This window comes from Parabacteroides provencensis (assembly GCF_900232875.1).
In the GTDB taxonomy this organism is placed as follows: Bacteria; Bacteroidota; Bacteroidia; order Bacteroidales; family Tannerellaceae; genus Parabacteroides; species Parabacteroides chinchillae.
Window position 1 is genome coordinate 288,358 of sequence record NZ_LT960489.1, and the last position, 57,671, is coordinate 346,028.

General features: G+C 39.9%; 52 protein-coding genes and 7 tRNA genes (2 of these 59 only partly in view). 32 read left to right on the forward strand and 27 right to left on the reverse strand.

Translation table 11 applies throughout. The features are described from left to right. From CTY47_RS08140 to CTY47_RS08160, 5 genes are all read left to right on the forward strand, one after another. Window positions 1–5,008, forward strand: the 3' portion of a protein-coding gene (locus tag CTY47_RS08140) for an alpha-2-macroglobulin family protein (RefSeq protein ID WP_099464287.1). Its footprint begins 638 nt before the window's first position; only the last 5,008 of its 5,646 coding nucleotides appear in the window; its start codon lies off the left edge, out of view; it ends in the stop codon at window positions 5,006–5,008. A gap of 78 nt (window positions 5,009–5,086) precedes the next feature. Beyond that, on the forward strand, window positions 5,087–5,464 hold the full coding sequence (locus CTY47_RS08145; RefSeq protein WP_099464288.1) for a DUF1573 domain-containing protein: 378 nt from the start codon (window positions 5,087–5,089) through the stop codon (window positions 5,462–5,464). A 27-nt stretch (window positions 5,465–5,491) separates the two neighbouring features. Then, on the forward strand, window positions 5,492–6,601 hold the full coding sequence (locus CTY47_RS08150; RefSeq protein ID WP_099464289.1) for a DUF1573 domain-containing protein: 1,110 nt from the start codon (window positions 5,492–5,494) through the stop codon (window positions 6,599–6,601). A 38-nt stretch (window positions 6,602–6,639) separates the two neighbouring features. Then, window positions 6,640–7,743, forward strand: a complete 1,104-nt coding sequence (gene meaB / locus CTY47_RS08155) for a methylmalonyl Co-A mutase-associated GTPase MeaB (RefSeq protein ID WP_099464290.1) — start codon at window positions 6,640–6,642, stop codon at window positions 7,741–7,743. A gap of 162 nt (window positions 7,744–7,905) precedes the next feature. After that, window positions 7,906–9,363: an IS1182 family transposase gene (locus CTY47_RS08160; RefSeq protein ID WP_099464291.1), complete on the forward strand. Its 1,458-nt coding sequence runs from the start codon at window positions 7,906–7,908 to the stop codon at window positions 9,361–9,363. 213 nt (window positions 9,364–9,576) lie between these two features. Here CTY47_RS08160 and pfkA read toward each other — a convergent pair whose 3' ends face one another. From pfkA to porQ, 5 genes are all read right to left on the reverse strand, one after another. Beyond that, the gene (gene pfkA / locus CTY47_RS08165; protein WP_099464292.1) at window positions 9,577–10,557 is read right to left on the reverse strand and encodes a 6-phosphofructokinase; all 981 of its coding nucleotides are present in this window, start codon (window positions 10,555–10,557) and stop codon (window positions 9,577–9,579) included. A gap of 97 nt (window positions 10,558–10,654) precedes the next feature. Continuing rightward, the gene (locus tag CTY47_RS08170; RefSeq protein WP_099464850.1) at window positions 10,655–11,527 is read right to left on the reverse strand and encodes a 4-hydroxy-3-methylbut-2-enyl diphosphate reductase; all 873 of its coding nucleotides are present in this window, start codon (window positions 11,525–11,527) and stop codon (window positions 10,655–10,657) included. A 19-nt stretch (window positions 11,528–11,546) separates the two neighbouring features. After that, window positions 11,547–12,239, reverse strand: a complete 693-nt coding sequence (gene cmk, locus CTY47_RS08175; RefSeq protein ID WP_099464293.1) for a (d)CMP kinase — start codon at window positions 12,237–12,239, stop codon at window positions 11,547–11,549. A 246-nt stretch (window positions 12,240–12,485) separates the two neighbouring features. Continuing rightward, window positions 12,486–15,587 carry a DUF6383 domain-containing protein gene (locus CTY47_RS17585; RefSeq protein ID WP_099464295.1) on the reverse strand — a complete coding sequence of 1,034 codons (3,102 nt, stop codon included), beginning with the start codon at window positions 15,585–15,587 and terminating at the stop codon, window positions 12,486–12,488. A gap of 853 nt (window positions 15,588–16,440) precedes the next feature. Next, window positions 16,441–17,442 carry a type IX secretion system protein PorQ gene (gene porQ / locus CTY47_RS08190; protein WP_099464296.1) on the reverse strand — a complete coding sequence of 334 codons (1,002 nt, stop codon included), beginning with the start codon at window positions 17,440–17,442 and terminating at the stop codon, window positions 16,441–16,443. Window positions 17,443–17,653: 211 nt separating this feature from the next. Here porQ and CTY47_RS08195 point away from each other — a divergent pair, with 211 nt between their 5' ends. The 8 genes from CTY47_RS08195 (at window position 17,654) to CTY47_RS08230 (ending at window position 22,826) form a co-directional block, all read left to right on the forward strand. Beyond that, window positions 17,654–18,346: an energy transducer TonB gene (locus CTY47_RS08195; RefSeq protein ID WP_099464297.1), complete on the forward strand. Its 693-nt coding sequence runs from the start codon at window positions 17,654–17,656 to the stop codon at window positions 18,344–18,346. Between the two features lie 88 nt (window positions 18,347–18,434). Beyond that, window positions 18,435–19,409: a polyprenyl synthetase family protein gene (locus CTY47_RS08200; RefSeq protein WP_099464298.1), complete on the forward strand. Its 975-nt coding sequence runs from the start codon at window positions 18,435–18,437 to the stop codon at window positions 19,407–19,409. Between the two features lies 1 nt (window position 19,410). After that, on the forward strand, window positions 19,411–20,196 hold the full coding sequence (locus CTY47_RS08205; RefSeq protein ID WP_099464299.1) for a TatD family hydrolase: 786 nt from the start codon (window positions 19,411–19,413) through the stop codon (window positions 20,194–20,196). Between the two features lie 147 nt (window positions 20,197–20,343). Further along, a tRNA-Ser gene (locus CTY47_RS08210) sits at window positions 20,344–20,431 on the forward strand. A gap of 76 nt (window positions 20,432–20,507) precedes the next feature. Beyond that, window positions 20,508–21,254, forward strand: coding sequence for a MotA/TolQ/ExbB proton channel family protein (locus CTY47_RS08215; protein WP_099464300.1), 747 nt, complete (start codon window positions 20,508–20,510; stop codon window positions 21,252–21,254). Window positions 21,255–21,262: 8 nt separating this feature from the next. After that, complete coding sequence (locus CTY47_RS08220) at window positions 21,263–21,736, forward strand: hypothetical protein (RefSeq protein ID WP_099464301.1); 474 nt, start codon at window positions 21,263–21,265, stop codon at window positions 21,734–21,736. Between the two features lie 32 nt (window positions 21,737–21,768). Next, a complete protein-coding gene (locus CTY47_RS08225) occupies window positions 21,769–22,359 on the forward strand; it encodes a biopolymer transporter ExbD (protein ID WP_099464302.1) in 591 nt (196 codons plus the stop codon). After that, window positions 22,359–22,826 carry an ExbD/TolR family protein gene (locus tag CTY47_RS08230; RefSeq protein WP_099464303.1) on the forward strand — a complete coding sequence of 156 codons (468 nt, stop codon included), beginning with the start codon at window positions 22,359–22,361 and terminating at the stop codon, window positions 22,824–22,826. Before CTY47_RS08225 ends, CTY47_RS08230 begins: the two co-directional genes overlap by 1 nt. A gap of 48 nt (window positions 22,827–22,874) precedes the next feature. Here CTY47_RS08230 and CTY47_RS08235 read toward each other — a convergent pair whose 3' ends face one another. Next, entirely contained in the window at window positions 22,875–23,420 is a 546-nt protein-coding gene (locus tag CTY47_RS08235) for a GNAT family N-acetyltransferase (protein ID WP_099464304.1), read from the reverse strand. 142 nt (window positions 23,421–23,562) lie between these two features. Between CTY47_RS08235 and CTY47_RS08240 the strand changes: the two genes are divergently transcribed. Further along, window positions 23,563–24,036, forward strand: coding sequence for an Lrp/AsnC family transcriptional regulator (locus CTY47_RS08240; protein WP_099464305.1), 474 nt, complete (start codon window positions 23,563–23,565; stop codon window positions 24,034–24,036). Between the two features lie 124 nt (window positions 24,037–24,160). On the opposite strand, the gene asnS is transcribed toward CTY47_RS08240, so the two are convergent. From asnS to purB, 3 genes are all read right to left on the reverse strand, one after another. Next, window positions 24,161–25,567, reverse strand: coding sequence for an asparagine--tRNA ligase (gene asnS, locus CTY47_RS08245; protein ID WP_099464306.1), 1,407 nt, complete (start codon window positions 25,565–25,567; stop codon window positions 24,161–24,163). A 67-nt stretch (window positions 25,568–25,634) separates the two neighbouring features. After that, entirely contained in the window at window positions 25,635–27,062 is a 1,428-nt protein-coding gene (locus CTY47_RS08250) for a pseudouridine synthase (RefSeq protein ID WP_099464307.1), read from the reverse strand. A 59-nt stretch (window positions 27,063–27,121) separates the two neighbouring features. Further along, the gene (gene purB, locus CTY47_RS08255; RefSeq protein WP_099464851.1) at window positions 27,122–28,465 is read right to left on the reverse strand and encodes an adenylosuccinate lyase; all 1,344 of its coding nucleotides are present in this window, start codon (window positions 28,463–28,465) and stop codon (window positions 27,122–27,124) included. Between the two features lie 172 nt (window positions 28,466–28,637). Between purB and CTY47_RS08260 the strand changes: the two genes are divergently transcribed. The 3 genes from CTY47_RS08260 (at window position 28,638) to CTY47_RS08270 (ending at window position 29,464) form a co-directional block, all read left to right on the forward strand. After that, window positions 28,638–28,715 (forward strand) — tRNA-Val (locus CTY47_RS08260). A 23-nt stretch (window positions 28,716–28,738) separates the two neighbouring features. Continuing rightward, window positions 28,739–28,813: transfer RNA gene (locus CTY47_RS08265), tRNA-Val, on the forward strand. Window positions 28,814–28,876: 63 nt separating this feature from the next. Then, window positions 28,877–29,464: a pentapeptide repeat-containing protein gene (locus tag CTY47_RS08270; protein ID WP_099464308.1), complete on the forward strand. Its 588-nt coding sequence runs from the start codon at window positions 28,877–28,879 to the stop codon at window positions 29,462–29,464. A 17-nt stretch (window positions 29,465–29,481) separates the two neighbouring features. On the opposite strand, the gene CTY47_RS08275 is transcribed toward CTY47_RS08270, so the two are convergent. Both CTY47_RS08275 and CTY47_RS08280 read right to left on the reverse strand, forming a co-directional pair. Continuing rightward, window positions 29,482–29,919, reverse strand: a complete 438-nt coding sequence (locus CTY47_RS08275) for a DoxX family protein (protein ID WP_099464309.1) — start codon at window positions 29,917–29,919, stop codon at window positions 29,482–29,484. Between the two features lie 146 nt (window positions 29,920–30,065). Continuing rightward, window positions 30,066–30,139: transfer RNA gene (locus tag CTY47_RS08280), tRNA-Arg, on the reverse strand. 226 nt (window positions 30,140–30,365) lie between these two features. Here CTY47_RS08280 and asnA point away from each other — a divergent pair. Both asnA and CTY47_RS08290 read left to right on the forward strand, forming a co-directional pair. Then, the gene (gene asnA, locus CTY47_RS08285) at window positions 30,366–31,403 is read left to right on the forward strand and encodes an aspartate--ammonia ligase (protein ID WP_099464852.1); all 1,038 of its coding nucleotides are present in this window, start codon (window positions 30,366–30,368) and stop codon (window positions 31,401–31,403) included. Between the two features lie 72 nt (window positions 31,404–31,475). Further along, window positions 31,476–32,138, forward strand: coding sequence for a uracil-DNA glycosylase (locus CTY47_RS08290; RefSeq protein WP_099464310.1), 663 nt, complete (start codon window positions 31,476–31,478; stop codon window positions 32,136–32,138). Window positions 32,139–32,224: 86 nt separating this feature from the next. Here CTY47_RS08290 and CTY47_RS08295 read toward each other — a convergent pair whose 3' ends face one another. Together CTY47_RS08295 and CTY47_RS08300 are read right to left on the reverse strand one after the other, a co-directional pair. Beyond that, window positions 32,225–34,954, reverse strand: a complete 2,730-nt coding sequence (locus CTY47_RS08295; RefSeq protein ID WP_394340711.1) for a putative LPS assembly protein LptD — start codon at window positions 34,952–34,954, stop codon at window positions 32,225–32,227. Window positions 34,955–35,060: 106 nt separating this feature from the next. Further along, window positions 35,061–35,603: an HD domain-containing protein gene (locus CTY47_RS08300; RefSeq protein WP_099464311.1), complete on the reverse strand. Its 543-nt coding sequence runs from the start codon at window positions 35,601–35,603 to the stop codon at window positions 35,061–35,063. Between the two features lie 274 nt (window positions 35,604–35,877). Here CTY47_RS08300 and CTY47_RS08305 point away from each other — a divergent pair, with 274 nt between their 5' ends. Continuing rightward, window positions 35,878–37,089 carry an exo-beta-N-acetylmuramidase NamZ family protein gene (locus tag CTY47_RS08305; protein WP_099464854.1) on the forward strand — a complete coding sequence of 404 codons (1,212 nt, stop codon included), beginning with the start codon at window positions 35,878–35,880 and terminating at the stop codon, window positions 37,087–37,089. Window positions 37,090–37,178: 89 nt separating this feature from the next. Here CTY47_RS08305 and CTY47_RS08310 read toward each other — a convergent pair whose 3' ends face one another. From CTY47_RS08310 to CTY47_RS08320, 3 genes are all read right to left on the reverse strand, one after another. After that, window positions 37,179–37,640: an META domain-containing protein gene (locus CTY47_RS08310; protein WP_099464312.1), complete on the reverse strand. Its 462-nt coding sequence runs from the start codon at window positions 37,638–37,640 to the stop codon at window positions 37,179–37,181. A 5-nt stretch (window positions 37,641–37,645) separates the two neighbouring features. Further along, window positions 37,646–38,071 (reverse strand): META domain-containing protein, encoded by a 426-nt coding sequence (locus CTY47_RS08315; protein ID WP_099464313.1) that lies wholly within the window; start codon window positions 38,069–38,071, stop codon window positions 37,646–37,648. A 79-nt stretch (window positions 38,072–38,150) separates the two neighbouring features. Then, a complete protein-coding gene (locus tag CTY47_RS08320) occupies window positions 38,151–38,609 on the reverse strand; it encodes an MATE family efflux transporter (RefSeq protein WP_233202127.1) in 459 nt (152 codons plus the stop codon). Between the two features lie 63 nt (window positions 38,610–38,672). Here CTY47_RS08320 and CTY47_RS08325 point away from each other — a divergent pair, with 63 nt between their 5' ends. Next, window positions 38,673–39,926 carry a M23 family metallopeptidase gene (locus CTY47_RS08325; RefSeq protein WP_099464314.1) on the forward strand — a complete coding sequence of 418 codons (1,254 nt, stop codon included), beginning with the start codon at window positions 38,673–38,675 and terminating at the stop codon, window positions 39,924–39,926. Next, the gene (locus tag CTY47_RS08330) at window positions 39,923–40,291 is read left to right on the forward strand and encodes a YccF domain-containing protein (RefSeq protein WP_099464315.1); all 369 of its coding nucleotides are present in this window, start codon (window positions 39,923–39,925) and stop codon (window positions 40,289–40,291) included. The genes CTY47_RS08325 and CTY47_RS08330 overlap by 4 nt, the downstream gene beginning before the upstream one ends. On the opposite strand, the gene CTY47_RS08335 is transcribed toward CTY47_RS08330, so the two are convergent. From CTY47_RS08335 to ribD, 9 genes are all read right to left on the reverse strand, one after another. Further along, window positions 40,292–40,960 carry a M15 family metallopeptidase gene (locus tag CTY47_RS08335; RefSeq protein WP_099464316.1) on the reverse strand — a complete coding sequence of 223 codons (669 nt, stop codon included), beginning with the start codon at window positions 40,958–40,960 and terminating at the stop codon, window positions 40,292–40,294. Then, window positions 40,957–41,811, reverse strand: a complete 855-nt coding sequence (murI, locus tag CTY47_RS08340) for a glutamate racemase (RefSeq protein ID WP_099464317.1) — start codon at window positions 41,809–41,811, stop codon at window positions 40,957–40,959. The genes CTY47_RS08335 and murI overlap by 4 nt, the downstream gene beginning before the upstream one ends. 63 nt (window positions 41,812–41,874) lie before the next feature. Next, window positions 41,875–42,369, reverse strand: coding sequence for an OmpH family outer membrane protein (locus CTY47_RS08345; RefSeq protein ID WP_099464318.1), 495 nt, complete (start codon window positions 42,367–42,369; stop codon window positions 41,875–41,877). Window positions 42,370–42,440: 71 nt separating this feature from the next. Continuing rightward, on the reverse strand, window positions 42,441–42,956 hold the full coding sequence (locus tag CTY47_RS08350) for an OmpH family outer membrane protein (protein WP_099464319.1): 516 nt from the start codon (window positions 42,954–42,956) through the stop codon (window positions 42,441–42,443). A 78-nt stretch (window positions 42,957–43,034) separates the two neighbouring features. Continuing rightward, window positions 43,035–45,704, reverse strand: a complete 2,670-nt coding sequence (gene bamA / locus CTY47_RS08355) for an outer membrane protein assembly factor BamA (RefSeq protein WP_099464320.1) — start codon at window positions 45,702–45,704, stop codon at window positions 43,035–43,037. 15 nt (window positions 45,705–45,719) lie between these two features. After that, the gene (locus tag CTY47_RS08360; protein WP_099464321.1) at window positions 45,720–46,463 is read right to left on the reverse strand and encodes an isoprenyl transferase; all 744 of its coding nucleotides are present in this window, start codon (window positions 46,461–46,463) and stop codon (window positions 45,720–45,722) included. Between the two features lie 15 nt (window positions 46,464–46,478). Next, complete coding sequence (gene porG, locus CTY47_RS08365) at window positions 46,479–47,183, reverse strand: type IX secretion system protein PorG (protein WP_099464322.1); 705 nt, start codon at window positions 47,181–47,183, stop codon at window positions 46,479–46,481. Window positions 47,184–47,263: 80 nt separating this feature from the next. Further along, window positions 47,264–48,628 (reverse strand): DUF6242 domain-containing protein, encoded by a 1,365-nt coding sequence (locus CTY47_RS08370; RefSeq protein ID WP_233202128.1) that lies wholly within the window; start codon window positions 48,626–48,628, stop codon window positions 47,264–47,266. 101 nt (window positions 48,629–48,729) lie between these two features. Next, window positions 48,730–49,836: a bifunctional diaminohydroxyphosphoribosylaminopyrimidine deaminase/5-amino-6-(5-phosphoribosylamino)uracil reductase RibD gene (gene ribD, locus CTY47_RS08375; protein WP_099464324.1), complete on the reverse strand. Its 1,107-nt coding sequence runs from the start codon at window positions 49,834–49,836 to the stop codon at window positions 48,730–48,732. A gap of 52 nt (window positions 49,837–49,888) precedes the next feature. On the opposite strand from ribD, the gene prmC reads away from it, so the two are divergent. The 10 genes from prmC (at window position 49,889) to CTY47_RS08425 (ending at window position 55,246) form a co-directional block, all read left to right on the forward strand. Further along, window positions 49,889–50,782 carry a peptide chain release factor N(5)-glutamine methyltransferase gene (gene prmC, locus CTY47_RS08380; RefSeq protein ID WP_099464325.1) on the forward strand — a complete coding sequence of 298 codons (894 nt, stop codon included), beginning with the start codon at window positions 49,889–49,891 and terminating at the stop codon, window positions 50,780–50,782. After that, window positions 50,779–51,270 carry a regulatory protein RecX gene (locus CTY47_RS08385; protein ID WP_099464326.1) on the forward strand — a complete coding sequence of 164 codons (492 nt, stop codon included), beginning with the start codon at window positions 50,779–50,781 and terminating at the stop codon, window positions 51,268–51,270. Before prmC ends, CTY47_RS08385 begins: the two co-directional genes overlap by 4 nt. A 76-nt stretch (window positions 51,271–51,346) precedes the next feature. Further along, a complete protein-coding gene (locus tag CTY47_RS08390; protein WP_233202129.1) occupies window positions 51,347–51,943 on the forward strand; it encodes a ComF family protein in 597 nt (198 codons plus the stop codon). 92 nt (window positions 51,944–52,035) lie between these two features. Then, window positions 52,036–52,674 carry an orotate phosphoribosyltransferase gene (gene pyrE / locus CTY47_RS08395; RefSeq protein WP_099464328.1) on the forward strand — a complete coding sequence of 213 codons (639 nt, stop codon included), beginning with the start codon at window positions 52,036–52,038 and terminating at the stop codon, window positions 52,672–52,674. Window positions 52,675–52,689: 15 nt separating this feature from the next. Continuing rightward, complete coding sequence (locus CTY47_RS08400) at window positions 52,690–53,100, forward strand: SRPBCC family protein (protein ID WP_099464329.1); 411 nt, start codon at window positions 52,690–52,692, stop codon at window positions 53,098–53,100. A gap of 12 nt (window positions 53,101–53,112) precedes the next feature. Continuing rightward, complete coding sequence (gene argH / locus CTY47_RS08405; protein ID WP_099464330.1) at window positions 53,113–54,453, forward strand: argininosuccinate lyase; 1,341 nt, start codon at window positions 53,113–53,115, stop codon at window positions 54,451–54,453. Window positions 54,454–54,457: 4 nt separating this feature from the next. Beyond that, complete coding sequence (locus CTY47_RS08410; RefSeq protein ID WP_233202130.1) at window positions 54,458–54,892, forward strand: Rieske (2Fe-2S) protein; 435 nt, start codon at window positions 54,458–54,460, stop codon at window positions 54,890–54,892. Between the two features lie 89 nt (window positions 54,893–54,981). After that, window positions 54,982–55,054, forward strand: a tRNA-Gly gene (locus tag CTY47_RS08415). 21 nt (window positions 55,055–55,075) lie between these two features. Continuing rightward, window positions 55,076–55,160, forward strand: a tRNA-Leu gene (locus CTY47_RS08420). 13 nt (window positions 55,161–55,173) lie between these two features. Further along, window positions 55,174–55,246: transfer RNA gene (locus tag CTY47_RS08425), tRNA-Gly, on the forward strand. A gap of 25 nt (window positions 55,247–55,271) precedes the next feature. On the opposite strand, the gene CTY47_RS08430 is transcribed toward CTY47_RS08425, so the two are convergent. Together CTY47_RS08430 and CTY47_RS08435 are read right to left on the reverse strand one after the other, a co-directional pair. Further along, entirely contained in the window at window positions 55,272–56,678 is a 1,407-nt protein-coding gene (locus tag CTY47_RS08430) for a mandelate racemase/muconate lactonizing enzyme family protein (protein WP_099464332.1), read from the reverse strand. A 12-nt stretch (window positions 56,679–56,690) separates the two neighbouring features. Further along, window positions 56,691–57,671 carry the 3' portion of a Gfo/Idh/MocA family protein gene (locus CTY47_RS08435; protein WP_099464333.1) on the reverse strand. It continues 360 nt past the right edge of the window, so only the last 981 of its 1,341 coding nucleotides appear in the window; its start codon lies beyond the right edge, outside the window — the gene reads right to left on this strand; it ends in the stop codon at window positions 56,691–56,693.

Below are 57,671 nucleotides of genomic sequence, written 5' to 3' on the forward strand. Positions count from 1 at the left end.
TTATTTGCGTTACCAATACGATCAATATGGTGTTCAGAACCGCAACCAATACGAAGCCAGTCTTGATAGTTTAATGAAAATATATGCCGGTCAGGATATATCCAACGAAATCCGCATAGCCAAAGTTGCCTTGCTACAGCAAACACCATACAGGTATGCTCAAAACAATATGTATGCCGATTCATTAAAAGCTTTACAATATATCATATGTAAACAGGGGATCAGCGAATTTCCCAATTATAATCGTACCGGTTCGCTAAAAAATTCACTCGATCAGCTAACCTTACCTACAATGAACGCAGAAGTAAACAAAACGGTCTATCCCGGTAAGAATCTGCAAGTCGCTTTACGTTATACAAACGTCCCGCAGGTTTCAATCAAAATATATCAAAGTTTACGTACTCCCGAAGAAGTCTATTTATATTCGGGAAACAAGAAGAATATGGGACAACTGGTGAAAGAAGTAAGCTATACTCTTCCTGTTTATACACCATATGGAAGTGCTGATACTACATTATCTATCCCAATGGATAAACCGGGGCTTTACGAATGTGAAATTATAGCTAAAAGTAAAACAACCGGCCAATTCAAAATAAAGAATATATTCAGTGTAAGCCGCCTGGCTACAGTTCACCGCAACTCACCTTCGGGAGAACGGGAAATATGGGTAACAGATTATGAATCCGGTAAACCTGTAAAGGATGCTTCCGTCATCTATTATAGCCAGCCTAATAATAAACTAGTTTCGTTAGGAACTATCAAAACAGATAAAGATGGCCTGGCAACTTTACCTTTAAACAAACAAATTGCCGCTTACCGTGCAATTCTTTCAAACGACACAAAAACAATTCCTACGTTTGTTTATCCGAGAGGCGCTTATCGTTCAAATGATAAAAGTGCCACAAAATTGTCTCTTTTTACAGACAGGGGAATTTATCGTCCGGGACAAACCGTATTCTTTAAAGGCATCGCTTACGTAGAAAGCACGGACAATCCACATGTGGTTGCCGGACAAACATTTACAGTTAGTTTCCGGGATGCAAACAATAAAGAAATTGCAAACAAAGCATATAAAACAAATGAGTTTGGCTCTTTCAATGGAGAATTTACCATTCCTAAACAAGGGTTGAGCGGAACATTTACCGTCAATTGCAATAATGTAAACACTTATATCCGGGTAGAAGAATATAAACGGCCGACCTTTGAAGTGGAAATAGAACCTTTAAAAGAGGAAGTGTCTTTCGGACATCCAATCACCATTCAAGGCAAAGCACAAACCTACTCAGGCGTAGCTTTACAAAACGGACAAATCACATGGCGTATCAATAACCGCCCGTTCTGGTTGCGTGGTAGCATGTATGGCTATTTTAATTATTCATCCGACCAGGTTGCCAATGGTACAGCTCAATTGGATGACAAAGGGAACTTCTCTATTCCGTTCGTTCCCGAAAAAAATTATAGCGGACGCCCATCTTACCAAAGCTACGAAGTAATTGCAACACTGACCGACAGCAAAGGAGAAACACAAGAAGCCCGGTATACCTTCTCTGTAGGTGATACAGGTATATTACTCCTTATCGATATGCCGTCTAAAATGGATAAAGATTCCGCCAAAGTAGCTATCTCTGCCCGCACAGTCAACAATAGAGAAGTTTCGACAAATGGGACATTCACTATTTATACTTTGCTTGGCGAGCCTTCAGACGGTCAACAAAATATTGACAATTTAAAAACAGGTAAACAAGTTGTTTCCGGTAATTTTACATCCGGCGAACCATTGCCAAAGTCTGCATTCAGCCAATTACCCTCCGGGCGTTATCGTCTGGAAGTGAAAGCTATCGACAAAAACGGGCAAACGGTAAAAATGGAGCAAGACGTTGTCTTGTATGATAAACATGATAAACGTCCTCCTGTATTCAGTCACACCTGGCTGGTTACAGAGAAAACAAGTTGCCTGCCCGGAGAAGATGCCCGTTTTATATTTGGCACATCCGACCAGAAAGCTTCAGTTTTGTATGAAATATACAACAATGGTAAATGTATAGAACGCAGGTTAATCGAAATGAGCGACGAGAATCGTGACTTCCGTATTCCATTCAAAACCGAATATGGAAATGGGATTGTAGTTTCTCTCACCTTTGTAAAAGAAGGAAAGATGTACACAACTCAGGTTCAGATACAACGTTATCAGCCCAACCGGCAACTCACCATCCTGACAGAAACATTCCGGGATCATTTGTTGCCGGGAAGTAAAGAAAACTGGAAATTCCGTATTCTGGATGCCGATTCTATCGCTGTATCAGCGGAAGTTTTAGCCAGCATGTATGATGCTTCGCTAGATCAACTCACACCGTTTAACTGGGCATTCCGGCCGGTTCCTTACATATCTTTACAAGCTCCCCGGTTCGTCGCAGGAAATGGTTTCGGTACAGATACAGGTTACGGTTCGGCTAAAATAGTCTGGCAAACGGTTCCCGAATATATATACGACCGCCTGAACTGGCAAGGAGTGTTGGACATGGGATTCAGATATAACCGGTTATATTCTACACGTGCTGCATTTGGAGGTGCGGTTATGAAGTCGGCTCCAATGGCAGAACAAGCTGTCATAGCTACTGATGCAATCGTAGCCGAAAGCGAAGATGCACCAGTCCATCAAAATCTCTCTAATGAAAGTTCAGCCCCCGCCCAAGGAAATAAGGCTAGTATTAGAAGCGATTTTGCCGAAACTGCATTTTTCTATCCTGCATTGGTTACCGATGCTGCCGGCAATGTTGCATTCGGCTTTACCATGCCGGAAAGCAATACAACCTGGAAACTACAATTACTGGCACAGACGGAGGGCTTGAAATATGGTTACCTGTCCAAAGAAGTGGTGACCAGCAAACCTCTGATGGTATTGCCCAACCTTCCACGTTTCATGCGGCAAGGCGACCAGGTTACAATCAGTACGCAAGTTATCAACCAATCGAATAAGGAAATAACAGGACGCGTCAGCCTGGAATTATTCGATCCGGAAAATGACCAACCGGTTGTTTGTCTTACAAAGGCACAAAAACCGTTCACTTTATCGGCAGACAGCATTACGGCTGTACAATGGACTGTACCTGTACCTAAACATATCAGCTTGCTAGGTTGTCGTATTGTAGCCGAATCAAATAACGGCAGCGATGGAGAACAACACCTCGTCCCGATTCTTTCCAATCAAATATTGGTGACTGAAAGTACTCCTTTCTATCTGATAGGCAATGGTAAAAAACAAATACAACTTACTGAGAGCAAGGATGTAAAACCTTTCCGTTACACATTAGAGCTTAGTGCTAATCCTGTTTGGTACGCTGTGCAAGCTCTGCCAACATTGACAGAACCGGATAACGACAATATTCTCTCTTGGTTTGCCTCTTATTATAGCAATACATTAGCAAGCTACATTACCCGGTCGCATCCGCGCATCCAGCAGGTTATCAGCCAATGGACGGCAAAAGGAGGAGATGCCTCCACCCTGCTTTCCAATCTGGAGAAGAATCAGGAACTGAAAAACATCCTTCTGGAAGAAACTCCCTGGGTACTTGCTGCCAATAGCGAAACAGAACAGAAGCAACGTCTTTCCGTACTATTCGATTTAAACCGTGCTGCAGGACAACGTGAAGCTGCATTACAACATTTATTGCAAGAACAAAATCCGGACGGCGGATGGAGTTGGTTCAAAGGATTCCCCGGAAGCCGGAATATAACGTTAACAATACTGAAAGGCATGTCACAACTGACACAGATGAATGCTATCCAATACGAAGAGCAGGAAAAACGTATGCAAATAAAAGCCTTGAATTTCCTGGATCAACGAATGGAAGAAGACTATAACCAACTGATAAAAACAGAAAAGAGCTGGCAGAATAGCCGCCCTTCATCGGAACAAATAGATTATTTATTCGTACGCAGTAGCTACCGTGACATCCCGGAACTGGGCAGTGCCCGCGAAGCAATCCGCTTTTATACAGCTCAAGCGGCTAAATACTGGAACAAAGAATCGCTATATAATAAAGGGGAAATTGCATTGCTAATGTATCGTAATGGGAAAAAAGATGTTGCAAACGATATTCTTGCCTGGTTACGTAAAACAGCCACAAGCTCCGAAGTAAAAGGTATGTATTGGGCAAATAACCGGACGACAAGCAACTATTTCACATCTCCGATTGATACGCACTGCATGTTGATGTCTGCATTCTATGAGATTTCACCAAACACAAAGGAAACTGATCGGATAAAACAATGGCTTCTGAACCAAAAACGCACTCAGAACTGGGAATCTGCTCCATCTACTGTCAACGCAATCTATGCATTACTATTGACAGGCAGTGACTGGCTAAATGAAAATAATACATGCACCGTTCAGTGGGGAGGAAAATCATTCGATACAACCAATAGCGTTACAGCTCTCGGATATATCAAAGAAGTAATCCCGCAAAACGACATCACTCCGTCTATGAATACAATTACTATTCAGAAAGAAGGAGATACGCCTGCCTGGGGTGCGGTATACAATCAGTACTTCCAGTCTATTGATAAAGTCACAAAGCAGAAAGGTGTATTAAATATAGAAAAGAAATTGTTCATCGAATCCAACAGCGGAGATGGTTTACAAATCACACCGGTAAGCAATAACCAAAAGTTACATGTAGGAGACAAAGTAATAGTACGGCTGGTAATCCGTAATGATCAGAGTATGGATTATGTTGCCTTAAAAGACCTGCGCGCAGGATGTTTCGAGCCTGCTCAACAATTGTCGGGAGCAGAGTATCGTGACGGCGTCTGGTTCTACCGTTCGCCTGAAGATGTTTCTGAAAACTTTTTCTTCAATCATCTGCCACAAGGTACTTTTGTACTGGAATATGCAGTATATGTAGTGCGTGAAGGACAATATTCGGGAGGCATAAGTACTATTCAATGTCTCTACGCACCCGAATTCATATCACGCACCGAAGGGGAAATGATAACAGTCTATAATTAATATTAATGGTTAATGGTGCGCCATTAACCATTAATTCTTTATATTTGCCCCATAAACAACATTAAAGTAAAAAGAAAGATGAAACAGATTATTTTTATTTTTATGGCGATTTTGCTAGCTACAGGTATAGCTTCTGCCCAGCAGAAAGCTGTCATCTCAGCAGAAACAACAACACACGATTTCGGAGACATAAAAGAAGCCAACGGAAAGGTTTCCCATACCTTCCAGATATCAAATACAGGAGATGCCCCTCTGGTAATCACTCGCGTAATAGCATCTTGCGGATGTACAACCCCTGAATGGACAAAGGAGCCGATTGCTCCCGGTAAGTCTGGCAATATTAAAATCACATACGATCCGGCCGGACGTCCCGGTCCTTTTGCAAAAACAATTTCTGTTTACAGCAATGGCAAAACAGGTAGTTATATACTAACTATCCGGGGTAATGTAGAATAATAAAAACAGTTAAACCAAAAGCAAGAAATGCTGAACGTCAAAAAGATTGTTCTTATTTTTATCAGTACGCTGCTTTTTGTCTCGGCCAAAGCCCAGAATAATCCAATTATCAGCGCAGACGAGCTAACCTACAACTTCGGGACAATAGCCGAAGCCGAAGGGTTGGCAAGTCATATTTTTACTATAAAAAATACAGGAAACAGCCCGCTCGTTATCACCCGTATAACTGCTTCTTGCGGATGTACCCAACCTGAATGGACAAAAGAACCTATCGCCCCGGGCAAAACAGGAGAAGTAAAAGTAACCTACAATCCCAAAGGCCGTCCGGGTCCGTTTTACAAAACAATTTCGATATTCAGCAATGGTAAGAAAGGCAGCTACTCCCTTGCTATCAAAGGAAATGTTACGCCTAAACCTTCAAATCCTGTCTTTTCTTATCCGTATTCAATAGGAGATTTGAAATTAACTTCCAAAACAATCCTGTATAATACCGTACGGCCGGAAGAAATATTGGGAGAAAAAATCAATATTACAAATAACGGTAAAACATCACTGACAATACATGTAGGCAAAGCGCCTCAGTATTTAACAGTAAACGTTCAGCCGGCAACATTGCAACCCGAAGAGACCGGAGAGATCACCTTCCTTCTGAATGCCGGTGCAGCCAAAAGAAAAGGACGTATCACAACCGATATTCCATTGGAAGTAGCCTCTATCGGCCAAAAAGAAGTTTCCGACAAGATTCATATTGCAGCAAACATTGTTGACAATTTCACAAAGCTTTCCGCAGCAGAAAAAGCACAGGCTCCCGTAGCCCAACTTTCAGGAACATTGCTGGATTTTGGTAAACTTCCGGAGAAAGGGAGCATTCTACCTCTGATTAAAGCTAAAATAACCGGAACATTCGATATTACGAACAATGGTAAATCCACTCTTGTTATTTATAGTGCAAGCTGCGATGACGAGTTGATAGACATATCAGGAGGTAAAAAAGAAATTAAACCGGGAGAAACGGCAACCTATAAAGTCACAATTCGTCCCCGTGAAATAAAAGCGAAGCTGGAAGCCCTTATCAATATCGTTTGTAACGACCCGAACGGTCCGGTACGTCTGATTAAAATAACAGCTCAGAAATAATAAAACAATGTGTTGCGACACATTAAATAATTATTTATATGGAACATCCCGAAAACAACGATTTATATAAAGGATTAAAAGTAAACCAAGGCGTAGCCGACGTTCCGACTGTAAATCCTTATATGAAGAAACGTTTGCAACGTAAACAATATACCGTATCCGAGTATGTAGAAGGTATCCTAAAAGGAAATATCACCATATTAAGCCAGGCAGTTACCTTGGTTGAAAGCTCAAAACACGAACACCAGAAGATAGCGCAAGAAATTATTGAGAAATGTCTTTCCCACGCAGGAAAGTCAGTTCGTATCGGTATAACGGGAGTACCGGGAGCCGGAAAAAGCACGTCTATCGATTCTTTTGGAATGCACCTGATAAACGAAGGACGCAAGCTGGCAGTACTAGCCATCGACCCAAGCAGCGAGCGTTCCAAAGGAAGTATATTAGGAGACAAAACCCGCATGGAAGCTCTATCCAGAGAGAAAAACGCATTCATCCGTCCTTCACCGTCAGCCGGTTCATTAGGAGGAGTTGCCCGTAAAACCCGTGAAACAATTGTTTTATGCGAGGCTGCCGGTTTCGACACAGTCTTTGTAGAAACAGTCGGGGTTGGCCAAAGTGAAACAGCCGTTCACTCCATGGTAGATTTCTTTCTGTTAATCCAGTTATCAGGTACAGGCGACGAACTCCAGGGTATCAAACGCGGTATCATGGAAATGGCAGATGGTATTATTATCAACAAAGCGGATGGAGACAACATTGACAAAGCAAACTTAGCAGCCGCACAATTCCGCAATGCCTTGCATCTTTTTCCGCCAGCCGAATCAGGGTGGTTTCCCAAAGTATTGACCTATTCCGGTTATTATAATTTAGGAATCAAAGAGATTTGGGATATGGTAGGCGAATATATGGCTTTCACTAAAAAGAACGGATATTTCTATTTCAAGCGAAACGAGCAAGCGAAGTATTGGATGTATGAAAGTATCAATGATACATTACGGGATACATTCTATCACAACCCGGCTGTAGAAAGCATGCTGGAAACAACGGAAAAGCAGGTATTAAATAATGAAATCAGTTCTTTCATAGCAGCAAAAAAAATGATGGATTTATTCTTAGACAACCTGAAAGGGACAAATAAATAAGACAAGTTCAGATACCAAATAAAAAAGCCTCAGGGTAAATCGAGGGCACTGAAAAAGTATCTCTCCATTGATGGAATCTAAAATTCATCGGCATATATTCAAGTGATAAACTTGTGTATGTGCCGATTTTTTAGTAACTTTATGGTACATAATCAGAGAGATATGTTACCACTACAACGAACCATTCAGTTCAGCGATTATGCTGATTTATATGATTTGATCCTCCCTAAGGATAACCTGTTGCGGCAAATCAATGATTTAATAGACTTCTCTTTTATCCACCAGGAGCTGGTAGATAAGTATTGTCAGGACAATGGCAGAATGGCAGAAAGCTCAGTACGGATGTTCAAGTATCTTTTGTTGAAGACGATCTATGACATTTCAGACGTTGATGTGGTAGAACGTTCCAGATATGACATGTCTTTCAAATACTTCCTTGATATGAATCCGGAGGAAACAGATTTGATCAATCCGAGTTCACTGTGTAAATTTCGCAAGTTGCGGCTTAAAGATAAGGATCTGCTCGATATGCTTATCGGTAAAACAGTGAGTATAGCCATAGAGAAAGATATTATCAAGTCACGCACGATAATAGTTGATGCCACCCACACCGGCTCACGGAGCAATCCTTGGTCTTCCCTGGAGATATTGCGGTTACGCTCCAAGCATTTACGTAAAAGCATCTATAACACTGACGATCGGATAAAGGGTTCTCTTCCAGAAAAGAACACGGTTGATGATATTGAACACGAGCTTGGCTATACAAAGGCGTTGATTGACGTGGTGGGTTCAAATCCCGCATTGGCCGAGGTCCCTACGATTAAAGAACGGCTGAACATGCTCAAGGAGGTATTGTCGGATATCGAGGATCATTATGTGACTTCCAAGGATGGGGATGCGCGGATGGGCCATAAAAGCACGGATGATTCCTTCTTTGGTTACAAGACTCATATTGCCATGAGTGACGAACGCATCATCACTGCTGCGACTGTCACTTCTGGAGAAAAGGGAGACGGTCCACAACTTCAGGAACTTGTGGAGCAGAGCCGTGCAAACGGTATGGAAGTGGAGACAGTTGTAGGAGATACCGCATATTCGGGTAAGGACAACATTATTTTATCCAATGATGAAGCGAATGGATTTAAGCTGGTGGCAAGACTAAACCCGATGATAAGCAATGGTGCACGTAAAGATGAAGATAAATTCGAATTTAACAAGGATGCCGGAATGTTTGTATGTCCGGCCGGACACATGGCGATAAGGCGTGCCCGGCAAGGGAAAAAGAATCAGGCTAAAAACCAGGTTATGGTATATTACTTCGATGTAGAGAAGTGTAAGCCATGTTCACGAAGAAACGGCTGCTACAAGGACGGAGCCAGGACAAAAACATATGCCGTACAAATCCAATGCGAGCAACACAAGCGACAAGCCGACTTCGAGAAGTCCGATGAATTCAGAGAGAAGGCTAAAATCCGGTATAAGATAGAAGCCAAGAACTCAGAATTAAAAAACGTATTAGGTTATGACCGGGCCTGGGCGTATGGCATAGATTGCATGCGAATGCAAGGCGCTATGGTTATTTTCGTAGCCAACATCAAGAGAATCCTCAAATTAAGTTAATGATTAATGGAAAATATGTTTTTTAAGTTAGCCCATTTGAAGTCTTTTGGGGAAACAATCTAAGCCAATAGCGAACCATCCTTCTAAAAAAATAAAATTCGCCAAATCCAATTGAATGAACTTGGCGAACCTTTTGTTTTGCCTCATCGGAAGAGGAATGCTGAAAAATTGTATATTTTTCAGTGCCCTCGGTAAATCCTGAGGCTTTTTTATTTAGATTGATGCAACCCGCAACGTATTCAGCAAGTCGCGGTTTATTGGTTTATCATTTTTAATAGCTTTCGAGAACGGAACGTAGACTATCTGGTCATTCTGGATACCCATCATAACATTACGCTGATCGTCCAACAAAGCATCGATAGCAGCTACTCCCATACGTGTTGCCAAAATACGGTCCTGTGCAGAAGGGGAACCGCCACGCTGCAAATGCCCCAGAATAGAAACACGCACATCAAACTGAGGATATTCTTTTTTGACACGCTCTGCAACACCTATAGCACCGCCCGTTACTTCACTTTCGGCAACCAGCACAATACTACTGTTTTTAGATTTACGGAAGCCCGTCTCTATCATTTCGGCCAACTGGTCTTTCTCCAAAGATATTTCCGGTATAATTGCCGCTTCCGCACCTGAAGCTATAGCCCCGTTCAATGCAAGGAAACCCGCATCACGGCCCATTACCTCAACAAAGAACAAACGATCATGTGACGTAGCTGTATCACGTATTTTATCTACACACTCCATGATAGTATTCAAGGCTGTATCATAACCGATGGTAACATCCGTACCATATAAATCGTTGTCAATAGTACCTGGCAAACCGATAACCGGCAAATCAAACTCCTGGGCAAAGATACGTGCACCGGTCAATGTTCCATCACCACCGATAGCCACTAATGCATCAATGCCATGTTCTTTCAATTTATCATATGCTTGCTTACGGCCTTCCGGAGTTTTAAATTCGTCGCAACGGGCAGTTTTAAGAATTGTACCGCCCCGCTGAATGATATTACTTACATTGGAAGTCTTAAACTCTGCGATTTCATCTGTTATCAATCCTTTGAATCCACGATATATGCCTTTCACAGCCATTCCATTATATATAGCGGAACGTGTTACTGCACGAATGGCTGCATTCATCCCGGGAGCATCGCCTCCGGATGTTAAAATACCTATACACTTAACTGTAGACATAGCGTCTTTTTATTTTAATTGTTCGTGGCAAAAGTAATAAATAAAAGCCAACATGCTATCCTTTTCCACGAAACTTCATATAATCTTAATCATTTTATCATCCCTTAGCATTCAATTCCTTGATCCTTTCGGCTACCTTTTCCATTAACCACTTAGGTGTAGATGTGGCGCCACATACGCCCACACGTTTCACGCCTTCCGGCAACGGTTCTGTAATTTCTTCCGCATCGGATATAAACAATGAGTTAGGGTTTGCCTTCCGGCATTCTTCAAACAGCATCTTTCCGTTTGAACTTTTCTTTCCGGCAACAAAATAAACCCAATCATGGCTGGATGCAAATGCTTTTATATTGGGTAAACGATTGGCTACCTGGCGGCAAATCGTATCAAAATATTTAAAGGTCACCCCGTCGGCTATTCGTTTTTGTATTTCGGCTACCACATTGCGAAAACCATCCAAAGATTTGGTAGTCTGCGAAAACAAACAAATGCCCCGGTCAAAATCCAGTTTATCCAAATCTTCCACCTTTTCAACAACAATAGCCGTTCCTTCAGTTTGACCAACCAAGCCGTTCACCTCGGCATGGCCTTTTTTTCCATAAATTACCAGCTGAATATTATCGGCCCGCGTTTCAATATAATACTTATGGATTTTACGTTGTAATTGTAATACTACCGGACAAGTAGCGTCTACAATCGTTATATTGTTTTGCACAGCCATTTCATACGTAGAAGGAGGCTCGCCATGGGCACGAAGTAATACTTTCTTCCCTTTCAGCCGGGCAAACTCGTCATGTTCTATCGTTTGCAATCCCATCTCACGAAGACGTTCAACTTCCAGGCTATTATGCACAATATCACCCAAACAATACAAAATGTCCGTATTGTTCAATTCCCTTTCAGCACTTTCTATGGCAGTAACCACACCAAAACAAAAACCGGAACTCTTATCTATCTCTACTTCCAACATTTTTGCAGACAATTGATTGTTAAGAACCGGCAACATTATGGAATTGTTGCAACAACCATAGCTTTTGCTCAGGAATAGTCATGTAAGAATTATCCAGAACCAAAGCATCTTCGGCCTGACGCAACGGACCTTCTTTACGGGTTGAATCTATTTCATCACGCTCTTTGACATTAAGCAATACATCCTCGAAGGTAGATTTGGTATCACCCTTTGCCTTTAATTCATCCAAACGGCGCTGAGCACGTATTTCAGGAGAGGCCGTTACAAATATCTTCAACTCGGCATCAGGATATACCACTGTACCTATATCCCTGCCATCCATTACAACACCTTTCTCCTCTCCCATTTTTTGCTGCAACGGAACCATGGCATGTCTCACAAACGGCAGTGCTGCTATCAAACTAACTTTACCAGCCACTTCCATGCTCCGGATCTCATTTTCTACATTTACCCCATTCAGAAAAGTATCGGAACGTCCTGTTTCAGAATTGAAACGTTGGGTAATACGAATAGTATCCATCGAAGTTCTCAACTTTTCTTCATCAAGCCGGTTGCCGGAGAAAAAACCTTGCTGAATGCTGTATAAGGTGACAGCCCGGTACATAGCTCCCGTATCAATATATGTATATCCTATTTCTTTAGCCAGGTCTTTAGCCATTGTGCTTTTGCCGCAAGAAGAAAATCCGTCTATTGCAATAACTATCTTTTTCATTTTGTATTCACCTTTAAATGAAGTACAAATATACGAAATATCCCAACGATAAAAAAGCCCCGGCAGTTTACACCACCGGAGCCTTTGTTTGTCATACTGTCTTCCTTTCTCCCGAGAGTACCAACAGCCAAAATTTTAATTTTATTACTTTAGTATTAATATCGCTTCATTTGTTCCCCTATCACAAGGTACTTGGGTTAACTCCGCATGAAGCATTAAAATTATTTTAAATAAAAATCGTCTTGTTTACTTCACAACAGCCTTAACTGCTGCTTCACCTTCTACAGCTACGATTACAACGCCCTGAGGAGCAGCAATCACTTCACTGTCTGAAGTTGCAACGATTGTAGTCTTCTGACCTAATACGTTAGATACGATTACTTCCTTACCTGCAGCACCGTAAACTGTTACGTTGCCTTCGCCAGCTACTACACTGATAGTGTTAGCTTCTGTTGATTCGTTGCCGGTTGGAGTATCAACTTTTGTATTCAAACTAAATGAAAGAGGAGCAGTAGCATCCAATTTCAGAACGCCATTAACCTGGCTCAAATACTTATTAGTCTTCAAGTTCTTAACATAGTAAGCACCATCTTCCGGAGTTACCTGGAATGCAAACAACTGGGCAGGAGTTGCCTTCTTAATGTTAATTGTATCGTTGGCCGGCTTAGTTAATGTAGCCGGACGGAATACAACCAAAGAATCTTTTGTTGCACCAATCTGTTTTGCTTTTCTGAACAGGATAGCATTTTCACCATCATTTAATGACATATAGTAGCTCTGTCCGTCTGCCACTTCTTCAGAAGTAAGGTCTGCCACCTGGTTTGTACGAATATAGAACTTAGGTTGATCAACTTGTGTCATATCTGCTGTATCAACAAACATTTTGAAGTTATCTTCCGTATAAGCATCAGCCTTCAGATCTGTTACCGATTTCAATATACCCTCTTTCTTATCATTTACAGAAATTGCCAAAGAAGTATTTGCTGTAGAATAGATACGTGCATGCAAAGGTTTGCTCTTTACTACGTCTGCATATTTAGGCGCATCCGGAACAATGACAGAGAATGTACCAGCCTGGTTTGAAGTATAAGCTGTCTTAATCAATCCCATTGTTGAACCTGAAACCGAGATAATAGAATCTGTATGAGCTGTTGCACTATACAATGAAGCTGCAGAGAATTGCTGAGCATTGTTAGCGTTAAGCTGTCCTGAGATGATAATCAAATCATATTCGCCTTCTTTCAATGTCTGACGGAATACAACAGCAATGGAGTCTGATTTTGCATATCCGTTAGCTGTGTAATCTGTAAACTGACGGAAGTTCGTCATCTTCAGGTTTTCCTTATTTACGTTAACATTTCCATTCGGGAAACCAACCACTTTTTTATCATCGAAACGAGCCTTCAGCAAATAAGCCTGACGTTCGGCATTGTCTGCATCAAATTTATAAGAACCTCCGGCAGCAGGAACCAATGTAAAATAAGTAGCGCCGGCTGTATAATCTTCCATTGCTTTAGCAGCCAAAACAGAGTCGTTCTTGAGATATACGTATGAATCGTTTCCTAACGGGTTGTTGAACTTCAATGCAACAGCCATAGTCTTCAGCTCATCAGCTGTAAAATGCTTGTAACCTACATATTTATCAGTAGCTTTATCATTGTTTACAGCAACAAGGATGATAGAGTCTCCACCAAACTTAAACACATTCTTAATTGTAGTAGTATAAATTTGCTTAGACTTACTCAAACCTGCTATTTCACGGTTTGCAATCGTATAACCGCCAATTGTTTTGCTCACTCTCCACTGAGTAGCCGGAACAAGAGGAGAAACCGTATTGTCGCCACCGTAAGTAACATCACTGTTCATCATAGGAGCAGATGCTGTAGCTTCTGCCCAAGAAGTTGCAGCCGAAGTCATTTTAGCTGTAGCAAATTTTTCTGATACTGCTTTCTTGTCAGCGTGGCTCGTTCCTGCTGTATAATAAGCCATATAATACAAACCTTCTGCAATATCAGCCTTTGTACCGGCACCTAACTGCAAGTTAGCAGGTGTAATATCTGCTGTTTCAGAAATAGGGAACAATGTTACAACCGGAGTTGCTCCTGTAGAACCATACAAAGCGATGTATGCACCCTTTCCAGCAGCAGTTGTTTCACCAACATTTGATCCTGCACACGCATAACCACCAGTTGCTTTTGTCTTTTCAGTAACCTGCACACCACCAGCTAAACCAATCAAGGCATCGCTGCCTTCAACGGCCGGATTACGGAAAAAGTAATATTGGAATACCATTGAGTCGCGACCAAAGGTAAAGGCTTCTGCCAAAAGTCCGTTATAGTCTGTTGCATCAACTCCCAAAGTTCCATCAACACGGCTTGCATATCCGATAGAGTCGCCTGTAACAGTTGTATTCTGAGGCAGTGTATCTAAAGCAAATTTCAAACCAACGCCTACCTTTGTATCGAAAGAGACACCAGCATGAGCAACCGTATCCAATACCAAGAATACATTGCCATTCTTAATATCAGTACCATCGGTCACCTTTTTGCCTTTAACTTCTTTTCCTACAGCTTTCAGATAGACACCGTCCATTTCGGCACCGCCACCACCTGCAGCTTGATCATGATTTCTCGCCTGGATAGCCTGGAATTTTACCTTAGAAAGATTAGCATCCGAACCGGAAACGATTGCATCGCTAACCGACAGTTCAAACCAATCACCACCGTAAGCATTCAAATCGGCTGCTGTCATCTTGATCAAAGCCGGTTCAAAAGCTGCCAAGGTATTTACGCCACCTTTTTTGAAAGTAATTTCAGGTGTGTTAGTAGTGCCATCTGCATTCAGTGCATAATCGCCGCTAACCAATTTAGTTCCGTCCCAAGCCCATTCTGACACAGATCCTTCTGCTACAGATAAATAAGCTGCTTTTTCTTTAGGATCAAGGCTCAACTTAGCTCCTGTTGCTTTATTAACAAACTCGTATGTTTTAATAACAGCCGTGGCATCTTTTACATTAAGTTGCCACAAAGCAGAGTCTACCTGAGCTATCTTACGAGCTTTCAGTTCCTGCGGATTTGAAAATGCATCTAAACGTTCGCCTAAAACAATAGAGATCAAAGAATCTTTCTTTCCATCATAGCTCTTTTCTAACGATAATACGCCACTAGTCAAACCAGATGCCTCAACAGATAAATGATAATATTTACCGGCCACATAAGGTGCTTCCGCTTTTTGTGCATCACCACCGGTCACAGCTCCGTTTTCAATGCTAACAGCACTCTGCGCACTTGCTGATAGTCCACCGGCTACCAGAGCGGCAGCCAAAAGAGTAGAAAATCTTTTGTTCATAATCTAATTAATTAATATTAATAATAGTGTTCATTAAAAGTTCTATAAATCAAAGCGTTTCATTATTCCGAACGCATAAAATATGACTAGGGAAAACGTTGGTCTAGATTAGTCATTTTTTTAGCTGTTTTCGGGTAATTCGTAACCTGAAGCGATTGTTTTGTAATTGATAGCTTATATTCTTGATAAGAAAGCAGATAGGATGATAAAAAAATATTCGAAAAGGGTTGCAGGAATGGAAGAAACATGTACCTTTGCAATGACTAATGAAAACGAACGTTTTCCCTAGTCACTATAATATCTTGATCTACCTACTAAAAATCAACTAATTGAATAACGTAAAACCTGTATTATTCTTCTTATATTGAATAACTAGAGAAATAATATAATAATACTAATTTTACCCAAAGCCTTCACCCACAACAATCCTCAGAGAATAATGACATTTGTAGAATAAAACAGATACATCGATTGAATATTAATATGTATGTACACGCGTACATAAATATAGATATGTAAAAAGAGTCAGGAATATATTGTAAAATGCAAGCGTCTACAAAAAGCAACCTTTCTATCGACTAATATCAAAATAGCTTTTTCTTATTTTGAAACAAGCACTATTTTATCAGAAACATTAGGAACATATATTCTTTTGACCTGGGTCAAAAGAATATATGCACAGGATCTTTTATATAAAAAACAGGCATGATAAACTTAACAGGTAGCGTCCAACTCACTAAGTTTCAAGCATAAAAAAAGGCATAGCCTTATCAATTTCTTTAACAGACAAGGTATGCCCAGTTAATTTCTTCTTGAAAAACAAGACCGTCAAGAAGAATAAAAAATGATTCGGCTAGTTCTTAAAGTCGTCCAAAGTCATAGAAACACTGATCATCAGCGATAATGCGGAAGGGTTATATTTGGCAATAGAAGCTCCCACATCAAACATTTTTATTTTCACTCCCGCCCCGGCAGAAAAACCGGACAAGGCTCCGCCGCCATCACGTAGCTTCATATCCAAACTTGTTTTGGGATTAAAGCCCACACCAATCCAAAAATTGTCGGAAGGAATATAATCGACGCCTATAACAAAATGCTTCACTAAAGCTTTAAAGAAGTTATCTCCCTTATATTCCTGATCGGAATCATCTACATAGTCAAACTTCCACCGGTTTAAATACATTGCCGTTAAAGAAAAACGGATCGGGGCATGCCTCATTTTTTTACTTATACCGGCTTGAATATCCCACGGCATTTTCTGGCGCTTATTATCATAGGGCTTTAATTGCGCTCCGATATTTTTCAACGTAATACCCGCCGAAAATTCTTTTTCGGAGTTATAATAGCTCAACCCGGCATCCACACACAAACCTATAGATGTATAGTCTGCAATAGACGAGTATAAAAACTTTAAGGAAAGACCTCCGCGCCATCTGTCATTCAGGTCGTGAGAGTAAAATCCTACCACACTGATGTCTTTAGCCGAAAAATCGCCTATTATCTGATTCTCTCCGGTTGTCTCTTTTAAATTACCATAACTGAAAAAAGAAGCACCAACTCCCCATGCGCTATGTTCTTTCAGAGCTTTTGTAAAAAGGGCACTTCCGGCATTAACATCCGAAATATAGTTCATATAATTCAGATTTACCATTTTATCCATTTCCGCACCCAATAATGCAGGATTATGAAAGATCAGTGACGGGTCTCTTTCTATTATAGATATATTATGCCCACCCAGGGAATTCACCCTGGCAGAGTTAGGAATCCGAAGAAAATCAAATACTTCATCACCATTCTGCGCCGAAGAAGTTCCGGCGAAAACAAAGATGAATAACACGAATAATATATTTCTCATATTTTTTCAACAAAAAGCATCCAAAGATACATTAATTCAGAAAATTGTCTTTACTTTACACCCGCAAATCAGGAAAAAGCCCTGCTTATTTCCCATGTATACGGTTTCCCATTATCAGAAACGGAAAAAATATCAAAAAGGTATACAACATATAAAATAATTCGTATTTTTGCAGTATTGGAAAACACATATTTTATAACTAAATAGTCATATGGAAATTAAGAAATCACCGAAAGCGGACCTGGAAAAAGGCAAGACAATCAGTACCTTTATGGGACTTGTTGTTGGTTTAGCCATTCTGTTCGTAGGTTTCGAATGGGGAAACCGCGACATTCAGGTAGCAACAGCGAGCGATCAGGTTGCTGACGTAATCGCAGAAGAGGAAATTGAGATTACAAGACCGGAGAATACTCCTCCACCTCCTCCACCTCCACCAGCGCAAGTAGTAGCCGAAGTTTTAACCGTTGTTGATGACGACACCGATCTGGAGCAACAAGATATCGTAACCTCTGAAGACAACCAGAAGGAAGCTCAGCATCAAACATATACACCTCCAGCAGTAGTTGAAGAAGAAGAAGAGTCTGCACAGACGATCTTCACTGTTGTAGAAGAAATGCCAAAGTTCCCGGGTGGTGATGCCGAATTATTGAAATTCCTCGGTAAATCGGTTAAATATCCGGTTATTGCACAGGAAAATGGTATTCAGGGACGTGTAATCTGCTCATTCGTTATCAACCGCGACGGCTCTGTTGTTGACGCAGAAGTAGTTCGCGGTGTAGACCCAGCATTGGACAAAGAGGCTATCCGCGTGGTAAACTCAATGCCTAAATGGACACCGGGTAAGCAGAGAGGTAAACCAGTACGTGTTAAGTATACCGTACCTATCACATTCAGATTGAATTAGTATACAAATAGTATTATCAGAAAAGGCTGCGGACAATATGCAGCCTTTTTTGTTATATTTCATCTTATCACAAAACAAAGATCAATCCATGCTATCATTTAAAGACATATTACAGAGAATTGAAGAAGAAATATCAAACCTTCAATTCAATTATCCTCCCAAAAGTTTATATGATCCGATAGAATACATCTTATCACTTGGAGGGAAAAGAATACGTCCGGCACTGACATTAATGGCGTGCAATATATATAATGCCTCTATCGAGAATGCAATAAAACCAGCTCTGGGACTTGAGGTCTTTCACAACTTTACATTACTGCATGATGATTTGATGGATGAAGCAGACAAAAGAAGAAACAAACCGACCGTCCATAAAGTGTGGAACGCAAATACAGCAATCCTTTCGGGAGATGCCATGCTGATTGCAGCCTACCAGTTAATCGGAGAAACCGAAGCCAGACACTTAAAAGAGATATTGGACTTATTCACTGTTACCGCTCTCGAAATATGCGGCGGGCAACAATATGATATGGAATTCGAATCGCGGATGGATGTAAGCGAAGCCGAATATATTGAAATGATCCGGCTAAAAACAGCCGTTTTGTTAGCTTGCAGCCTAAAAACAGGAGCTATTTTAGGAGGTGCCACCGAGAGTGATGCAAACAACTTATACCAATACGGTATCTATATAGGACTTGCATTCCAATTACAAGATGATTTACTTGACGTTTATGGCGACACAGCCACTTTCGGAAAAAACATCGGAGGAGATATTCTTTGCAATAAGAAAACATTTTTACTTGTCAATGCCCTGCATCTTGCCTCTAAAGAACAAAAGGAAACGATGAATCTATGGTTTGGTAAAAAAACATATAAACCGGAAGAAAAAATCGCATCTTTTACACATATATATGATCAACTGAACCTAAAAACTCTGACTGAGAACAAAATTCAATCTTATTATGACGAAGCAATGAAATGCCTAGACCAACTTAGTGTTTCCGACGAGAAATTATATGTATTGAAAGATGTTTGCGACTGTTTAATGAACCGCCAGTCTTAGTATGAAAATAATAGATACCCACAATCATTTATATTTAGACGATTTTGATCCTGAGCAAGACACTTTAGTCAAAGCCGCACAAGATTCAGGTATTGACACACTTCTTTTACCGAATGTGGATTTAACAACGATAGACCGTATGCATGGTTTATGTGATAAATATCCGGATTTCGCATTCCCTATGATGGGATTACACCCTACAAGTGTAGATGAAAACTATATCGATGCACTTAAAAAGACAGAATCTTATTTAGAAAAGAGGTCATATTGTGCAATTGGAGAAATCGGGATTGATTTATATTGGGATAAAACATATCTGAAAGAACAAAAAATAGTATTCGAAGAACAACTCAGATGGAGCTTGGATTTAAATCTTCCGGTAGCTATTCATACCCGTGAAGCTTTCCAGGAAGTTTTCGATTGTATCCATAAAGTAGGAGCAGATAAGTTGCGAGGGGTATTCCATAGTTTCACAGGAAACGATAAGGAACTTGAAGAAATAAAAAGATTACCCAACTTCATGATTGGCATCAATGGTGTTATCACATTTAAAAATGCCAAATTAGCCGATACGATAAAGCAAACAAGCATTCACCATATCGTTTTAGAAACAGATGCCCCCTATCTTGCACCGGTACCTTACAGAGGCAAAAGAAACGAACCGGCCTACATCTGGAAGACTGCGGAAAAGGTGGCTGAAACATACAATATATCAATAAATGAAGCAGTTTTGACAACCCGCAAAAATGCGCTGGAATTATTTAAAAGCGTAGATAAGCTAATATAGTTATATATTTTTGCAGGTAATCAAAATTTATTTCTCCGATATTGCGTAAATGTCAAGCAAAAACTATAGATTTGTGCACTGAAACGTTTGCATGTGGGAATTTTTTCGTATTTTGCGCTCGTTTTGAAAAGGGAGAAAACTCCGATTGGAGAGATGCTCGAGTGGTTGAAGAGGCACGCCTGGAAAGCGTGTAAACCCCTAAAGGGTTTCGCGGGTTCGAATCCCGCTCTCTCCGCAAATGATACCATGATTATTAATAATAAAAATAAAAACAAATAAGAGAATTATTAATCTTAAAAATTAAACACACAATGAAACAGTTATTTGCAAAAGCATTCTTGGGACTATGTGCCCTTGGAACTTCTACCGTAGCATTCGCGCAGGAAGCAGCAGGCGCTGCTCAACCAGCAGTTGAAGGTGGTTTGTATCAAGCATTAAAAGTTAAATTTATCGAAGGTGGTGCAGACTTCATGAGTACAGTTGCCATCGCTTTGATCTTAGGTTTGGCTTTCTGTTTGGAAAGAATCATTTATTTAAACTTAGCTGAAACAAACGCTACTAAATTATTGAAAGGTATTGAAGATGCTTTGGATAAAGGTGACGTAGAAGCTGCAAAAGCAATCGCTCGTGACACAAGAGGTCCTATCGCTTCTATCGCATACCAAGGTTTGATGAGAATTGACCAGGGTATCGATGTTGTAGAAAAATCTATCGTATCTTACGGTGGTGTTCAGGGTGGTCTTTTGGAAAAGAACATGTCTTGGATCACATTGTTTATCGCAATGGCTCCGTCATTAGGATTCTTGGGTACAGTTGTTGGTATGGTTATGGCGTTCGATAAAATCGAACAGGTTGGTGATATCAGCCCGACGGTTGTTGCTGGTGGTATGAAAGTGGCTTTGATCACAACTGTAGGTGGTTTGATCGTTGCTTTGATCCTTCAGATATTCTATAACTATTTATTGAGCAAATTGGAAGCTATCCTGAACCAGATGGAAGACGCTTCTATCACATTGCTTGACTTGGTTATTAAATACAACCTTAAATTCAAAAAATAATAAGCATTATGGCAGTAACTAAGATAAGAAAAATATCCAGTTGGACATTATTGGTATGCTCTGTCATCACAATTATTGTTCTGGGTATGTTTTTCGGAGGAGGCGTGGTTGATCCCACCGCTGACAATAAAGAATACGTATATACCGGATTACTTCTGGATTGGACATACGTTATATTTATAGTAACAATTATTTGTATGGCTTTTTTTGCTATTTGGCAATTTATATCCATATTAAAATCAAACCCCAAATCAGCATTAATGTCGCTTTTGGTCATTGCATTATTTGCCGTTCTATTTATCATTACATACTCAATGGGCGACGGAACACCTTTAACAGGTTTGAATGCAGACTCACAAAGCTACAATATTCCATTTTGGTTGAAAGTAACAGATATGTGGATTCAATCTGCAATTGTATTATTCATATTGATCATCGTTGCTGTACTTGGCGGTTCTGTAAAGAAAATATTAAATAGATAAGTAATAAAGATTTTGATAAAACATTAAGCATTATGGCAAAGAAAAAGAGAAAAGTTCCCGCAATGAACGCGACTTCTTCAGCCGATATTGCTTTCATGTTGCTTATCTTCTTCCTTATTACCACTTCTATGGATACAGATAAAGGTTTGGCAAGACGTTTGCCACCCCCTGTGCCTAAAGATCAAAAGAATGAAGATATTGATATCAAAAAGAGAAACTTGCTGCCAATCTTGATTAACAGTAGTAATCAGATTTTGTGCGGTGATCAGTTTATTGATATCAAGCAATTGAAAGAAAAGGTTAAAGAGTTCGTAGAAAATGCATACAATGACGAACACAAACCTGAAAAGGTAGAAGTTGATGTTCCTTTCTTCGGAAAACAAATGGTAACAAAAAACCATATCATTTCATTAATGAATGACCGTGGTACCGAGTATCAGGCATACATTAATGTCCAGAATGAGCTTGCAAAAGCTTATAATGAATTAAGAGATGACATTTCCAAGAAAAAATTCGGAAAAGCTTTTGCAGATTTGGATGAAGAACAACAAAAGGCTGTGCAGATGATATATCCTCAAAAGATATCTGAAGCAGAACCTAAAAATTATGGAGACAAAAAGTAATGGGAAAGTTTAGTAAAGCAGGCGGTCGTGAAATGCCTGAATTGAATACATCATCATTACCTGACTTAGTATTTGCCTTCTTGTTCTTTATCATGATGGTAACAACCATGCGTGAAGTAACTTTGAAAGTAGTATTCAAAGCTCCTCAGGCTACAGAACTCCAAAAGTTGGAAAAAAAATCATTGGTGACATTCATCTATGTTGGTCAACCAACTCCGGATTTAAGAGCAAAGATGGGTTCTGAAACTCGTATTCAGTTAAATGACGCATTTGCTGAAACATCGGAAATTCAGGATTATATCGCACAGGAAAAGTCAAGTATGAAAGAAGAAGATCAGCCGTTTATGACAGTATCCATCAAGGCAGACAAATCGACCAAGATGGGTGTTATAACTGATATTAAGCAGGCACTTCGTGAAGCATATGCACTGAAGATTAGTTATTCTGCAGCTCAGCGTGTAGATTAAAACTAATGCAACAATACAAAAAAGGCGAGGTTTGAAACCCCGCCTTTTTTATTGTCCGTAAACCTGCTTATGAATATTATTCTTTACCAATTCAAAAGATTTACCTAAATCTATATCACCATGGGTCATCAAACGCATTTCAATAAAAGACTCACCTTGACGATAAGGAGGTTGAAAATACACATGATTATCCAGTTTAAAGCCTAAACGCTCATAGAAGCCTATTCTGCGCCGGCTCATCTCCTCAGTTGGCAATTCCACTTCCAAAACGACTGGAGTCTTTATCTCGGAAAGAAACCGACCTAAAACCTTCCCTCCTATTCCTCCGTTACGGGCGGCTTCATCTATTGCAAAATGTTCTATATATGTAAAACCATCAAATGTCCACGCCGTAATAAATCCAACATAAACATCTTCCCGATAAACAGCAAATACATGAAAATTTGAATTATCCTTTACTAAATCACGAATTAGAGAAAAAGCACGTCTTTCACCTTCCGGAAAAGAATCATTATATGTTTTTTCCACTTGATTTAAAACCGGATTCTTAAAATCTTCGACAAACTCACAAACTATAACTTGATCAACATCCATAAAATTATATACTTAATTGGTTAATAAAGACCTCTTACAAAGTTAAATATTAAAATCAAAAACATAGGCCGTTTATTATTTATTACTTATATTTGTATCAAATTGTAAGGAACAGTTTAATACATATAAACACAACGAATTTATGGCACACCATCAACTGGATGAATTAGACGAGAAAATCTTAAAACTGATTATTGGAAATGCCCGCATGCCATTTCTTGAAGTGGCAAGGGAATGTAATGTGTCAGGAGCTGCAATTCACCAGCGGATTCAGAAACTGACAAATATCGGAGTTATCAAAGGTTCTGAGTTTATCGTAGATAACACGAAAGTTGGTTACGAAACATGTGCATACATGGGTCTTTTTCTCAAATCTCCAGGCCAGTTCCCAACAGTAACGGAAGCTTTGAAAGAAATACCTGAAGTAGTAGAATGCCATTACACTACCGGTCAATATGATCTTTTCATAAAAATATACGCAAAGAACAACCAGCACCTGCTGAGTATTATCCATAATAAACTTCAACCTTTAGGATTGGCTCGTACAGAATCGCTTATCTCATTTAAGGAAGCTTTTAAAAGACAAATTCCAATTGATCTGAACGACGACGAATAAATACATCCGCATCCTGATTAATTTAAGTATGCAACCTAATCAAATCAGATACGCATCAAAAAAGAGAGCGCCCCAAATGTAATTGAGGCGCTCTCTTTTTATATTTAATTCTCCTGCTTATCTTTTAAAAATCGGCAGTTTTAGGAGTACGCGGGAAAGGTATTACATCTCTGATGTTAGCCATTCCTGTCACAAACAAGAGTAAACGTTCAAATCCTAATCCGAAGCCGGAATGAGGGGCCGTACCAAAACGGCGGGTATCAAGATACCACCAGATATCCTTCACCGGAACGCCCATTTCTTCTGCACGCGTACGAAGCTTTTCAAAATCTTCTTCACGCTGTGAACCTCCAATAATTTCACCAATCTTAGGGAACAAAACATCCATCGCACGAACAGTCTTACCGTCTTCGTTCTGCTTCATATAGAATGCTTTTATTTCCTTCGGATAATCTGTCAGAATAACCGGGCGTTTGAAATGTTCTTCCACCAGATAACGTTCGTGTTCAGAAGCCAAATCAACTCCCCAGTATACTGGGAATTCAAATTTATGCCCTTTGGCTACAGCTTCTTCCAGTATCTTTACACCTTCTGTATATGGCAAACGGACAAAAGTTTCTTTTAATACACCTTCCAGACGTTCAATCAAGCCCTTATCAAACATATCATTCAGGAATTGAATATCGTCACGACAATTATCCAAAGCCCATTGAACACAATATTTAATAAAGTCTTCAGCCAACTGCATATTTTCAGCAATTTCATTGAAAGCCACTTCGGGTTCAATCATCCAAAATTCAGCTAAATGACGGGGTGTGTTAGAGTTTTCTGCACGAAACGTAGGACCAAATGTATAAATCGCCCCCAATGCCATTGCAGCCAATTCGCCTTCGAGCTGTCCTGAAACTGTTAAACTAGCCTGTTTTCCGAAAAAATCATTATCATAAATAATAGAGCCATTCTCATCTTTTTTCAGATCGTACAGATTCATCGTTGTTACCTGAAACATCTGTCCTGCACCTTCGCAGTCCGAAGCTGTTATAATAGGCGTATGGAAATAGAAAAATCCTCTTTCATGAAAAAACTTATGAATAGCTATTGCCATATTATGACGAATACGGAAAACTGCTCCGAAAGTATTCGTGCGCGGACGTAAATGAGCTATTTCACGTAAGAATTCCAATGAATGTCCTTTCTTCTGTAAAGGATAAGTAGCAGGATCCGCCGAACCATATATCTGAATCTCCGTAGCCTGGATCTCAACATTCTGGCCTTTTCCCTGTGATTCAACCAAAATACCATTTACACTAATACATGCACCTGTAGTAACCGGTTTCAGATATTCTTCACCCAACTTTTCCACATCCACAACGATCTGAACATTATTTATTGTAGAGCCGTCATTCAAAGCAATAAAATTAACTTGCTTACTACCTCTGCGGGTACGTACCCAACCTTTTACGTTAACGGTCGAACCGAAAGCTACGCTTTTCAGTACATCTACAATTTTTGTTCTAGTAATTGTTTCCATGTTTATATTTTTATTCTTAAGTAATCAAAACAAGTTAGCCGGCTAGAAACCGGCTAACTTCTGTAACTTATTCAAAAGCTCCCATCCGGAGAGCATTTACTTCTCTTTCGTTCAGATAGCGCCATTTCCCTCTTCCCAAATTCTTCTTAGTAAGACCGGCAAAATAAACACGGTCCAACTTTGTTACATGGTAGCCAAGAGATTCGAATATACGACGAACGATACGGTTACGTCCTGAATGAATTTCAATACCAACCTGGCTCTTATCATCTTCACTTGCATAACTGATAGCATCTGCATGAATTTCGCCATCTTCCAGTTCCAAGCCATTAGCAATCTTTTCCATATCTTCAATAGATACATTCTTATCCAGCCATACGTGGTATATCTTCTTTTTCTTAAATGACGGATGAGTCAGTTTAGATGCAAGATCACCATCATTTGTCAACAACAATACACCCGTTGTATTACGGTCCAGACGGCCTACCGGATAAATACGTTCCTGGCAAGCATTCTTTACCAAATCCATAACAGTTAAACGTTCCTGAGGATCATCCGATGTTGTTACACAATTTTTCGGCTTATTCAGTACAATATATACTTTACTTTCTATCTGTACCGGTTGATCATGGAACATAACTTTATCCTGGCGGGTAATCTTTGTTCCCAATTCCGTAACCACCACATCATTAACTCTTACAACACCAGCCTGGATGTATTCATCAGCTTCACGGCGTGAGCAAACACCGGCATTGGACAAGAATTTATTCAAACGAATAGGTTCATTCGGGTCAGCTAATACTTCCTTGTATTTTAACTGTTTCTGGAAGCTGTATTTAGCATTCGGATTATAATCATTTGAACGGTAGTTATTATTAGGACGTCTGTTATTATAACCACCATTACGGCCACCTCCATAAGAATTATTATTCCCGTAAGAAGGTCTGCCTCCACGATTATCGCGATTATCATACGAATTTACGCGAGCATCACCAACGCGTGGTCTTCTCTTTTTCATTCCATCTCCTTCAGCATCCCCTAAAGGACCTGCAGAATAGGCTCTCGACGGTCTGTTATCATCATAATTCGGACGCGAAGGGCGATTGTACTGACGCTGTTCGCCACCACCATAAGATGGTCTGTTATTTCCATAAGAAGGACGATTATATCCTCCGCCACGGGAATAATTACCTTCCCGGTTATACCCTCCATCACGATTGTCATACGTACGTGGACGACTTGGACGATCTCCATACGAATTTTGACGATCGCCATACGAAGAGCGGTTATCTCCATAAGAAGATCTGTTATAACCACCCCGGTCATCCCGAGTAGGACGATTATATGATCTTCGTTCATAGTTGTTACCTTCAGGTCTGTTATATCCCTGATTGTAAGGTCTTCTTTCACCTTCCTGGTCTGTGTTTTCCCGTCTGATACTTGGTATCACTTTTCTTGGACGCGGCTGAGATTCATCTCTTTCTTCTGTACTCATTGTTGTATATTAAATAATAATTAACTAATTGGTAGCCTCACGGCCACCTAAACATTTCACTAAATACCTGTATAATTATGCGGCGTTACCGCCTTTAATTCCCTCTTAATATTGTCGCTAACTTCCAATGTATCTATAAAATCAGAAATAGACTGTTCCGTAATAGCCTCGTTCGTACGAGTCAGAGCCTTCAACGCTTCATAAGGTTTCGGATAACCTTCACGACGTAATATAGTCTGTATTCCTTCTGCAACAACAGCCCAACATTTATCCAAGTCCCTTGATAAAGCATTTTCATTTAATAACAATTTACCCAGACCTTTTGTTAAGCTTTTACATGCAATTTCGATATGTGCCATAGGTACTCCGACATTACGAAGCACAGTAGAATCCGTCAAATCCCGTTGTAAGCGGGATACCGGCAACTTTGTTGCCAGATGCTCCAAAATAGCATTAGCCATACCTAAATTGCCTTCAGCATTTTCAAAATCAATCGGATTCACTTTATGAGGCATAGCAGACGAACCAACCTCTCCGGCTTTTATCTTCTGCTTGAAATATTCCATTGAAATATATTGCCAGAAATCACGATTCAGATCGATCATTATTGTATTGATACGCTTCATTCCATCAAAAATAGCAGCCAGATTATCATAATTTGAAATCTGTGTTGTCCATTGTTCACGGCTTAAGCCCAATACTTCATTCACAAATCTATTACCGAAAGCTTTCCAGTCATACTCAGGATATGCAACTCTGTGAGCATTAAAATTGCCTGTTGCTCCTCCAAATTTCGCAGAGACCGGGATAGCTTTAAGCAAAGCCAATTGCTGTTCCAATCTATAGACAAAGACCATAATCTCTTTTCCAAGACGTGTAGGAGAAGCAGGCTGGCCATGTGTCTTTGCCAACATAGGAATATTCATCCATTCTTCTGCATACTTTTTCAATGTATCTATTATTTCCTGTATGCCGGGATAATAAACCTCATTCATTGCATCTTTCAACGAAAGAGGGACAGACGTATTGTTTATATCTTGGGACGTCAGGCCGAAATGTATAAATTCATGATATTTTTCGGCAAGGAAATTATCTGTTTTTTCTTTAATAAAATATTCTACAGCCTTTACATCATGGTTTGTTACGCTTTCAATCTCCTTTACACGTAGTGCATCTTCTTCAGAAAAATTCATATAAATTTTTCTGAGTTCCGCTTTAATTTCCGAAGTATTCAATTCTTCTAATTGCGGAAGAAATTCAGAAAGAGTTATAAAATACTCTACCTCTACCCGCACTCTATATTTTATGAGTGCATATTCTGAAAAATAAGCTGCCAGATTCTCTGCTTTGCTTCTATAGCGCCCATCTACGGGCGAAATTGCTGTAAGTGTCGAAAATACCATATACATATATTAATATAGAGTTGCAAATGTAATGCATTTATCCTGAATAATAGAGAGAGAGAATGTTTTTTTTAATTTTTCCCATTAAAAATTTGGAGGTAATTAAAAAACACGTATCTTTGCACCGTCTTAAAGAGATAAGACATACCGAAAGAATGAAAAAATAGTGAAAGGGCGTTTAGCTCAGCTGGTTCAGAGCATCTGCCTTACAAGCAGAGGGTCGGCGGTTCGAATCCGTCAACGCCCACCACTTTCACACAATATTTTCAATCCGGGCGTTTAGCTCAGCTGGTTCAGAGCATCTGCCTTACAAGCAGAGGGTCGGCGGTTCGAATCCGTCAACGCCCACCCAATAAAAAGGAGAGTTTTTCAACTCTCCTTTTTTTGTTTAAATCTAATACTTCTATCTATATGTTACTACAAAACGATACCGATTACCAAGACGAAATATTAAAAAATATAATTGAAAGCAATCAAGATTTTTTCAAAATCCAATTTGATCATTGCCACTTTACAAATTGCGATTTTAGCTCGACCCAATTTCTTTCATGTTCTTTTGAAAACTGCTCTTTTGAGAACTGCAACCTCAGCAATATACGTATAAAAGACTGTATTTTCAGAGATACGACATTCACAAGCTGCAAACTTATCGGGATACTTTGGCATGAATGCCGGCAAAAGAGCTTTACCCTATCCATAAAATTCAAAGAAACTGTTATTGATTATTCCAGTTTTTACAAGCTGGATTTACAAAAATGTTCCTTCGAAGATGTTCATGCCACAGAAGTAGATTTTACCGAAGCCAATCTATGTAAATGTAAATTTAACAACACAAATCTATCAGGCACTACATTCATTCACTGTAATCTTAAGAAGGCAGATTTCAGCACTGCCGTTAATTACCAATTCAACCTTTCGGAGAACCAAGTAAAAGATGCAATATTCAGTCTGCCTGATGCAATACAATTACTTTATTCTTTTAGCATAAAAATACATTGATTCGACTCCAAATCGAATCAATGCTTCTTTGACAAGGCTACTGCAATCAATCTATCCACAGAAAATTTGCCCGGCCCGGCTATATACATTATAACAAATACAGCCAGATACACGAATGCCAGTTCTTTTACTGCGAACGGATCCGATCCATGCACTATAAAAAATGCCACACACATAGTAAAAATCATCGGAATCATTGCCAAACGGTACAATATACCGAATATAAATCCCAATGAACAAAACAATTCTCCGAAAATTGCCAATCCCAACGAAACAGAATGACCAACTCCCAAGGGATCAGGAAAAGTGGCAGCCATTTCTGAAAAATGATTCAGTTTTTGCAAGCCATGCGACATAAGCAACACGCCAAATAATATTCTGAACGCTAATAATAACAATGATATAGCCGCACCATCCGGCTTAGTCGGGAATAAAAACCTATAAATTGCTGACATAATTTTTTTCGTTTTAATGTTTTATTAAAAAACAATGCAAAGAGATGAAAAGTTTTGTCTTTATAGCAGAAAAAGGTAGAAATATGCAAATATGCAAGAAGCCCGGTAATTCTTGACTCACAAGAATCACCAGGCTTTCTCTAATGTGACTCGGGTGGGACTCAAACCCACGACCTTCAGAACCGGAATCTGACGCTCTATTCAACTAAGCTACCAAGCCAAAGACTGCGCAAAAGTAAATATAATCTCTCAGTTAAGCAAACTGTACGGGTAAAGAGTTTCTATTATCTTCATATTATCTCTTTCGCACACAATTCTGATATTTTGCACACACAAAAAGTAATTACACTACCATTTTGCAAATAAAATATCAATCCGTATTGATGTTTTGCAACTAATAATTATCTTTGTTGCGCACATTTAATAAACAAAAAGTACAGCAGAATATGAGTTATTTAATTAAACCGGCTGGATATAAAGCACTTTTGAATTTAGCTCAAACAGAGATGGGTATAAAAAAGATCAAAGACTTTTTCCAGCAAAATCTTTCTTCCGAACTACGTTTACGTCGTGTTACCGCACCTTTATTTGTCCTGAAAGGCATGGGTATTAATGATGACTTAAACGGAACAGAGCGGGCTGTTACGTTTCCAATCAAAGACTTAAACGATTCTAAAGCCGAAATTGTACACTCTCTGGCCAAATGGAAACGGCTCACTTTGGCCGATTATCAAATAGAAGAAGGTTACGGTATTTATACGGATATGAACGCTATCCGTTCCGATGAAGAACTCGGCAACTTACACTCTTTATACGTAGACCAGTGGGACTGGGAGCGCGTAATGAATAAAAATGAACGAAACATCGAATTCTTAAAAGAAACTGTGCGCCGCATCTATGCCGCTATGGTACGGACAGAATATCTGGTATACGAAATGTTTCCACAAATCAAACCGACACTTCCTCAATATATTCATTTTATACATTCCGAGGATTTATTACAAAAATATCCTACCTTTACAGCAAAAGAACGCGAAGATGCCATAGCAAAAGAATACGGAGCCGTATTCATTATTGGCATCGGTTGCCGTTTAAGCGATGGCAAGAAACATGACGGGCGTGCTCCCGACTATGACGACTGGTCTACAATAGCAGAGAACGGACAAACCGGATTAAACGGAGACTTATTGGTTTGGGACGATGTGTTAAACCGTTCCATGGAATTATCATCAATGGGAATCCGCGTCAATAGAGAAGCATTATTACGTCAGTTAGCCATTAACAATGCAGAAGAGAAAAAAGAACTATACTTCCATAAACGCCTTCTGAACGGAGAGCTTCCTCAAAGTATCGGCGGAGGCATCGGTCAAAGCCGTTTATGTATGTTCTATCTCCGTAAAGCGCATATCGGAGAAATCCAGGCTAGCATATGGCCTGAAGAAATGCGCAAAGAAGCTAATGATGCAGGAATGCACTTAATTTAGTTGACAGTTGACAGGTAAAATACATTTTCACACCTATCACCTGTCGATTGTCACCTGTCAACTTATAAAGCCATGGATGTAAAAATAGAACAAAGTTGGAAAGAGCGCTTAGCGCCCGAATTTGAAAAAGATTATTTCGAACAACTAATCAATTTCGTAAAGGCGGAATACAAACAAACAACTGTCTATCCTCCGGGACCATATATTTTTAACGCATTTGAGCATTGTCCGTTCGACAAAGTGAAAGTCGTAATTCTTGGTCAGGATCCTTACCATGAACCCGGACAAGCACACGGATTATGCTTTTCTGTGCAGGACGGAACCCCATTTCCTCCATCACTCATTAACATATTCAAAGAGATACAAGACGATCTGGGTAAATCGATACCAACAAGCGGTAATTTACTACGATGGGCAGATCAAGGCGTTCTTTTGCTAAACGCAACTTTAACGGTTCGTGCACACCAGGCAGGTTCCCATCAAAATAAAGGTTGGGAAGCATTTACAGATGCAGTCATACATAGCCTGGCCACCGAACGCAGCCATATTGTTTATATCCTTTGGGGTTCTTACGCCCAGCGTAAAGGGGCATTTATAGATTCGTCACGCAATCTTATCCTTAAGTCCGCCCACCCGTCTCCACTATCTGCATTCCGTGGATTTTTTGGCAACAAACATTTCAGCAAAACAAATGATTATTTAATTGCAACCGGACAAGAACCGATAGACTGGTAAGAAGCAAAACGGAGATAAATAAAACATTGAGGACTGAAAATTAAATACTGTTTGCCGGTTAATTTTCAGTCCTCAATGTTTTTTATTTAGTACCATTGTTGTCCGTCACGATAGTTGCTTCTCTTATCCAATTTCAAATCTTTCAGTAAAGAAGAACTTACAGCAATAGAGAACGAATAAGATTTATACGGGCCAACCGGTATGAAACTGGCTGTCATTTGCCAACAGTGCAAATCGCGCGTAATATTGCAAGTCATATATGATATCTTCTTTGTATCGAAGTCATAGGTTGCATTAAAATTAAAACGCCAATTCTTTGTTGGTTGAATATTTCCATTAAAACTAAGCGAATGAGTCAGCTTATAGTTATATTCCATCTTCTTAGGATTAAACGTTCCGTAATTCAGGTTCAGACCATAGTTAAACGAAAGGCTCCAAGGTATTTTAGATACCAGATATCCGTCCGCATCCGTTTCTCCGGCTTCTTTCTTTTTTCCAAGTAAACGTCCGCCACTCTTTTGTCCGTCTTCCGATGTTCCATCTTCTTCAGGATTCAAGCCGTCCTCGGTTCCGGTACCGGAACCGGATGAATTGTTCTGGCTATCCGATTTACTTTTTCCTCCCCCAAACAATTTGTTGAATGTTTCATTATTAAACGTATAAGAGAAACTCGTCCCCGTCGAACGTAAGCGGCCTATTCCTTTACCCGAGCTCCAACGCATTTTATCTATCTTATAAGGCCTGCCGGTCATTTCATCGTAACCATAAGTATATGTATCGAACACCATGTTCAGGTTCAATGTATAGCTTTTAGAGAATTTCAGACGTAATCCTACAGTCAGGTCACTCCATTTAAACGAATCTGCCGCCATATTATAATTCATGCCTAAAGACAACTTGTCTATGAGGCTTATCTTTCTAACTCCCGTCGAATCTTTATCCGTACGGATTTTCATTTCTATGTTATTATTGACAGAGAAACTAACAAGTCCCTGTTTCCCTCTGGATGGCACACCAAACATTTGTCCGTCAAAAGGAGAATAAGTTACCGTCTGATTCTGGCCGTATTCATCCCTAAACGTATAGTCTTCGAAGAAACCAAAACGGAAAGAACCAAAATCCGGGGCAATACTCAAACTAACGGAAGGTTCAAAGCGATGACGGATCATCTGCACCTTATCTCCCAGAAAAGGTAATGGTTTATAAAAACCATATAAAGTAGTTGATGCAGAAACGGATGCGTCAAAATTATATACCCTGTAAAAACCATACGTCGTGTCACGGGCTACCATGCGCTTCTGTTGCAAATCATACTCCTGCTCCGTCTTGCTTGTGTACCAACGTTCCGTATAATTAAAAGAAGGAGAAATATTTAGATATTTAAGAACCGAGAATGTTGCACTGACAGGAATCTGATGTTGCATGGCATTCTTCCAGTCTTTAATTATATTCGACTTAAACAACAGGTTTTCTTTCGTATCGATACTGTTTCGTAAATAGCCGGTATAACTCATTGAAATCTTCTCATACCAACGTTCTGCACCTACAGCATGTTTACGTTTAAACGGAAAAATACGGCTCATTGTTACTGAAATATCAGGCAATGTTACAGAAATAGAAGAGTCACTCGAACGCTGGTTAATATTCATTGTTGCCGAAAGTGTAAACGGATTGTTCGGAAATCGCTGTGTAAAGTTGACACTGGAACCTTTCGTATTCTGGGTAGCATCCATATTAAACAAGCTATTCGTATTATTACGGTCATAGCTACTGGTTGAGAAGTTCACACTGGCAGAGAAATTCTGGTACGGATTAGCCTTCGGGTCTTGCGTATGTGTCCATCTTATTTTAAAGTCTTTTGCCAAACTATAATCAGGCAAACCTTTGTCACCCAAACGTGTTACCAGATAGGAAGCATCAAAATTACCGGAAAAACGATACCTTTTCCTGTAAGAAGAACGTGCAGCCAATCCCCATGAACCCTTCGTATAAATTTCGCCGGTCAATGCCAAATCGATATAATCGCTTAAGGCAAAGTAATATCCACCGTCCCGCAAGAAGAAACCACGCGCATTTTCATCTCCGAAAGTAGGCATGATAATACCGGAAGAATAGGTAGTCGAAAATGGGAAGAAACAAAACGGAAGTCCTAACGGATATAGCGGAACGTCTTCGAAAACAAGATAAACAGGTCCGGTTACAATATTCTTTTTCGGACGAACTTTAGCTTTTGTCATCTGGATATAAAAGTGCGGATGTTCATGCTCGTCGCAGGTAGTATATTTGCCACCCACCATATTAAGCACATCGTTATCCATCTTTTTAGTACGGCCGGCTGTTACATAACCTTCGCCCTGTTGCGTAATTACATCCGTAATATACCCTTTTTTCGTACCGAAATTATAACGCATCGTCTTCGATTCGTACTCTTCTCCCCCATCTTTAAACAGTGGATAGCCAAACTCCTGGCCAATAGAGTCCAAGCCGAATTTGGCAAATACAAGACTACTATCCATATTCATCTCTATATTCTCGGCCGTAAGTTCTATTTGCTGATATTTTACATTTCCGTCTCCGAAAAGATAAGCCCAATTACCTGCCGTCATTACAATAGAGTCTGCAGCCGAATAAGTTACCACAGCATCCAGCCCTTGTTTTTTATGTGCAGTAGAATCCGTCAAGGCGGTACTATCTTGTTGCGCCGTCTCGGAAACAGCGCCCGGAATGCTATCCCCCGGAGCTACCGCTCTCTGAGAATACAAAGAAGTACCTCCTAAAAAAGAAAGTATAAAGATTATTAGTAGTCTGTATTTCATTAAAATAACAATTGATAGCAGAGCCAGTGTCGACATAACCGGTAACCTGTCCTACTCCTCAGTTACAGCGTGCAAATGTATAATAAATAAATGAGCCTTACTGTTTTTATTCCCCTAAAAAGAGTTTACACCACGAATCAAAGCGTCCCACTGTTTCGGCGCCGTATTTGGAAAGACCTTGTTTTACTTTATCTATTGACTTCTCTTTCTCCAACTTCGTTTTACTATAAAATTTATCCGCAAAACAAATTAACTGCTCTTCCATAGATACCGGTTGCATGTCTCTCTGCGGAAGGGGAAGATTACGTTCCTCTATCATTTTTAACGAAATCCCTGTTCCCGTATGCCTCTCGCAAACCAAGGCATGCCTGGGAAAACCTTCTTCGCGCATTAAATCGGAGCCCAAATAGCCATGGCATATATATTCGGCCTCGCCATAACAGGCTATATCCGGAGCATTACATTTAAAAATACCAATATCGTGCAACATAGAAGCCTCATCGATAAAAGTCAAATCCAAATTCATCTCCGGATGCATTCGGGCAATAGATAAAGCCTTATCAGCCACACTTCTGCTATGCGTAACCAATATCCGGAAAGCTTCCGATTCTACGGGATAATATTTTTTTATTATATCTAATGGATTCATGCCATACAAATTTCTTAATTGCAAAGATACTATTTTTATCAAACAATAAGACGAAGTAGTTGTTTTGTCTTTATAGTCTGAACATTTCAACAGGAACTCATAACCGTTCGGCGGACAGTCGTTCGCTGCACAAAGAACGGTTGTCCGGCGAACGGCGAACGGCTACATCTTTGTATTGAAACGGATAAACATTAAGCAAGAAAAGGATAAAACCACACGAGGAAAAACAGAAAAGATTCGCTATTTTTGCATCATATATAAAGAGGAAAAATTTATGAAAGCTGTTATTTGGCTTGCCTTTTGGGTATTCAACCTGTGTTTGTCCCCCGAAATTCAAGCTGCCACTTTATCACAAGCCCCATTAAAATTAGGTGCCGAACGCATGGATGTCGTCACCCGGTTATTAAAAGACAAACGGGTTGGGCTTGTCGTCAACCAAACTTCTATTCTGGAGAGTGAACAGAAACATCTTTTGGACGCTTTGCTGGAAAACGGTATTGACGTAAAAAAAGTATTTGCCCCCGAACATGGTTTCAGAGGAACTGCCGATGCCGGTGCCGAAATCAGCGACAGTAAAGATATTAAAACCGGAGTCCCGATCATTTCCATTTACGGAAAAAACAAGAAGCCCACAGCCGAACAGTTAAGCGACCTGGACGTTATTGTATTCGATATTCAAGATGTCGGAGCCCGTTTCTATACTTACATTAGCACAATGCATTATGTAATGGAAGCCTGTGCCGAAAATAACAAAGAATTCGTAGTATTGGATCGCCCCAATCCTAACGACTTTGTAGACGGGCCAATGCGTGAAAAGGGCTTCGAGTCTTTCGTTGGCGTAGATCCTATCCCATTATTGCACGGTTTAACAGTGGGAGAACTGGCCTGGATGATCAATGGTGAAGGTTGGTTGGACAGCACGCCAGATACTTGCCATCTTAAAATAGTAAAAATGGAGAACTGGAAACATGGAGATCCTTATTGGTTACCGGTAAAACCATCTCCTAACCTGCCTAACGACCAGGCTATTCGTTTATATCCGTCTTTATGCTTTTTCGAAGCAACTAATATCAGCATAGGACGCGGCACCTATTATCCTTTTCAGGTAATAGGTTATCCGGATAAAAAATACGGAGACTTCAGCTTTACGCCCGTTCCCCTGGAAGGCTTTGATAAGAATCCGTTACAGAAAAACAAAGAATGTTATGGAGTAGACCTTCGTGAATATCCATACCAGGGAGGATTATCATTAAGTTTCTTCCTCGACTTTTATAATAAAGCAGGAAAAGACCAGGCGTTTTTCTTTGCCCAGCCGCACTGGTTCGACCTATTGGCCGGAACAAAGAAACTTCGTTTCCAGATAGTACGTGGATTATCCGAGCAGGAAATACGCGATAGTTGGCAGCCGGAGCTTGAGAAATACAAACAAATACGTAAAAAATATCTGCTATATCCGGATTATCCAACCGGGAAAAGAAAGAAATAGCTCGGCTGGAAAACAAAAAAAGGACGGAGATTTTACTACATAATTTGTAAAATCTCCGTCCTTTATTATTAGGTCAGATAGTTTTTCAATTATCCATTGACATCTTTGCTTTTCTTTTTCATCACCAACAATTTACCATTGTCGGTTCCGTACAAGGCAATTTCTTTAATTGGCTTCTCTTCACCTACAGCCTCAAAACGCACCACCTTGTTGAGCGCTTGCAACAATTCGTTTTCACCACTCATATCAGGGCACATCATACGTGTTGTTGCCACTTGAGGGAACTTAATGATATTTTTATACATATCACTATACTCTATCTGCCCCATAATACGGTTGCAGCCGGCGTTTCCGGACAAATGATTACGTGCCACATCAATCACCAGCATCTGGTTGGTTACTTCCGGATTCAGCTTTGTACCGTTTAATTCAACAACCTCCCATTCCCCGTCCAAGTCCGAGTATGATGCAACAGTTGCTTTTTTAGCTTTACATCCGGCCAATAAAGCTATACCTGCTACGAGCAAACCTAAATAGAATAAACGTTTCATTCAAATTAATTTTTAGCTAAAACCAACAATACATCCCCATTGGCATCAACCAGCAACATTTCTTCATCGTTCTGTCCGGCCTTAACCGCTTTAACATCATTCATAGCCTGGAATACAGCGTCTTCGGTTTCCATATTCGGACAAGCCATCATTGTAGCTGCCGCCGGTTTAATAGTTATGGATGAAACATCGTTAGGATCTAACTCAATGGTCGTATTAAAAATATTGCAACCGCCATTGCCATGCAACTTGTTTTCCGCCATATTAAAATCCATCTGAGGCAAGCCTTCTTCCAGAATCTTTTTACCTTTTACTTCTACTACTTTCCATTTACCCTCCAGTTTCTTCGCATCAGTTTTAGCTTCCGAACAAGAAACAGCCATTCCTACAAACATAGGAATCAGCAATGCATACATAATAATTCTCTTCATAACTTATATCATTTATAAAATATACTTCGTAAAGATATGACGGTATTAAAAGGTAAAATGTTCCGAGCCAGCCCTTGATTTAACCAACCTTAACATCGTGGCGAATCAAGTTTCGTCGCTTCCATTTTTGCGTACGCCATCTTAAAGCCAGAACTATACCCCGTGAACTTTCGTCCATTGCAAAAGCCACCCACATGCCGGCCAAACCTAATCCGAACACAATACCAAACATATAACCGCAGAAAACTGCAAAGAACCACATGCAAACCAATTCTATCAACACTGGCACTATGACATCTCCTACCGAACGCAGGTTGAAAAGGAACATCAAGACCGTAGCACGCCCTTGCTCCAGGAAAATATCAACCAGCAATACTCCCATTGCTACATTTATAATCGTTTCGTTCTCTGTAAATATACCCAGCAGCGGGCGGCCAAGCAAATAAACACTTGAACTTGCAACAAAAGTTATAAGCAAAGAACGTTTCCACGCATACCAGCTCAGCGTATAAGCAGCACGCTTCTTTCCGGGGCGCAAAGGTACAAAACAAGTTCTGTCTTTAGATTATTTTCCTTAAATTTGCCATACTAAAAAGAATGTATGAAGAAACAAAGTATTATTTATATCTTACTGGTTTTATTGGCAAGCAGTCTTTCCTGTACACATGTCAAACAAACGGAAGAAGAAGTAGACAGTGAATGGATAGACAGTTTGCAACATATCTACCAATACGGAATATGTATTGACTCATTGAATGTAAACGAATACATGATAAAAAGCGGAGATAATCCGGCTATAATCTTTTCAGGCCTGGGCTTTTCGGCTCTGCAGGCAGATAGTATAAGCAAGTCTTCCCAGCATGTATTAGACCCAACCAAACTACGTGCCGGAATGCATTATTGCACCTTTACCACAAATGATAGTGTTGCTGCCATACGCTATATTGCCTTTGCCAAGTCGTTAACCGACTATGCTATTATAGACTTTACCAATGATACTATATGCGCTTACGAATTTTCAAAACCCATCATCCTGAAACGTAAATATGCAGAAGGCGTTTTAAACTCTTCACTCTGGAATGTGATAAAGGCTTCAGGTGCAGATCCGCTTCTTGCACTGGAGCTGTCTAATAATGTGTACGCATGGCAGATAGACTTCTTTGATGTAAAGGAAGGGGATTCATTTAAAGTATTATATGACGTTGCTTATATCGATGATACAACGGCGCTCAAAATAGCATCCGTTGAAGGGGCAATCTTTACTCACCAGGGAAAAGATTTTGTTGCTATTCCATTTACCCAGGATAGCATCTCTGAATATTTTGATGAAGCGGGAAACAGCCTCAGGAAAGCATTTTTGAAAGCGCCATTGGATTTCTTCCGTATCACTTCCCGGTTTACCAATGCCCGCTTTCATCCTATCTTAAAAAGATACAGGGCACATCACGGCGTAGACTACGCCGCTCCTGTCGGGACTCCGGTTAAAAGTATCGGAGACGGTACCGTTATAGCAAAAGGTTATCAGAGAGGAGGAGGGAACTTCTTAAAGATTAAGCACAATTCCGTTTATACCACAACTTATATGCATCTTAGCAAGTTTGCTCCGGGAATTAAGGTTGGAAGTCATGTAAGGCAAGGACAAGAAGTTGCTTATGTAGGTTCTACCGGGCTTTCAACAGGACCCCATCTCGATTTTCGCGTACACAAGAACGGACAGCCAATCAATCCTCTTCAAATGGATGCTCCCCCGTCTAAACCCGTAAAACCGGAATTAACAGACAGTTTTAAGATTATAAAGCAACAAGTATTGGCAGAAATAGATAGTTTTGCATCTATAAAACAAAAAGGCTTATGAAATTCCTCGGAAACATTATCTGGTTACTTTGCGGAGGTATTATTACCAGTATTGAATACTTAATATCCAGTCTGCTGTTAATGGTTACTATCATAGGTATACCATTCGGATTACAAACATTGAAGTTGTCCATGTTGGCTTTGTGGCCATTTGGTAGCCAGGTTACAGACAATGGCAATTCCGGAGGTTGTCTCTCATTGATCATGAATGTAATATGGATATTCATAGGCGGCATCTGGATTTGTCTGACGCATCTCGGTTTCGGCATTTTGTTATGTATTACTATTATCGGAATCCCTTTCGGCCGGCAGCACTTCAAACTGGCAGCACTTGCATTAGCGCCTTTTGGAAAAGACATTCATTGATCAATCTATCACCGGATACAGCCTACGAGCATCTGTACGTGAACAGGCATTAAAGTGCCACCATTCATAGGGTATAATGCGGAAACCGGCTTTCGTCATAACCCGACGAAGCAAACGGCGATTATTATATTCTTGTTGGTTTATTTTACCTTGCTCCAATAGTGCTTCTTCATTGGAAGTATGCGCTTCTTCGCCAAAATAGTCGAACGGGCTTCCCATAGGTAGAGGTATGCCTGTTTCATCCAGTATTGTAACATCTACAGCCATACCATAATTATGCAGACCACCGCCATTAGCAGGGTTACTCACATAATTCGTTTTATCTGTTCCTCTAACCAAGCTCCACATTTTACGCTGGACGGACATAGGACGAGCAGCATCATACACTACAATTGTCCACGCAGGATGTTCCAATTTCAATAACCTTTGGGCTTTTACCAACATACCGGCAGCTTCGAAGCGTAACCAAGCTTGAGATAATCCTTTATATACAGCCTGATTCATAAAGTTATCCTGTTGGGCATACTTCAATTCTACACGGATAGTACTATCTAATGTCCTGATATTAATCAATCCTTTCGAAGACAATAAGCTATCCAAGTCTCCTTGTTGTACGGCAAAACAACAAATAAACCGAACCAGAAATACTATAATCCAGCTATATTTCATCGATCAATAGAAACCTGTTCCACTTGGATTGTATCACTCAAAAATAAGGACGCAGCTTCAGAAAACTTTTCAGCCGACTCTGTCGTTAAGAAACGGCTTCTACCCTCTTTCGTCAGTCTCGCATCCATTTCAGAATGGCGTCTTAAATAATCCTGTAAGCTCTTTGCTACATATTCGCCCTGAGAAAAAAGCGTTATCCCTTTAGGCAAATTGGCTTCGATTTTATTTATTAGCAAAGGATAATGTGTGCAGCCCAAAACCAAAGTATCTATTTCAGGATCGGCAGAAAGTACGTGTTCCAAATGTTTCTTTACAAAATAATCGGCGCCGGGAGAATCAAATTCATTGTTTTCCACCAAAGGAACCCACATCGGGCAAGCTTCTCCGGTAACCTTTATATGCGGAAACATTTTTCCTATTTCCATCGTATAGGAACCGGACGATATTGTCCCGTTAGTTCCTAAAATCCCTATATGCTTTGTCTTGCTAATAGTATCCATTAGTTCAACAGTAGGACGAATAACCCCTAAAACACGCCTTTCTTCATCCCAGCCAGGCAAATCACGTTGTTGAATAGTTCGCAAGGCCTTAGCAGAAGCCGTATTACAAGCCAGTATCACTAGCTGGCAACCTTCTTCAAACAACTTCATTACAGCTTGTCGCGTAAACTGATAAACTACCTCAAAAGAACGAGTGCCGTAAGGTGTTCTCGCATTATCGCCCAAATAAATATAATCATAATCCGGCATGACAGACCGTATCTTATCAAAGATTGTCAAGCCACCATAACCGGAATCAAATACACCGATCGGACCCGGTTTTTGCGAATAGTATTTATTCTTTGCTTCCATTTATAATAAACAAAGGATGCCTTTCTATAGAAGGGCATCCTTTCCTTTTATTCAGATAATATATTAAATACCTAATTTAGACTTCACGAAAGAAGTAGCATCAATTGCATTCGTTCCTGTATAAAGCAATACCTGAGGGTCTACAATATAAGTATAACCTTTTTCTTCACCTACAGCTTTGATTGCTTTCTGGATCTTATCCTGGATAGGCTGAAGCAATTCACCCTGTTTCTTCTGCATATCCTGTTGAGCTACCTGCATGAAATTATCTATGCGTCCGCGGATATCTTCAATTTCCTGCATTCTGCGCAATTTGATATTCTCGGTCAATGAATCTTGCTGAGCAACAAAATCTGAATACTTCTTTGTGTATTCATCCTGCATCGTCTTCAATTCACCTTTATATTTTTCATTCAAGTCTGCCATTTTCTTTTCCATATCGCCAGCATCAGGTAATGCCAAAAATATATCCTGAGTATTCACATAAGCAATTTTCACTTCCTGTGCAATAGCTCCCAGAGGGAGAATCATAAACAATAAGACAATAAGTTTCTTCATTTTTCTTTATATTACTTTGTTATTAATCAATTCAATTACTTGCTGTGCTTAAAGCGCACAAATGTAAGCATTTATTTTGAATATCCTAATTTTATAAGCACTTCATTACTAATATCAATTTTTGGAGATGCAAAAATAATACTCATAGCTGAAGCTCTATCCATTACCAACTGATACCCCTTATCTTCTGAAATTTCTTTTACTGCATTATAAACCTCATCCTGAATAGGTTTCATCAGACTTTCACGTTTTTTATACAGTTCCCCTTCAGGTCCAAAATATTTACGTTTCAAATCCTGAGCTTCCTGCTCTTTCTTCACGATTTCTTCTTCACGCTTTGTTTTCATTTCGGCCGAAAGAAATACCAAATCGCTCTGATAAGTTTTATACATATTCTGGGCTTCCTGTTGGATTGCCTCTACCTCATTCTGCCATTTCTTTGAAACCTGGCTTAATTGCTCGTTAGTCATTTCGTATGCCGGTATATTCTTCAGAATATATTCCATATCGATCAAAGCAAACTTCTGAGCCATTCCCGCAAAAGAGCAAAGGAATATAAAGCAACTTAAAGCAATTATCTTTTTCATACTTTTACCTTTTATGTTTCACCTTATGACTGCAAATATAGCAGAGGGTTTATAATATAGAATCTAAATTACGTTAATTTAGAATTCTTGTCCAATAATAAAGTGGATATTGCTACCGCCACGCTTGCTTGAATAGTCGGGAGTATCAAATCCGTATGCCCAGTCAATACCCATCAATCCGATCATCGGAAGGAAGATGCGGACACCCACACCAGCCGAACGTTTCAGATCAAACGGATTAAATTCCTTCAAAGTTCTCCAGGCATTACCTGCTTCAGCAAATACCAAACCATAGATTGTTGATGAAGGTTCCAACAAGAACGGATAGCGCAATTCCATTGACAAGCGTGAATAAGCATAACCATAAGAATTATAACCGCCATTACCGGCAATACTTCCGTTTTCATATCCTCTCAATCCGATTGTTTCAGTTGCATAAGTACTTGAATAACCGCTCATACCGTCACCGCCCATATAGAATGTTTCAAACGGAGACCTCTTATTCTTATCATAAGAACCCAAGAATCCATATTCAACACGTGTCATCAATACCGGTGTGCGTTTTACTGTCAACGGAGCTAACGGAGAGAATATCTTAGCTTTGAATTTCCATTTATGGTATTCAATAAAACGGAACTTGGTTGGGTCTTGATCGCTTAATGATCCGTAATCCTTATTATCGAACAAAGAGAACGGAGGAGTTGCACTCACTGATAAAGAGAACTGAGAACCGCGACGAGTATACAACGGGTTATCTATAGAGTTACGTTGCAACATCAATTCCAAGTTGATGTTATGACATGTACCATTGTTTACAAGGAAGTAATCCCAATCATGCATTTTGTACATCTGATAATTCAGTGTTGCCATGAACTGGAAGAAATCATCCGGCCAATTTAAACGCTTACCATAACCGGCAGAAAGACCAAACATCATGATATATTTTTCCGGGTTCAATGCAGCTTCATAGTTATAATTATTACCATAACCATAATTTCCATATCCATAGCCACCATAACCACCATATCCGCCATAATAATTATATGGATTATAACTATTATAGTAATTATTATTATAATAGCTGCTGCTAATATCGGTTTGCCTTGAGAAATAAGCGCTTAACGATAACGTATTCGGACGTTTACCGCCAAACCAGGGATCCATAAACGAAATACTATATGCCTGATAATAGCGTCCGTTGGTCTGTCCGCTCAAAGTCAGAGTCTGTCCTTCACCTTGCGGTATGATACCTTTATAAGTAGAAGGATTAAATAAGTTCTTTACAGAGAAATTGGTAAACTTCAAACTTAATTTACCGATCACACCTGTTTGTCCCCAACCGGCAGAGAATTCGATCTGGTCATTAGCTTTAGATACCAGATTATACTGGATGTCCACAGTTCCGTTTTCGGCATCCGGTATTGGTTGCGGAACCAGGTTTTCCGGGTCAAAGTGTCCCATCTGTGCAATTTCACGAACAGAACGCATCAAATCTTCACGACTGAATAACATACCCGGTTTAGTACGAAGTTCACGACGAACGATATCTTCATACAAACGGTCGTTACCATTAATTATAATCTTATTAATAGAGGCCTGAGGACCTTCCTGAATACGGATTTCCAAAGAGATAGAATCATTATCTACATCTACTTCCACAGGATCGGCGTTAAAGAATAAATAACCGTTATTGAAATACAGGTTCGACACAGCGTCTTCATCACTTTGCAAACGTTCTCCTAATTTCTTCTGGTTATATACGTCGCCGGGCTTCATTCCTAACAAGAAGTTCAACTGCTCCGTAGGATATTTTGTATTACCTACAAAAGAAATATCCCGCAAGTAATACTTATCACCTTCGTCAACCTTTATATAAACATCAACACGTTTATCATTATAATTCACAACACTGTCTTCCAGAATTACAGCATCACGATAACCGTGTTCATTATATTTATCAATAATATTTTTCTTATCCTTATCGTATTCTTCCGTTGTAAACTTCTTTGTGCTGAACATCTCAAGGACACTGGATTTCCAGTCATTCTGAAGGTTGAATTTTTCATTCGTCTTCTTCATAGCCTTTTTCAAATCGCGATCCGTCAACGCTTTATTCCCATCAAAGTGAATTTTATGAATTTTGGTCTTTTCATGCTTATTAATGAATATATCCACTATAACTTCACCTTCATGGGAAATATCATCTTTCTGAAGAATTTCCACATCCACGTTCTTATATCCTTTACCATCAAAAAACTTCTGGATTAATATCTTGGCACGGTCCATCACGTTCGGCGTTACCTGAAAGCCTTTCTTTAAGCCTAGTTTAGCTTCAAGATCCTGTTTTTCCCCTTTCTTAATGCCGTGATAATTAACTTCCGAAATACGAGGACGTTGCTTTAATTGTATTTCCAGCCACACCTGGTCTCCTTCAACCTTAGTAGCCAATATCTTTACATCAGAAAACAATCCATGCTTCCAAAAACGTTTTATGGCTGTCGTTATTTCATCTCCGGGGATAGTAACTTCATCTCCTACGGATAATCCGGAGAAACCGATCAACACAAAATCATCATAATTCTTAATACCCGTTACCTTAATATCTGCAATTTTATACTTCTTTGGCAACGAATAAGAAAAAACCGGTAACTCTGCCGGTTTTTCAACCTGGGTAGTGTCAGTTTCCTGAGCAAATGCTCCGCATGCAAAGCCCAGAAAAATAAAAAACAGCACTATTCTTTTGTACATATAACAGCTAATTGTTTATAAGATTAATTGCTCACTTGTCTTACCAAAACGGCGCTCACGCTGTTGATAATACAATATAGCTCCATACAATTCTTCTTCTCTGAAATCAGGCCAGAACACATCTGTAAAATATAATTCTGCATACGACAACTGCCATAGCAAGAAATTACTGATGCGTTTTTCTCCACCGGTACGAATCAATAAATCCGGATCGGGGATGCCTTTTGTCGTTAGATGGTCTGAGACAACAGCCTCAGTTATATCGTTGGGGGTTATTTTCTTATCTGCCACTTCTCCAACAAGCGTTTTAACAGCCTGTACAATTTCCCAACGGGAAGAATAACTTAAGGCCAACACCAATGTGGTTCCTGTATTAACTGAAGTTTTATCAATACATTCCTGTAAAGTTACACGTGCATCTTCCGGCAGACGGGATAAATCGCCAATAGCCATCAGACGTACATTATTTTTCATCAAATCAGGAGTTTCCCTGTGAATAGCCGATACTAACAAACTCATCAAGGCTTGTACCTCCTGTTCCGGACGATTCCAATTCTCTGTAGAAAAGGTATACACCGTCAGATATTTCAAGCCGATAGCAGTTGCCGCCTCCACAATTTTACGAACAGAAACGACACCTTCCTGATGACCGAAACTACGGTCTTTACCCTGAGCTTTTGCCCAGCGTCCGTTTCCATCCATTATAATAGCCACATGCTGTGGCAAGCGTTTTCTGTCTATTTCTTCAAACAACGACATTTTTTATTTCGTATCTTAATAACCACTTATACTGTTCTTGTTATTACATGGTCTGTTACGAGGTCCGAAATCCCATGTAACAGAAAGCAACAATAAAGAATACCAATCTTTATTCTTCAAAAAGCTGCTTTTTATTCCATACGGATTATCCAAAACTGCATTTCCCTCCAGATTGTCGCCAAACAATTTCCGGAAAGAAAATTCGCATCCCAGATTAATCCGGTTCTTTAATTTATACTTTACGCCAACGCCCAAAGGCACATTTACACTAGCCATAGTACTTCCATTACCTGGGGCAACCGTCATTCCAAGCCCTAACAATACGTAAGGCGAAAACCGTTTAGCATTTGCATAAGCAAACTTATCGCTATACGGAAAAAAGTTGAACTCCATTTGTCCACCCAATTCTATCAGGTTCCGATTGAAAGAAACCTGCGCATTATCAGGAAAAACATTATCCAACCCTGCGGTACTCCCCGAAATACGTCCCCATAACAAATCGGCTTTTACAGCCCATCTGAAATTAGCATTATAACGAAACACAGCACCCAATGCAGGATTCAAGCCTTTAAAAAAGGCATTCTTGTTTGCATCCCCCATATAATAGGCTCCGCCTGCCATTCCGCCAATTTCATATTTGTATTCCTGAGCATATAGTACAGGAAATGAACCGGTTAAAAGGATAATTATCAATATACGTTGAAAGAAAGTAGAAGTCATACGCTTTACTGTTATATATACTACATCTCTTTTCTAACGATAAAAGCCTGATAAAATTATACTTTTCTCCAAGGAACTTTCTAGTCCTTAAATCCCAGCCGGTTTATGCGACCACGCCAGATTTCATCCAACACGTTCGAATTGTTGCTTGTTTTTCCGCCGAAAATAAGCATATATTTTTCTTTATCTACCAATACTGAAGAAAAGCCTCTGGCCTTATATGATTCGGGCAACACAACCATCGAATCTATTTCAGACCATGTCACGCCGTTATCTATTGAATTATATATTGTTTTAGAGGGCTTACCTGCAGCGTCAATTCCTCCTATCAGGAAGAATTTATCATCATAGCGCGATAACATAGCGCCTTCGCTTGGCACTAAAACATCTGTTCCTTCATCCGAAAGAATAGCCCATGAAGTAGCATTCATTGTTGCCCAAACAGTATTACTCAGTTGACCGTTGCCTGTTCTACCACATGCAACTGTTAAACGCTCTTTATACATAATACTATGCGTTGCCGAACCAAAACCTGTAACAGGGAAATTGACCGGAACAATGTTTCCTTCCGTCCAATTTTGAGATTTATCCATTGCAGCAAACTTCAATGTTCCATCCTTATCAATAATAGTAGCTAATGCTGACGGCTGGCTTATGCCGCCTTCTTTTACACCACCCAACAAATACTTCACAACCGGCGTATTATCCAGCACAGACCAATTTTGCCCATCTACAGACTGATAAACAATGCCTTTTGTTCCCGGGGCATACAGAATGCCCTCATATTCAGTAATCTGAGAAAGACGTATTTCATTATCAGGCAATCCGGACAAAGAAAGTTCGTCCCATTTTTTCGCATCCGAAGCTGCCGAACGATATAATTTATAGCTTTTATCCGTTGCCGGCTTCACATACATATAATAATAATCGGAACTATTCACATTAAAAGCAACAACTTTTTCTTCGTCAATGCTCAGACCGGTTACCTTATCTGCATACAAAGACCAAACCATTGAATCGGGAACGACCTGATGAATGTTGACCTGAGCCAAATATGTTTTAGAAAACTGTCCGTCATAAGAATAGGTAATAAACTTCACCGGTTTGGAAAAGTCAAGAGAATCTGTTCCATTCCAAGGAATAGTATCTCCTACAGCTTCTTGTATAACCTGAACCTGAGCCGTACCGGAAGCAAAGTTAACTGTACAAACCACTTTTTCAATTTCAGTTCCATAAGCCATTGAATCTATATTGAAAATACGTCCGTCCAACTGGTCTATTGTAAAATCGACTTTCGACAGCTCGGGTACCGAATCGTTTTTCAGAGTAAAAGAAGTAATCTGGCAATTTTTGGGTATGGCATACTCCGCATCATCCGACCCCAAACAGGAATTCATCAACAAAACTAAGCATCCTGCTAGAAATAGTACTATTTTATTTTTCATCAAAAACATAAGTTTGTTGCATATAAAGGCACAAAAGTAGAAACATTTTTGGCTTTATACCTAATACATGCTAATATTTATAATATTTTAGTGCCAAGTCTTCATAATATATCCGGCCTTTTATGAATGTACTCCGTAATAAAACGCCCCGATGATTTCGAAAAATGGCCTCGATGATTTTCAGAAAACATCCCGATGATTTCCTGCGAAGCCGAGGCCTGCATCCAAGTCACATCCGGAGCCTTTATTCCACCACCCAGAGAAACCGGAGCCGTCTCTATACGAATCTTATCCCATAAGCCGGCACGAATAAATTGTTCCAAAAGGAAAGGGCCGCCTTCAACCATTAAAGAATCTATTTTACGTTTATATAAATTATTTAATACCTGGGACAATACATCTTGGGAAAAATCAATCCGTACATATTCTACATTAGGAATGCCCTGCATTTCTTTTTCCGTAAATACAAGCGTAAGTACAGAACCATCCAGCAAATGATAATCAGCAGGTATCGATAAATCCCTATCCAACACAACCCGTACCGGAGACTTACCAGTCCAATAGCGAACGGTTAACGAAGGATTATCCAATAAGGCCGTACGCGTTCCTACCATAATAGATGCTACTTCGGAGCGAAGTTTGTGTACACGCATCAATGTTCCGGAAGAAGATAGAATAACAGGAGGTTCAAATACATTTGTCCGCATACGGTCCATATATCCATCCGCACTCTGAGCCCATTTTAATACAATATACGGACGTTTACGAATCTGCGAAGTCATAAACGGAAGATTCAGCTCATAAGCCTCTTTTTCCAAAACACCGGTTACGACTTCTATTCCGGCCCCACGCAACATCTTAACTCCTCGTCCCGAAACTTCAGGAAAAGGGTCAAGACATCCTATTACCACCCGGTGAATATGTTTACGGATAATGAGTTCCGCACATGGAGGCGTTTTCCCATAATGAGAGCAAGGCTCAAGACTCACATACATCGTTGCGTTCTGCAACAATGATTCATCCTTTACCGAAGCAATCGCATTTACTTCGGCATGAGGCAACCCACATTTCCGGTGAAACCCTTCACCTATAATTTTACCGTTATGTACAATAACAGCACCAACCATAGGATTCGGGCTTGTATAGCCTTCCCCGTTCCGGGCAAGTGCAATGCAACGCGCCATATACTTATCTTCAACTTCTATCATAATCTTTGCATATAAATGGTTTTTGCACTATTTTTGTACCAAAATAAAAAGCATGACTGAGACCGTATCCTATATAAACAACTCTCTTAAAGACTACTATCCTGCGAGCGAAATCAAAGGTTTCACCAGATTGATTATGGAGCATGTTTGCGGACTTCAGCCTTACCAGCTCTTGCTTGGCAAAGGTAATGAATTATCCGACAAGGAGAAGGCAGAAATCAAGGAGATTGTTGAACGGCTAAAAAAATCGGAACCTATCCAATATATATTAGGTATTGCCGATTTTTCAGGATATGAATTCAACGTAACCTCTTCGGTATTGATACCCCGACCGGAAACAGCCGAGTTGGTAAACAAAATAAAGGAAGATCAAAAAACAGCACTGCCGCTCCGTATACTTGATATCGGAACCGGAAGCGGATGTATCGCCATCTCATTAGCAAAACTACTAAAACAATCCGAAGTGTATGCAATAGATATTTCAGAAAATGCTTTAGCCATCGCCAAGCAAAATGCAAAGAAATTACAAGCAGAAATCCGGTTTGTTCAAGCCGACATTTTATCGCCGTCTGTTTTTGAATCCTTCCGGGAGAAATTTCAATTTCTTTCGAGAGAGAACCAAAATTCTTCTGATTGGGGCTTTAATATAATTGTAAGCAATCCGCCTTATGTAATGGAAAGAGAAAAAGCAGAAATGGATGCAAATGTACTGGACTACGAACCCCACCTTGCCTTATTCGTATCAAACGACGACCCACTTCTGTTTTATCGAACCATTGCACGCCTGGGTAAACAATGGTTATCCCAAAACGGATTCCTTTATTTTGAAATAAACGCCCGGTGCGGAAACGAGACAAAAGAGATGTTAAAAGCAGAAGGATATAAAAACATCGAACTGATAAAAGATTTTTACGGTAAAGACCGGATTATAAAAGCACAATTATGAAACAAATAACCGAGCCTGAATTACTGCACCGCACAGCGGCTTATTGCTCATCAGCCGAACGATGTATACAAGATGTGAAAAAGAAAATAGACGCAGCAGGATTACCAGCCGAAGCAACACAACGCATCATAGATCGTTTACTCAAAGAGAAATTTATTGATGAAGAACGTTTTTGCCGGAGTTTTGTAAACGACAAGCTGCGCTTCAACAAATGGGGACGCATCAAAATAGCTTATGAATTACAAAAGAGAGGAATCCCCGCTTCCAAACGGACCGAAGCTTTAAATAATATTGACGATGAAGAATATCGCGACATACTTCATTCTTTATTAAAAGATAAAAAGAAAACAACAACAGGAAAAGACGAGCGCGAACTATTTAACAAATTACTTCGTTTTGCTGCCGGAAGAGGTTTTGAAAGCAGAGAAGCTGTTATTTGTTTGCAACAGTTATTTAAAGGGAGCAACTATGCCGACGATTTTGAATGACATATTAAACCTTTTCTTTCCCAATTTATGCAGATTATGCAAAAAGCCCCTTATAGACGGAGAAAATCAAATATGTTTGAATTGCCTATATGACCTGCCTCGCACCAATTTCCATAAAATCAAGACTCTTAACCCTGCAGAACAATTATTTATGGATAATCCAAACATTGTCCATGCCTATTCGTTTTTATATTACGGGAAAGGCGGCAACGTACAAAAACTCATACACTCTCTTAAATATTACGATAATAAAGAACTTGGTTATTTACTGGGAAGGCAAGCCGCACTAGGACTGCAAAAGGCAAACAGTCCGTTATGTAAAACGGAACTACTTCTCCCCGTTCCTCTACATCCAAGAAAACAAAAACAAAGAGGGTATAACCAGTCTGAATGGATTGCACTCGGATTAAGTTCCGTCTGGAATACACCTATCAACATGTCTGTATTACAACGAACCAAAGAATCCGATACTCAAACCCATAAAGCCATATATAATCGATGGATAAACGTAAAAGACATTTTTGCCGTACAAAATACAAATGAATTAAAAGGCAAACACATTCTTTTGATAGACGACGTAATAACCACGGGGTCAACGATTAGCGGATGTATTAAAGCTTTGCACATTGTCCCGGGCTTACAAATTAGCGTGTTTTCTATTGCCATAGCCTGAATATTAACAAAAAATTAATACACAATATTCAAGGTTATGTCATAGGGTTTAACTAAATTTGCAAACTGGTATAAACACATTTATTAGGTTGTATGAAAACACTGGAAAGATTAGTAGCAGAGAGATTATTAAAGATTAAGGCTGTCAAATTGCAGCCCGCAAATCCTTTTACATGGGCATCAGGATGGAAATCTCCGATCTACAATGATAACAGAAAGACACTGTCTTATCCGGAAATCAGAAGTTTCATCAAATTAGAATTAGCCCGTACTATCAGCGAAAAGTACGAAAATGCAGATGCTATTGCCGGTGTGGCTACAGGAGCTATCGCCCAGGGAGCATTAGTTGCAGATTTACTGGGCCTTCCGTTCGTATACATCCGTTCTACACCCAAAGATCATGGTTTGGAAAACCTGATTGAAGGAGAATTGAAACCGGGATCAAAAGTAGTTATCGTAGAAGACCTGGTATCTACAGGCGGCAGCAGTTTGAAAGCAGTACAGGCTGTACGGAATTTTGGCTGCGACGTTGTCGGTATGGTTGCTATCTTTACTTATGGTTTTCCTGTTGCCGTACAAGCATTCAAAGATGCAAAAGTTACATTGACAACATTAAGTAACTACGATGCCGTATTGGAAGAAGCCGTACGTACCGACTATATTGACGAATCGGAAATCGCAATTCTTCAGGATTGGCGTAAAGATCCGGGTAACTGGAATCCTCAAATCTAAAATACGGAGGTACTGATGACCGAATTTGTTAGTGAGATCAAAACAATCCCACATAATGATGATCGCATCTTTGCTATGCTATCCGATCTTTCCAACCTGGAAAAGATCAAGGATCGTATTCCGCAAGATAAGATAAAAAATTTTGAGTTCGACAGCGATTCATGCAGCTTCGCTGTCGATCCTGTTGGCAAGATTACATTTCAGATAGTGGATCGTGAGCCGAACAAAACTATTAAATTTACAACAACCAATTCGCCCGTTCCGTTAAATCTGTGGATTCAGTTAAAACAGGTTGAAGAAAACGACACAAAGTTGAAAATGACAATCCGCGCTGAATTGAATCCATTTATCAAGCCAATGGTTTCAAAACCCCTACAGGATGCTTTAGAGAAAATATCAACAGTGATAGCTTCCTTACCTTATTAATTTCTTTTTATTATGTCTCAGAAACTTTGGGAAAAAAATGTCCGGGTAGACCATGAAGTGGACATTTTTACAGTAGGTAAAGACCGCGAAATGGATCTTTACCTTGCAAAATATGATGTATTGGGTTCGATGGCACACATCACCATGCTGGAGAGTATCGGTCTGCTTACAAAAGAAGAACTGAATATCCTGTTAGCTGAACTCAGGAACATTTATACCGTAGCCGAAAGCGGACAGTTTATCATAGAAGAAGGAATAGAGGATGTTCATTCTCAGGTAGAACTTATGCTGACCCGCTGTTTAGGAGACATTGGTAAAAAAATCCACAGCGGACGTTCACGCAACGACCAGGTATTACTTGACCTAAAGTTATACACAAGAGCACAGATACAAGAATTAGTAACACTTGTTACCAAGCTGTTTGATGTACTGATCGAACAAAGCAACCGGTATAAAAATATTTTATTACCGGGATATACCCATCTTCAAGTAGCGATGCCCTCCTCTTTCGGTTTATGGTTTGGAGCTTATGCAGAAAGCCTGGCAGACGACCTCCAGTTGATGCAGGCAGCTTACAAGGTATGCAACCGCAACCCGTTAGGCTCTGCAGCCGGATATGGTTCATCTTTCCCGCTAAACCGACAGATGACAACAGATATTCTCGGCTTCGATTCTCTCAATTATAACGTTGTATACGCGCAAATGGGCAGAGGCAAAATGGAGAGAACAGTAGCTTTTGCTATGGCAGGTATAGCCGCAACTTTATCCAAACTTGCTTTTGACGCCTGTATGTTCAACAGTCAGAATTTCGGTTTTATTAAACTGCCGGACCAATTTACAACAGGTTCCAGTATTATGCCACATAAAAAAAATCCGGACGTTTTTGAACTGACACGAGCCAAATGCAACAAAATACAAGGTCTTCCGCAACAAATTACGTTGATAAGCAACAATCTTCCCTCCGGATATTTCCGTGATCTTCAAATCATCAAAGAAGTATTTTTACCTTCATTTGACGAACTAAAAGATTGTCTCCGTATGGTGACTCACATGATGCGTGAAGTAAAAGTAAACGAACATATCCTTGATGACGACAAGTACGCTTTATTATTCAGTGTGGAAGAAGTAAACCGTCTTGTATTGGAAGGTGTACCTTTCCGGGATGCGTACAAACAAGTAGGATTAAACATCGAAGCCGGTAAATTTACTCCGAACAAAGAAGTACATCACACACACGAAGGCAGTATCGGTAATCTATGCAATGATTACATTTCGGCACTTATGCAGAAAGTAGTGGATGGCTTCTCTTTCGAACGTATGAATGAAGCGGAAAAGAAATTAATAGAAGGATAACAATATGACAAAGCGAATCCTTATCTGCCTCTTGACATTTATGGTTCTATCTTGTACAAAAATAGAAGAATCCAGTATTCCTTTTGCCAATGTCTTCCTAAAGTTAGACTTAGCTTTCCAGGACAAAGAATTATTGACCCTATTTAATTACAAAGAATATACGAAACCCCGTTATGCAGGCGAAATGACAGGATTTTCCGGGGTACTTGTAGTTCATGGCAATGACAATTATTATGCATACGATCTGTGTTGTCCCTATGAAGCGGAACAAAGCACAAAAATAGTTTCAACAAATGCAGGTATAGCCAAATGTCCTAAATGCGGGACAGAATATGATATTTCTTATGGAGCAGGAAATCCGATGAAAGGTCCATCCAAGTTTGCTTTAAGGAGATATAACGTATACATGAACGGTCAGGAATTGATTGTAAGAAACTAAAAAAATCAGCTTCTCAACTTAACTTTTTCAGGAAAATATTTGCATGTGTAAAACTTTTATCTACCTTTGCACACGCAAACGACAACAATGCGGAAGTAGCTCAGTTGGTAGAGCATAACCTTGCCAAGGTTAGGGTCGCGGGTTCGAGTCCCGTCTTCCGCTCATCTCTTAAGAGAAAGGGATGCTCGAATGGTGGAATCGGTAGACACGAAGGACTTAAAATCCTTTGGCTATTGCAGCTGTGCGGGTTCAAGTCCCGCTTCGAGTACTGTTTATTTGTTGCGGAAGTAGCTCAGTTGGTAGAGCATAACCTTGCCAAGGTTAGGGTCGCGGGTTCGAGTCCCGTCTTCCGCTCAGCTTCCAAAAGGCCTCGTAATTCTTAGGAATTGCGGGGCTTTTTACTTTCTAATAACCGGTCATAATAGGCAGAAGGTTCAAAAAGACCGCCACTCCTTGCATAGTATTCTTCATTCAAATTATATATACCATCTTTGACCGTTGTCCATTCTTCGCCAGACGAAGGACTGTAAGTTTGCATCTGTTTCCAGTTTTTATAATTCTGGTTTCCATTCGTTTCCAGTAGTCCTACTTTTAAGCCAGGGAAAGGCAGCAGACGGGCTGCAATATTTTTATTCCATTCTGCCAAAAACGGAGAAGCTGTCAGATCAGCACAAAAACACGGTATATTGTTCTCATAAGCAATTTGCGCTATCTTCATCGTCATACTCATTGTTTTGGCAACAGCTTTCAATGCTATAGCCTTATATCCCATTTCAATACGGATCAAAGCATCTCTATCGGTATGGGCACTTTCATCCGCAGCTATACGTATATCCACATCGTTCACATCAATGTCATACTCCTCGGGGAAAGGTTCTTCTATTATAGCAATCTGCTCATATGCCCCTATTTTACGGGCATGATCTATGAAACGGAGCAAGGTTTCTTTCTTTTCATACCTTCCGTTGGCATCCAGATAATAAAGAATCTTTCCATTTTCTGTATGAGGTGTTGCAATATGGCCTATTGTCTGATGAATTTCAGTCAGCCGGTCGCAATCCTTTTTCAGCATATCTTCCTGAGTACCGGGTTGGCCTATTTTGATCTTCGGAAAGAAATATCCTTCCGAAACCATATGCTTCATCTCCTCAGGAGAAACATTGTATGATATCAAAGGAATGCAAGCTACCTGCTTATGTTGCAACGACAAAGCTTTTCTATATACTTCAGGCACCATATCATCAAAGCTACTAATGCCATTTTCAGCTGCATACAATAACCAAGCTGCATTATCCACACCAACTAAAGCATTCAACACAAACGTTTTTCTCAAACGATGGTTTCCTGTTATTACCTTACCATATTCGTAAACCTCTTCAAATATCTCATCCAGCAACTCCATAGGCGAATAAAACGTTTTTCCTTTTATTATGCCTAAAGCTTTCTCTGTAAGAGCTAACATTAACGCATTTCCTGCACTTTCCGAATGTTTGGTAAAAACAGACGAATCGCTCCACAAAATACTTTGCGTGCCAACTCCTATTTTCCGGATACCGGATTCACTCTCCAATAAGCAGATAGATTGCCACAGCTCATTAAGATAACCGCCTTTAAATCCGAACGGACGGATCAACGGTTCACGTTCAAAGTTTAATCCGACATCAGCAATTTTGATGCTTCGTCCGGTAATCTTATTTGCACACTTCTGTAATCCCAACATATCTATCACTTTATCAGAAGAAGCAGCCATCATGCTTAAATTCTTCATGAAGCTTCGTCTGTCCATTTTATTTTACTTTTATAATTTCACTTCCCAACCTTTTTGATATTCCCTGGTCCAGAGATTCTTAGTATCAGGGGCATTTAAAATCTGTCCATTACTGCTGTCTATTTCCAACGAATGTCCAACCCGATGAGAGATATTGCCTAATTGCATCAACAAAGTACTTTTATGCCCGGTAAGAATATCTGCATTCAACTTTTCTCCCTTCAAGATTCCATCCAAGAAATTGCGGATGTGGAAACCGTCCAGTTCCTTAGCCGGATCAACCAGGTTACGGGCATCAATATCGATCTTGCTATATACTTGTTTTACCTTCTTATTGTCCAGATCGTAAATAATATAGCCATCACTTCCGGTAATCACCATACTGCCTTTCTCGCCATAAAACATAGCGCCTACGGTACTGCCTTCAATTGTGCGTCCGTTACAGCTACGGCCTTCCCATACCATACTTTTATTATTACCAAATTCCAGATTTATAACTTGTGTATCGGGAGTTTCCCAATCATCCTGATAACGATAACGTCCTCCATAAGAGTTTACCTTTGTTGGATAGTCCACTCCCATTCCCCAGCGAAGAAGATCAATCATGTGCGTACCGTTATTGGCCGACTCGGATGTTCCCCAATGCCAGAACCAATGCCAATTATAATGCAGAAAATTAGGTTTATAGCCAACACGTGGAGCAGGCCCTTGCCATAAATCCCAATCCAGCCATTCCGGAACCGCAGTCACCTTCTCTATACCAATCGAAGGTCTGTTATTTGTGTACCACGCTTTCCCAAAATAAGGATTGCCTATTGCGCCTTCTTTTATTTCGTTGATTCCCTGAATCACATTCGGCCACGAACGACGTTGTGTACCCATCGCCACAACCCGCTTGTATTTATCTGCAGCTTTTACCAGAATCTCCCCTTCTTCCGGGCAATAGCTACATGGTTTTTCCAGATATACATCTTTTCCGGCCTTCATTGCCATCAATGCAGCATACGCATG

Excerpts from the sequence above, each read along its gene's own strand:
- CTY47_RS08370 (WP_233202128.1), bottom strand. The coding sequence starts at position 48,628 with ATGAAAAATAAAATAGTACTATTTCTAGCAGGATGCTTAGTTTTGTTG.
- CTY47_RS08360 (WP_099464321.1), bottom strand. The coding sequence starts at position 46,463 with ATGTCGTTGTTTGAAGAAATAGACAGAAAACGCTTGCCACAGCATGTG.
- murI (WP_099464317.1), bottom strand. The coding sequence starts at position 41,811 with ATGGAAGCAAAGAATAAATACTATTCGCAAAAACCGGGTCCGATCGGT.
- CTY47_RS08170 (WP_099464850.1), bottom strand. The coding sequence starts at position 11,527 with ATGTTGGAAGTAGAGATAGATAAGAGTTCCGGTTTTTGTTTTGGTGTG.
- CTY47_RS08205 (WP_099464299.1), top strand. The coding sequence starts at position 19,411 with ATGAAAATAATAGATACCCACAATCATTTATATTTAGACGATTTTGAT.
- CTY47_RS08145 (WP_099464288.1), top strand. The coding sequence starts at position 5,087 with ATGAAACAGATTATTTTTATTTTTATGGCGATTTTGCTAGCTACAGGT.
- pfkA (WP_099464292.1), bottom strand. The coding sequence starts at position 10,557 with ATGTCTACAGTTAAGTGTATAGGTATTTTAACATCCGGAGGCGATGCT.
- CTY47_RS08385 (WP_099464326.1), top strand. The coding sequence starts at position 50,779 with ATGAAACAAATAACCGAGCCTGAATTACTGCACCGCACAGCGGCTTAT.
- CTY47_RS08220 (WP_099464301.1), top strand. The coding sequence starts at position 21,263 with ATGGCAGTAACTAAGATAAGAAAAATATCCAGTTGGACATTATTGGTA.
- CTY47_RS08230 (WP_099464303.1), top strand. The coding sequence starts at position 22,359 with ATGGGAAAGTTTAGTAAAGCAGGCGGTCGTGAAATGCCTGAATTGAAT.
- CTY47_RS08225 (WP_099464302.1), top strand. The coding sequence starts at position 21,769 with ATGGCAAAGAAAAAGAGAAAAGTTCCCGCAATGAACGCGACTTCTTCA.
- bamA (WP_099464320.1), bottom strand. The coding sequence starts at position 45,704 with ATGTACAAAAGAATAGTGCTGTTTTTTATTTTTCTGGGCTTTGCATGC.
- CTY47_RS08295 (WP_394340711.1), bottom strand. The coding sequence starts at position 34,954 with ATGAAATACAGACTACTAATAATCTTTATACTTTCTTTTTTAGGAGGT.
- CTY47_RS08160 (WP_099464291.1), top strand. The coding sequence starts at position 7,906 with ATGTTACCACTACAACGAACCATTCAGTTCAGCGATTATGCTGATTTA.
- CTY47_RS08200 (WP_099464298.1), top strand. The coding sequence starts at position 18,435 with ATGCTATCATTTAAAGACATATTACAGAGAATTGAAGAAGAAATATCA.
- cmk (WP_099464293.1), bottom strand. The coding sequence starts at position 12,239 with ATGAAAAAGATAGTTATTGCAATAGACGGATTTTCTTCTTGCGGCAAA.
- CTY47_RS08235 (WP_099464304.1), bottom strand. The coding sequence starts at position 23,420 with ATGGATGTTGATCAAGTTATAGTTTGTGAGTTTGTCGAAGATTTTAAG.
- CTY47_RS08330 (WP_099464315.1), top strand. The coding sequence starts at position 39,923 with ATGAAATTCCTCGGAAACATTATCTGGTTACTTTGCGGAGGTATTATT.
- CTY47_RS08290 (WP_099464310.1), top strand. The coding sequence starts at position 31,476 with ATGGATGTAAAAATAGAACAAAGTTGGAAAGAGCGCTTAGCGCCCGAA.
- meaB (WP_099464290.1), top strand. The coding sequence starts at position 6,640 with ATGGAACATCCCGAAAACAACGATTTATATAAAGGATTAAAAGTAAAC.
- CTY47_RS08345 (WP_099464318.1), bottom strand. The coding sequence starts at position 42,369 with ATGAAGAAACTTATTGTCTTATTGTTTATGATTCTCCCTCTGGGAGCT.
- purB (WP_099464851.1), bottom strand. The coding sequence starts at position 28,465 with ATGGTATTTTCGACACTTACAGCAATTTCGCCCGTAGATGGGCGCTAT.
- CTY47_RS08430 (WP_099464332.1), bottom strand. The coding sequence starts at position 56,678 with ATGGACAGACGAAGCTTCATGAAGAATTTAAGCATGATGGCTGCTTCT.
- asnS (WP_099464306.1), bottom strand. The coding sequence starts at position 25,567 with ATGGAAACAATTACTAGAACAAAAATTGTAGATGTACTGAAAAGCGTA.
- CTY47_RS17585 (WP_099464295.1), bottom strand. The coding sequence starts at position 15,587 with ATGAACAAAAGATTTTCTACTCTTTTGGCTGCCGCTCTGGTAGCCGGT.
- argH (WP_099464330.1), top strand. The coding sequence starts at position 53,113 with ATGTCTCAGAAACTTTGGGAAAAAAATGTCCGGGTAGACCATGAAGTG.
- porQ (WP_099464296.1), bottom strand. The coding sequence starts at position 17,442 with ATGAGAAATATATTATTCGTGTTATTCATCTTTGTTTTCGCCGGAACT.
- ribD (WP_099464324.1), bottom strand. The coding sequence starts at position 49,836 with ATGATAGAAGTTGAAGATAAGTATATGGCGCGTTGCATTGCACTTGCC.
- CTY47_RS08350 (WP_099464319.1), bottom strand. The coding sequence starts at position 42,956 with ATGAAAAAGATAATTGCTTTAAGTTGCTTTATATTCCTTTGCTCTTTT.
- CTY47_RS08400 (WP_099464329.1), top strand. The coding sequence starts at position 52,690 with ATGACCGAATTTGTTAGTGAGATCAAAACAATCCCACATAATGATGAT.
- CTY47_RS08335 (WP_099464316.1), bottom strand. The coding sequence starts at position 40,960 with ATGAAATATAGCTGGATTATAGTATTTCTGGTTCGGTTTATTTGTTGT.
- CTY47_RS08195 (WP_099464297.1), top strand. The coding sequence starts at position 17,654 with ATGGAAATTAAGAAATCACCGAAAGCGGACCTGGAAAAAGGCAAGACA.
- CTY47_RS08300 (WP_099464311.1), bottom strand. The coding sequence starts at position 35,603 with ATGAATCCATTAGATATAATAAAAAAATATTATCCCGTAGAATCGGAA.
- CTY47_RS08315 (WP_099464313.1), bottom strand. The coding sequence starts at position 38,071 with ATGAAGAGAATTATTATGTATGCATTGCTGATTCCTATGTTTGTAGGA.
- asnA (WP_099464852.1), top strand. The coding sequence starts at position 30,366 with ATGAGTTATTTAATTAAACCGGCTGGATATAAAGCACTTTTGAATTTA.
- CTY47_RS08325 (WP_099464314.1), top strand. The coding sequence starts at position 38,673 with ATGAAGAAACAAAGTATTATTTATATCTTACTGGTTTTATTGGCAAGC.
- CTY47_RS08310 (WP_099464312.1), bottom strand. The coding sequence starts at position 37,640 with ATGAAACGTTTATTCTATTTAGGTTTGCTCGTAGCAGGTATAGCTTTA.
- CTY47_RS08150 (WP_099464289.1), top strand. The coding sequence starts at position 5,492 with ATGCTGAACGTCAAAAAGATTGTTCTTATTTTTATCAGTACGCTGCTT.
- porG (WP_099464322.1), bottom strand. The coding sequence starts at position 47,183 with ATGACTTCTACTTTCTTTCAACGTATATTGATAATTATCCTTTTAACC.
- CTY47_RS08275 (WP_099464309.1), bottom strand. The coding sequence starts at position 29,919 with ATGTCAGCAATTTATAGGTTTTTATTCCCGACTAAGCCGGATGGTGCG.
- CTY47_RS08215 (WP_099464300.1), top strand. The coding sequence starts at position 20,508 with ATGAAACAGTTATTTGCAAAAGCATTCTTGGGACTATGTGCCCTTGGA.
- pyrE (WP_099464328.1), top strand. The coding sequence starts at position 52,036 with ATGAAAACACTGGAAAGATTAGTAGCAGAGAGATTATTAAAGATTAAG.
- CTY47_RS08305 (WP_099464854.1), top strand. The coding sequence starts at position 35,878 with ATGAAAGCTGTTATTTGGCTTGCCTTTTGGGTATTCAACCTGTGTTTG.
- prmC (WP_099464325.1), top strand. The coding sequence starts at position 49,889 with ATGACTGAGACCGTATCCTATATAAACAACTCTCTTAAAGACTACTAT.
- CTY47_RS08270 (WP_099464308.1), top strand. The coding sequence starts at position 28,877 with ATGTTACTACAAAACGATACCGATTACCAAGACGAAATATTAAAAAAT.
- CTY47_RS08410 (WP_233202130.1), top strand. The coding sequence starts at position 54,458 with ATGACAAAGCGAATCCTTATCTGCCTCTTGACATTTATGGTTCTATCT.
- CTY47_RS08240 (WP_099464305.1), top strand. The coding sequence starts at position 23,563 with ATGGCACACCATCAACTGGATGAATTAGACGAGAAAATCTTAAAACTG.
- CTY47_RS08250 (WP_099464307.1), bottom strand. The coding sequence starts at position 27,062 with ATGAGTACAGAAGAAAGAGATGAATCTCAGCCGCGTCCAAGAAAAGTG.